The organism is Pantoea sp. CFCC18177 (genome assembly GCF_059412425.1).
This window is the reverse complement of record NZ_JBNBPL010000002.1, coordinates 1-57,671: the sequence shown is the minus strand read 5'-3', so window position 1 is coordinate 57,671 and position 57,671 is coordinate 1. Positions and strand designations below refer to the sequence as shown.

The 57,671-nt window shown below is 54.0% G+C and carries 52 protein-coding genes, 1 tRNA gene and 1 riboswitch; of the genes, 27 read left to right on the top strand and 26 right to left on the bottom strand.

Annotated elements, in window-relative coordinates; genetic code table 11:
• Positions 1–51 precede the first annotated feature (51 nt).
• From rsuA to ACPUC8_RS02335, 3 genes are all read left to right on the top strand, one after another.
• On the top strand, positions 52–774 hold the full coding sequence (gene rsuA / locus ACPUC8_RS02345) for a 16S rRNA pseudouridine(516) synthase RsuA (protein WP_494925525.1): 723 nt from the start codon (positions 52–54) through the stop codon (positions 772–774).
• A gap of 12 nt (positions 775–786) precedes the next feature.
• Complete coding sequence (locus tag ACPUC8_RS02340) at positions 787–1,977, top strand: Bcr/CflA family multidrug efflux MFS transporter (RefSeq protein WP_039333731.1); 1,191 nt, start codon at positions 787–789, stop codon at positions 1,975–1,977.
• A gap of 358 nt (positions 1,978–2,335) precedes the next feature.
• Positions 2,336–2,662: a YejG family protein gene (locus ACPUC8_RS02335; RefSeq protein ID WP_058969199.1), complete on the top strand. Its 327-nt coding sequence runs from the start codon at positions 2,336–2,338 to the stop codon at positions 2,660–2,662.
• On the opposite strand, the gene yejF is transcribed toward ACPUC8_RS02335, so the two are convergent.
• From yejF to yeiP, 9 genes are all read right to left on the bottom strand, one after another.
• Positions 2,659–4,245 (bottom strand): microcin C ABC transporter ATP-binding protein YejF, encoded by a 1,587-nt coding sequence (yejF, locus tag ACPUC8_RS02330; RefSeq protein ID WP_494925524.1) that lies wholly within the window; start codon positions 4,243–4,245, stop codon positions 2,659–2,661. The two genes, ACPUC8_RS02335 and yejF, sit on opposite strands and share 4 nt — an antisense overlap.
• Positions 4,246–5,268: an ABC transporter permease gene (locus ACPUC8_RS02325; protein ID WP_494925523.1), complete on the bottom strand. Its 1,023-nt coding sequence runs from the start codon at positions 5,266–5,268 to the stop codon at positions 4,246–4,248.
• Positions 5,268–6,359 (bottom strand): microcin C ABC transporter permease YejB, encoded by a 1,092-nt coding sequence (locus tag ACPUC8_RS02320; RefSeq protein WP_283226432.1) that lies wholly within the window; start codon positions 6,357–6,359, stop codon positions 5,268–5,270. The genes ACPUC8_RS02325 and ACPUC8_RS02320 overlap by 1 nt, the downstream gene beginning before the upstream one ends.
• A 10-nt stretch (positions 6,360–6,369) precedes the next feature.
• Positions 6,370–8,178, bottom strand: coding sequence for an extracellular solute-binding protein (locus ACPUC8_RS02315; protein WP_494925522.1), 1,809 nt, complete (start codon positions 8,176–8,178; stop codon positions 6,370–6,372).
• Between the two features lie 65 nt (positions 8,179–8,243).
• Positions 8,244–9,809 (bottom strand): cyclic di-GMP phosphodiesterase, encoded by a 1,566-nt coding sequence (locus ACPUC8_RS02310; protein WP_039333743.1) that lies wholly within the window; start codon positions 9,807–9,809, stop codon positions 8,244–8,246.
• Between the two features lie 298 nt (positions 9,810–10,107).
• Positions 10,108–10,683 carry a bifunctional murein DD-endopeptidase/murein LD-carboxypeptidase gene (gene mepS / locus ACPUC8_RS02305; protein ID WP_039333745.1) on the bottom strand — a complete coding sequence of 192 codons (576 nt, stop codon included), beginning with the start codon at positions 10,681–10,683 and terminating at the stop codon, positions 10,108–10,110.
• 516 nt (positions 10,684–11,199) lie between these two features.
• The gene (locus ACPUC8_RS02300; protein WP_039333747.1) at positions 11,200–11,907 is read right to left on the bottom strand and encodes a phosphatase PAP2 family protein; all 708 of its coding nucleotides are present in this window, start codon (positions 11,905–11,907) and stop codon (positions 11,200–11,202) included.
• 45 nt (positions 11,908–11,952) lie between these two features.
• Positions 11,953–12,927 carry a CobW family GTP-binding protein gene (locus tag ACPUC8_RS02295; RefSeq protein ID WP_039333749.1) on the bottom strand — a complete coding sequence of 325 codons (975 nt, stop codon included), beginning with the start codon at positions 12,925–12,927 and terminating at the stop codon, positions 11,953–11,955.
• A 95-nt stretch (positions 12,928–13,022) separates the two neighbouring features.
• The gene (gene yeiP, locus ACPUC8_RS02290; RefSeq protein WP_039333751.1) at positions 13,023–13,595 is read right to left on the bottom strand and encodes an elongation factor P-like protein YeiP; all 573 of its coding nucleotides are present in this window, start codon (positions 13,593–13,595) and stop codon (positions 13,023–13,025) included.
• A 152-nt stretch (positions 13,596–13,747) separates the two neighbouring features.
• On the opposite strand from yeiP, the gene ACPUC8_RS02285 reads away from it, so the two are divergent.
• The 4 genes from ACPUC8_RS02285 to fruA all read left to right on the top strand — a co-directional run bounded on the left by ACPUC8_RS02285 (position 13,748) and on the right by fruA (position 18,058).
• Positions 13,748–14,002, top strand: a complete 255-nt coding sequence (locus tag ACPUC8_RS02285; protein WP_071885732.1) for a YkgJ family cysteine cluster protein — start codon at positions 13,748–13,750, stop codon at positions 14,000–14,002.
• Between the two features lie 279 nt (positions 14,003–14,281).
• Entirely contained in the window at positions 14,282–15,412 is a 1,131-nt protein-coding gene (gene fruB / locus ACPUC8_RS02280) for a fused PTS fructose transporter subunit IIA/HPr protein (RefSeq protein ID WP_494925521.1), read from the top strand.
• Positions 15,409–16,347, top strand: a complete 939-nt coding sequence (fruK, locus tag ACPUC8_RS02275) for a 1-phosphofructokinase (protein WP_038645831.1) — start codon at positions 15,409–15,411, stop codon at positions 16,345–16,347. The genes fruB and fruK overlap by 4 nt, the downstream gene beginning before the upstream one ends.
• Before the next feature lie 16 nt (positions 16,348–16,363).
• A complete protein-coding gene (fruA, locus tag ACPUC8_RS02270; protein WP_494925520.1) occupies positions 16,364–18,058 on the top strand; it encodes a PTS fructose transporter subunit IIBC in 1,695 nt (564 codons plus the stop codon).
• A gap of 52 nt (positions 18,059–18,110) precedes the next feature.
• Here fruA and nfo read toward each other — a convergent pair whose 3' ends face one another.
• The gene (gene nfo, locus ACPUC8_RS02265) at positions 18,111–18,956 is read right to left on the bottom strand and encodes a deoxyribonuclease IV (RefSeq protein ID WP_039333758.1); all 846 of its coding nucleotides are present in this window, start codon (positions 18,954–18,956) and stop codon (positions 18,111–18,113) included.
• A gap of 137 nt (positions 18,957–19,093) precedes the next feature.
• On the opposite strand from nfo, the gene ACPUC8_RS02260 reads away from it, so the two are divergent.
• The 6 genes from ACPUC8_RS02260 (at position 19,094) to ACPUC8_RS02235 (ending at position 24,538) form a co-directional block, all read left to right on the top strand.
• Complete coding sequence (locus ACPUC8_RS02260) at positions 19,094–19,483, top strand: hypothetical protein (protein WP_494925519.1); 390 nt, start codon at positions 19,094–19,096, stop codon at positions 19,481–19,483.
• Positions 19,484–19,565: 82 nt separating this feature from the next.
• The gene (locus ACPUC8_RS02255) at positions 19,566–19,943 is read left to right on the top strand and encodes a YkvA family protein (RefSeq protein ID WP_494925518.1); all 378 of its coding nucleotides are present in this window, start codon (positions 19,566–19,568) and stop codon (positions 19,941–19,943) included.
• Positions 19,944–19,952: 9 nt separating this feature from the next.
• Complete coding sequence (gene yieE / locus ACPUC8_RS02250; protein WP_039333762.1) at positions 19,953–20,819, top strand: DNA-binding transcriptional regulator YeiE; 867 nt, start codon at positions 19,953–19,955, stop codon at positions 20,817–20,819.
• Positions 20,820–20,956: 137 nt separating this feature from the next.
• Positions 20,957–22,423 (top strand): amino acid permease, encoded by a 1,467-nt coding sequence (locus tag ACPUC8_RS02245; protein WP_058969217.1) that lies wholly within the window; start codon positions 20,957–20,959, stop codon positions 22,421–22,423.
• A 247-nt stretch (positions 22,424–22,670) separates the two neighbouring features.
• Positions 22,671–23,750, top strand: coding sequence for a FecCD family ABC transporter permease (locus ACPUC8_RS02240; RefSeq protein WP_039333766.1), 1,080 nt, complete (start codon positions 22,671–22,673; stop codon positions 23,748–23,750).
• On the top strand, positions 23,750–24,538 hold the full coding sequence (locus ACPUC8_RS02235; protein WP_039333768.1) for an ABC transporter ATP-binding protein: 789 nt from the start codon (positions 23,750–23,752) through the stop codon (positions 24,536–24,538). Before ACPUC8_RS02240 ends, ACPUC8_RS02235 begins: the two co-directional genes overlap by 1 nt.
• A gap of 93 nt (positions 24,539–24,631) precedes the next feature.
• On the opposite strand, the gene fghA is transcribed toward ACPUC8_RS02235, so the two are convergent.
• Genes fghA through ptrR form a run of 3 tightly spaced genes read right to left on the bottom strand, consistent with a single transcriptional unit; the run spans position 24,632 to position 27,568 of the window.
• Entirely contained in the window at positions 24,632–25,474 is an 843-nt protein-coding gene (fghA, locus tag ACPUC8_RS02230) for an S-formylglutathione hydrolase (RefSeq protein ID WP_494925517.1), read from the bottom strand.
• 12 nt (positions 25,475–25,486) lie between these two features.
• Positions 25,487–26,611, bottom strand: a complete 1,125-nt coding sequence (locus ACPUC8_RS02225) for an S-(hydroxymethyl)glutathione dehydrogenase/class III alcohol dehydrogenase (protein WP_039333772.1) — start codon at positions 26,609–26,611, stop codon at positions 25,487–25,489.
• Between the two features lie 45 nt (positions 26,612–26,656).
• Complete coding sequence (gene ptrR, locus ACPUC8_RS02220; protein ID WP_039333774.1) at positions 26,657–27,568, bottom strand: putrescine utilization regulator PtrR; 912 nt, start codon at positions 27,566–27,568, stop codon at positions 26,657–26,659.
• A gap of 104 nt (positions 27,569–27,672) precedes the next feature.
• Between ptrR and ACPUC8_RS02215 the strand changes: the two genes are divergently transcribed.
• From ACPUC8_RS02215 to mglC, 7 genes are all read left to right on the top strand, one after another.
• A complete protein-coding gene (locus ACPUC8_RS02215) occupies positions 27,673–28,803 on the top strand; it encodes a YbfB/YjiJ family MFS transporter (RefSeq protein ID WP_039333776.1) in 1,131 nt (376 codons plus the stop codon).
• Positions 28,804–28,928: 125 nt separating this feature from the next.
• On the top strand, positions 28,929–29,594 hold the full coding sequence (gene folE, locus ACPUC8_RS02210; protein WP_039333777.1) for a GTP cyclohydrolase I FolE: 666 nt from the start codon (positions 28,929–28,931) through the stop codon (positions 29,592–29,594).
• 52 nt (positions 29,595–29,646) lie between these two features.
• Entirely contained in the window at positions 29,647–30,807 is a 1,161-nt protein-coding gene (gene yeiB, locus ACPUC8_RS02205; protein ID WP_494925516.1) for a DUF418 domain-containing protein YeiB, read from the top strand.
• A gap of 142 nt (positions 30,808–30,949) precedes the next feature.
• Positions 30,950–31,990 (top strand): HTH-type transcriptional regulator GalS, encoded by a 1,041-nt coding sequence (gene galS / locus ACPUC8_RS02200; protein WP_058969228.1) that lies wholly within the window; start codon positions 30,950–30,952, stop codon positions 31,988–31,990.
• Positions 31,991–32,294: 304 nt separating this feature from the next.
• Complete coding sequence (mglB, locus tag ACPUC8_RS02195) at positions 32,295–33,290, top strand: galactose/glucose ABC transporter substrate-binding protein MglB (RefSeq protein WP_058969229.1); 996 nt, start codon at positions 32,295–32,297, stop codon at positions 33,288–33,290.
• A 71-nt stretch (positions 33,291–33,361) separates the two neighbouring features.
• Positions 33,362–34,882 (top strand): galactose/methyl galactoside ABC transporter ATP-binding protein MglA, encoded by a 1,521-nt coding sequence (gene mglA / locus ACPUC8_RS02190; RefSeq protein WP_058969231.1) that lies wholly within the window; start codon positions 33,362–33,364, stop codon positions 34,880–34,882.
• An 18-nt stretch (positions 34,883–34,900) separates the two neighbouring features.
• The gene (mglC, locus tag ACPUC8_RS02185; protein ID WP_039333782.1) at positions 34,901–35,911 is read left to right on the top strand and encodes a galactose/methyl galactoside ABC transporter permease MglC; all 1,011 of its coding nucleotides are present in this window, start codon (positions 34,901–34,903) and stop codon (positions 35,909–35,911) included.
• 76 nt (positions 35,912–35,987) lie between these two features.
• On the opposite strand, the gene sanA is transcribed toward mglC, so the two are convergent.
• From sanA to metG, 6 genes are all read right to left on the bottom strand, one after another.
• Entirely contained in the window at positions 35,988–36,707 is a 720-nt protein-coding gene (gene sanA, locus ACPUC8_RS02180; protein ID WP_039333783.1) for an outer membrane permeability protein SanA, read from the bottom strand.
• A 260-nt stretch (positions 36,708–36,967) separates the two neighbouring features.
• The gene (locus tag ACPUC8_RS02175; RefSeq protein ID WP_494925515.1) at positions 36,968–38,665 is read right to left on the bottom strand and encodes an NAD-dependent malic enzyme; all 1,698 of its coding nucleotides are present in this window, start codon (positions 38,663–38,665) and stop codon (positions 36,968–36,970) included.
• A gap of 158 nt (positions 38,666–38,823) precedes the next feature.
• Entirely contained in the window at positions 38,824–39,720 is an 897-nt protein-coding gene (cdd, locus tag ACPUC8_RS02170; protein ID WP_494925514.1) for a cytidine deaminase, read from the bottom strand.
• Positions 39,721–39,845: 125 nt separating this feature from the next.
• Positions 39,846–40,538 (bottom strand): CidB/LrgB family autolysis modulator, encoded by a 693-nt coding sequence (locus ACPUC8_RS02165; RefSeq protein WP_058969235.1) that lies wholly within the window; start codon positions 40,536–40,538, stop codon positions 39,846–39,848.
• Entirely contained in the window at positions 40,531–40,938 is a 408-nt protein-coding gene (locus ACPUC8_RS02160; RefSeq protein ID WP_058969237.1) for a CidA/LrgA family protein, read from the bottom strand. Before ACPUC8_RS02160 ends, ACPUC8_RS02165 begins: the two co-directional genes overlap by 8 nt.
• A gap of 171 nt (positions 40,939–41,109) precedes the next feature.
• The gene (gene metG / locus ACPUC8_RS02155; RefSeq protein WP_494925513.1) at positions 41,110–43,143 is read right to left on the bottom strand and encodes a methionine--tRNA ligase; all 2,034 of its coding nucleotides are present in this window, start codon (positions 43,141–43,143) and stop codon (positions 41,110–41,112) included.
• A 143-nt stretch (positions 43,144–43,286) separates the two neighbouring features.
• On the opposite strand from metG, the gene apbC reads away from it, so the two are divergent.
• Entirely contained in the window at positions 43,287–44,399 is a 1,113-nt protein-coding gene (gene apbC, locus ACPUC8_RS02150; RefSeq protein ID WP_494925512.1) for an iron-sulfur cluster carrier protein ApbC, read from the top strand.
• Here apbC and ACPUC8_RS02145 read toward each other — a convergent pair.
• Complete coding sequence (locus ACPUC8_RS02145; protein ID WP_494925511.1) at positions 44,396–44,848, bottom strand: GNAT family N-acetyltransferase; 453 nt, start codon at positions 44,846–44,848, stop codon at positions 44,396–44,398. The two genes, apbC and ACPUC8_RS02145, sit on opposite strands and share 4 nt — an antisense overlap.
• 317 nt (positions 44,849–45,165) lie before the next feature.
• Here ACPUC8_RS02145 and ahpC point away from each other — a divergent pair, with 317 nt between their 5' ends.
• Positions 45,166–45,729: an alkyl hydroperoxide reductase subunit C gene (gene ahpC, locus ACPUC8_RS02140; protein ID WP_039333805.1), complete on the top strand. Its 564-nt coding sequence runs from the start codon at positions 45,166–45,168 to the stop codon at positions 45,727–45,729.
• 70 nt (positions 45,730–45,799) lie between these two features.
• Positions 45,800–47,368: an alkyl hydroperoxide reductase subunit F gene (gene ahpF / locus ACPUC8_RS02135; RefSeq protein ID WP_494925510.1), complete on the top strand. Its 1,569-nt coding sequence runs from the start codon at positions 45,800–45,802 to the stop codon at positions 47,366–47,368.
• Between the two features lie 66 nt (positions 47,369–47,434).
• Here ahpF and ACPUC8_RS02130 read toward each other — a convergent pair whose 3' ends face one another.
• Positions 47,435–47,638, bottom strand: a complete 204-nt coding sequence (locus tag ACPUC8_RS02130; RefSeq protein ID WP_039333809.1) for a hypothetical protein — start codon at positions 47,636–47,638, stop codon at positions 47,435–47,437.
• A 325-nt stretch (positions 47,639–47,963) separates the two neighbouring features.
• Positions 47,964–48,058, top strand: a riboswitch (TPP riboswitch).
• A 33-nt stretch (positions 48,059–48,091) separates the two neighbouring features.
• Between ACPUC8_RS02130 and thiM the strand changes: the two genes are divergently transcribed.
• The 3 genes from thiM to fbaB all read left to right on the top strand — a co-directional run bounded on the left by thiM (position 48,092) and on the right by fbaB (position 50,878).
• Positions 48,092–48,880, top strand: a complete 789-nt coding sequence (thiM, locus tag ACPUC8_RS02125; protein ID WP_494925509.1) for a hydroxyethylthiazole kinase — start codon at positions 48,092–48,094, stop codon at positions 48,878–48,880.
• The gene (thiD, locus tag ACPUC8_RS02120; RefSeq protein ID WP_039333814.1) at positions 48,877–49,677 is read left to right on the top strand and encodes a bifunctional hydroxymethylpyrimidine kinase/phosphomethylpyrimidine kinase; all 801 of its coding nucleotides are present in this window, start codon (positions 48,877–48,879) and stop codon (positions 49,675–49,677) included. Before thiM ends, thiD begins: the two co-directional genes overlap by 4 nt.
• 148 nt (positions 49,678–49,825) lie before the next feature.
• Positions 49,826–50,878, top strand: coding sequence for a class I fructose-bisphosphate aldolase (fbaB, locus tag ACPUC8_RS02115; RefSeq protein WP_494925508.1), 1,053 nt, complete (start codon positions 49,826–49,828; stop codon positions 50,876–50,878).
• A 283-nt stretch (positions 50,879–51,161) separates the two neighbouring features.
• On the opposite strand, the gene ACPUC8_RS02110 is transcribed toward fbaB, so the two are convergent.
• The 5 genes from ACPUC8_RS02110 to ACPUC8_RS02090 form a co-directional block, all read right to left on the bottom strand.
• Positions 51,162–51,848, bottom strand: a complete 687-nt coding sequence (locus tag ACPUC8_RS02110) for a GntR family transcriptional regulator (protein ID WP_039333818.1) — start codon at positions 51,846–51,848, stop codon at positions 51,162–51,164.
• 98 nt (positions 51,849–51,946) lie between these two features.
• Complete coding sequence (locus tag ACPUC8_RS02105) at positions 51,947–53,407, bottom strand: mannitol dehydrogenase family protein (RefSeq protein WP_494925507.1); 1,461 nt, start codon at positions 53,405–53,407, stop codon at positions 51,947–51,949.
• A 52-nt stretch (positions 53,408–53,459) separates the two neighbouring features.
• Positions 53,460–54,743, bottom strand: coding sequence for an MFS transporter (locus ACPUC8_RS02100; RefSeq protein ID WP_058969247.1), 1,284 nt, complete (start codon positions 54,741–54,743; stop codon positions 53,460–53,462).
• Positions 54,744–54,823: 80 nt separating this feature from the next.
• Positions 54,824–55,834: a Zn-dependent oxidoreductase gene (locus ACPUC8_RS02095; protein ID WP_039333824.1), complete on the bottom strand. Its 1,011-nt coding sequence runs from the start codon at positions 55,832–55,834 to the stop codon at positions 54,824–54,826.
• Between the two features lie 223 nt (positions 55,835–56,057).
• A tRNA-Asn gene (locus tag ACPUC8_RS02090) sits at positions 56,058–56,133 on the bottom strand.
• A gap of 308 nt (positions 56,134–56,441) precedes the next feature.
• Between ACPUC8_RS02090 and ACPUC8_RS02085 the strand changes: the two genes are divergently transcribed.
• Positions 56,442–57,563 (top strand): Gfo/Idh/MocA family protein, encoded by a 1,122-nt coding sequence (locus ACPUC8_RS02085; protein WP_494925506.1) that lies wholly within the window; start codon positions 56,442–56,444, stop codon positions 57,561–57,563.
• Positions 57,564–57,671: the final 108 nt, after the last annotated feature.

Genomic DNA, 57,671 nt, shown 5'->3' with positions numbered 1-57,671 from the left:
GGACAAAACGCCGTTTCAGTTTCCCTCCGCAGTAACAGGCAAAACGAATTCATGCGACTCGAAAAATTCATATCTCAGCAACTGGAAGTCAGCCGTGCTATCGCTGGCCGCGAAATCCGCGCCAAAAAAGTCACCATCAACGGCGAAGTTGTACGTGATGCGGCTTACAAAGTGCAGCCAGACGACGAAATCGAATATGACGGCACTCCGCTGGTGGTGCAGCAAGGTCCCCGTTATTTCATGCTGAACAAGCCGCAGGGTTATGTCTGTTCCACTGACGATCCCGATCATCCTACCGTGCTGTTCTTTATTGAAGAACCGGCGGCGTTCAAGCTGCATGCAGCGGGTCGATTAGATATTGATACCACCGGTTTAGTACTGCTGACCGACGATGGCCAATGGTCGCACCGTATCACGTCTCCGCGCCATCATCTGGAAAAAACCTATCTGGTGGAAGTGGAAGAGCCGATCAATCCTTCGCTGATTGAGAAGTTCGCGGCGGGTATTCAACTGCACAATGAGCGTGAGCTGACTAAACCGGCTGTGCTCGAAATTCTCGATGAAAAAGCGGCACGCTTAACCATCAGCGAAGGGCGTTATCACCAGGTGAAACGCATGTTCGCAGCCATGGGCAATCACGTATCCGCGCTGCATCGCGAAAGTATTGGTGACATCGTGCTGGATGAGGAACTCGGTGAAGGCGAATACCGTGAACTCACCATCGAAGAGATCGACAGCATCGGACTGCCAGAAGAACTAAAAAAACGCAAATAGCGGGAGAAAGCGGTGCGTAAGGAAAAGAATTCACCGATAGGTTTAGTTGTGATTCTGGGATTGCTGGCGATGCTGATGCCACTGTCCATTGATATGTATCTGCCAGCGATGCCGCAAATTGCACGTGAGTTTGCCGTTTCTGCGGGCAGCGTGCAGATGACGCTCAACCTTTACATCCTTGGTTTCGCCATTGGTCAGTTAGTTTATGGCCCACTGGCGGACAGCTACGGACGTAAACCGGTGATTGTGCTGGGCACATTGATCTTTGCCTGCGCAGCCGCCGCCTGCGCGCTGTCACAATCTATCGATCAACTGATCTTTATGCGCTTCCTGCACGGTCTCTCGGCGGCAGCGGCCAGCGTGGTGATTAATGCCCTGATGCGAGATAGCTACTCGAAAGAGGACTTCTCACGCATGATGTCCTTCGTGATGCTAGTGACCACCATTGCACCGCTGCTGGCCCCGATTATTGGCGGCTGGCTGCTGCTGCTGTGGAACTGGCATGCCATTTTCTGGACATTATCGGTCGCTGCTTTGATCACCACGGTGCTGGTGGTCACGCAGATCCGTGAAACTCTGAAACCCGAGCAGCGGCAGCGTTTTCATTTACGTACTACCCTGAGCAACTTTGTGGCACTGTTCCGGCATAAGCGCGCGTTCAGTTACATGCTGGCAAGCGGCTTCTCCTTTGCCGGACTGTTTACCTTTCTCAATGCCGGACCCTTTGTTTACATCGAAGTGAATCACGTCTCGCCACAGAACTTCGGCTACTACTTTGGCCTTAATGTGGTGTTCTTGTTTGTGATGACCTTGATTAACAGCCGTGCCGTGCGTCGTTTTGGGCCGCTGGCGATGTTCCGTATTGGTCTGATCATTCAGTTCGCCATGGGTATCTGGCTGTTAATTTCCAGCGCGCTGGATCTGGGCTTCCTGTCACTGGTGCTGGGCGTCGCGATGTTTATCGGTTGTGTCTCGACCGTTTCGTCCAATGCCATGGCGGTAATACTGGATGAGTTCCCGCATATGGCGGGCACGGCCTCTTCGCTGGCCGGCACATTACGCTTCGGCGTAGGTGCTCTGGTGGGTGCACTGCTGTCACTGGTCAGTATTAACAGTGCCTGGCCGATGGTGGCAACCATTGCGCTGTGCGCTACGGTGTCCATCGTGCTGTTCAGTTACGCCTCACGTCCACGCCACGCATAATCTTGTAGCGGCGCAATAAATTGCTCCGCTACTGATTTATGACTGACATCTTCAAACACAACACTCCCCGCAAATTCGCGAATCCCCACATATTCGTTATGCTTAATGTTTCCATAATGTGAAAATTAAGAGATAAAAAAGTAACGACATTGCGTCTAAAATGATTGTTAACTGCCGCCGAACAGGGTACACATAGGCATAAATGCGAGAAGACTCGCAAATAATAACTTTGCTACATGCTTTGTGCTTAAAACGAGAAGGCAAACCTTGACGTCCGTATTCTGAGCTAACCAGGAAAGGATTCACGCGTTACCGCCGTCGTCGTGAATAAGAGTTAACGTCTCTGGGGACCGTACTTATGCTACAACTTTCGGTTATGCATCGCTTACCGCAACACTATCGCTGGTCATCAGATCATGCGGGTGAAATTGAGTGTCAGGAAGCGGCAAACGGTGTGCACGATGAAGATTTAGTGGTACTCCGCCTGCTCAGCCATGATGGCCATCCCGCGCTGGAGATTCTACACCAGTTGCAAGAAACACTGGCGCAGATTCAGGTGGAATGCAAAATTGCCAGGTGTGAAGGGCAGCCGTGTCTGCTGATTCAGCGCGGTGATGAAAGCGCCACCAACTGCTGCCTGAAAAATCAGGGCGTTGCGATAGCTGAAACTTTTGAAGGTCATTAACTCAAGGGCTGACCTTGCGCTGAAGCCAGCAACTGACGGGTATAATCGGTGGCTGGCGCGCTAAACAGTGCCTCGCATTCTCCCTGTTCCACCACCTCTCCCTGACGCAACACGATCAACTGGTGACAGAGTGCTCGCACCACCTGCAAATCATGGCTGATAAACAGATAGGCCAGCTGATGCTGTTGCTGCAAACGACGTAGCAGTGTGAGAATTTGCTTCTGCACTGAGCGATCGAGTGATGAAGTGGGTTCATCCAGTACGATCAACTGTGGCTCTAAAATTAGCGCGCGCGCAATCGCGATACGCTGGCGCTGGCCGCCGGAAAACTCTGCGGGATAGCGCGAACGGCTTTCGGCATCCAGTCCCACTTCCTCCATCACCGCAATCACTTTCGCTTCCTGTTCGGCAGCACTCAGCTCTGGTCGATGGACGGCCAACCCTTCGGCAATCACCTGCTGCACCGTCATGCGTGGATTCAGTGAAGAGTTCGGATCCTGAAACACCACCTGAATCTTCGGGCGCAGCGGCATCAGTTGCTTGCGCGTCAGCGTATGCAGAGGCTGATCGTCAAACCAAATCTCGCCGCGGGCGGCGATCAAACGCAGCAGTGCCAGGCCAGTGGTACTTTTGCCGGAGCCTGATTCACCGACCAGGCCGAGGCTTTCACCCCGGCGAAGCGTGAAGCTCAAATCCTGTAGCGCCGTCTTTTCCGCCACTGCCCGCTTGAACAATCCGCGGCGAATGGGAAAGCCCACATGCAGATTTTTAACCTGCAACAGCGGTTGCGGATTCCTGAGGGGAACCGGTTGACCATCGGGTTCGGCAGCCAAGAGTTCGCGGGTATAAGGATGAGTCGGCAGGCTGAAAAGCGCGTCGCAGCGGTTGTGTTCGACTTCTCGCCCATTGCGCATCACCGTCACACGATGCGCCAACTGGCGCACAATATTCAGATTATGGGTGATAAACAGCATGCCCATATTCAGCTCCCGCTGCAGTTCTCGCAGCAGTTGCAGAATCTGCGCCTGTACCGTGACGTCGAGCGCGGTGGTGGGTTCATCGGCAATCAGCAACTTGGGCTGCATCAGCAGCGCCATGGCGATCATCACGCGCTGACGTTCGCCACCAGAGAGTTGATGGGGGAAATCCTGCAGCCGAGACGCGGCCTGGCGAATCCCCACGCGATCCAGGCAACTGAGAATTTCACCGCGCGCGGCCTCTTTGCGCATTCCCCGATGCTGAGACAGCACCTCATACAGCTGTTTCTCAACGTTATGCAGCGGGTTAAGCGAGACCATCGGCTCCTGGAAAATCATCGCCATTTGGTTGCCACGCAAGCCGCGCATCTCGCGTTCACTGGCCTGCAGGATGTTCTGTCCATTGAACACAACTTCGCCCTGCGGATAGGTCACGGGTGGCTGAGGTAACAAGCGCATGATCGACAGGGCAGTCACGCTTTTGCCCGATCCTGATTCGCCGACCAATGCCAGGGTTTCACCTGCATCAATGTGCAGTGAGATATCTTCCACCACGCGGCGTTGATTAAACGCCACGGCCAGATGATTAACGGTCAGTAAGCTCATTTAACGTCCCCGACTTGGATCAAAGGCATCGCGTACCGCTTCACCTATAAAGATCAGCAGTGATAGCAGCAGGGCGAGTGCGAAGAAGCCAGAAAGCCCCAGCCAGGGTGCTTGCAGATTATTTTTGCCTTGCAGTAACAGCTCACCCAACGACGGTGATCCCACCGGAAGGCCAAAACCGAGGAAATCCAGGGATGTCAGCGTGGTGATCGAACCACACAAAATAAAGGGCAGGAAAGTCAGCGTGGCCACCATCGCATTGGGCAACATATGCCGCAGCATGATGCGTCCATCGCTGACCCCCAGCGCCTGCGCGGCACGAATGTAATCAAAGTTACGCGTGCGTAGAAATTCCGCGCGTACCACGCTGACCAGGCTCATCCAGCCAAAGATCACTGTCACCAGCAACAGCCACCAGAAACCGGGCTGGATGACGCTGGAGAGCAAAATGAGCAGGAATAGAGAGGGCATACCGGACCAGACTTCAATCAGACGCTGCCCCACTAAATCAACGCGGCCGCCGAAGTAACCCTGCACCGCACCGACCACAATGCCAATCACACTGGAAAACAGCGTCAGCAGAATACCGAATAGCAAGGATACGCGTGTACCGTAGAGCAGACGTGCCAGCACATCACCGCCGTTGGCATCGGTGCCGAGCCAGTTCTGTTTCGATGGCGGAGAAGGGAAGGGCACATCGGTGGCGAAATTGATGGTGCTGTCACTAAAGCGAATCGGCGCCCACAGTGCCCAACCCTGGCGGTCAATCCGCTGCTTGAGCCAGGGGTCTTGATAATCTGCGGGCGTCGCAAAGTCACCGCCAAAATCACTTTCACTGTAGTTAAACAGCAGTGGCATATACCAGCGCTGCTGATAGTGCACGATCAAAGGTTTGTCGTTGGCCAGTAACTCCGCACCCAGCGACAGCACGAAAATCACCAGAAAAATCCACAACGACCAGTAGCCACGGCGGTTGTGACGAAAGCGCTGCCAGCGCTGTTGGTTAATAAGCGATATGGCCATCACCGTCCCTCAAAATCGATGCGCGGATCGACCAGCGTGTAAGTCAGGTCGCTGAGAATATTCATCAGCAACCCAATCAGCGTAAAGATATACAACGTGCCAAACATCACCGGATAGTCGCGCTGAATGGTGGCGTCGTAGCCCAGCAGACCTAATCCATTCAGCGAGAACATCACCTCAATCAGCACGGAACTGGTGAAAAACATGCTGATAAAGGTGGCGGGAAAACCAGCAATGACCAACAGCATGGCGTTGCGGAAGACATGTCCATACAGGATGCGTTTCTCATCCACTCCTTTCGCTCGTGCTGTCACGACATACTGCTTGCGGATCTCATCGAGGAAGGAGTTTTTGGTCAACATGGTCAGCGTGGCAAAGCCACCAATCACCGTTGCCAATACTGGCAGCGTGATGTGCCACAGATAATCACCGACTTTACCGTACCAGGGCAGGGTATCGAATTGGGGTGACGTCAGGCCACGCAGCGGGAACCAGTCTAAATAGCTGCCACCGGCAAACAGCACAATCAGCATGATGCCAAACAGGAAGGCGGGAATGGAGTAGCCAATGATAATGAAGGTGCTGCTCCAGATGTCGAAAGCGCTGCCGTTGCGCACCGCTTTTTTGATGCCAAGCGGGATAGACACCAGATAGATGATCAGTGTGCTCCACAGACCGAGGCTGATGGAAACCGGCAAACTCTCTTTGATCAGTTGCAGCACCGAAGCACTGCGGAACAGGCTGTCGCCGAAATCAAAACGCAGGTAATTCCACAGCATCTCGCCGTAGCGCTGCAGCAGGGGTTTATCAAAGCCGTAGCGATGTTTGATTTCCGCGATCACTTCAGGATCGAGCCCGCGCGCGCCGCGATATTGGCTGTCGCCGGGGTTATCTCGCACTAATGCACCACGCCCGCCGCTGTCGGCACCGCCGGAGGCGGAAAACCCAGTGCTGTGACCAAACTGCGCGTTGGCCAGCGCCTGGTCAACTGGACCGCCTGGCGCAATCTGCACGATAAAAAAGTTCAGGGTGATGATCGCCCATAGCGTGGGGATTATCAGCAGCAACCTGCGTAGGAAATAGGAACCCAAACCGCTCTCCTCAGCGTCTGTCGGCCGGCAACTGTGCGGCTTTGTTCACGTCATACCACCAGTTTTCCAGCCCGGTAGCATAGGCAGGCTTGATTTCAGGACGCGAAAACTTGTCCCAGTATGCCAGCCTCTGCTCGGCGTTGTACCACATTGGGATCATATAAGCATTCCACAGCAAAATGCGATCCAGCGCCTGACCGAGGGGTAACAGGGCTTTTTCATCCCCCTGATGTGCCACAATCTGTTTAATAAAGTGGTCGATCAGCGGATCCTGCACCCGCGCGGTGTTCCATGAGGATTTGATAAAATCGGACTGCCATAAATATTGTAAATCTGTTGAGGGCCACGGCATCGCCTGATAAGCCGACGGGATCATATCGTAATCCCCTTCACGTAAACGGCGCAGATACTGTGAGCTGTCTACCTGACGCAGTGTCATTTGAATACCAAGGCGTGCGAGGCTGTGCTGGAAAGGCAGAGCCCAGTCATTATTGGGGCCGCTGCGCATCAGCAGTTCAAAGCGGAAGGGCTGACCGGTTTTATCATTCACCAGTTGTTGGTTTTTAATCTGCCATCCCGCTTGCTTCAATAGGTCCACGGCTTTCAGCAGGTTGCCGCGATCAAATCCACTGCCATCCGATTTCGGGGGGGCGTACTCACCGTCAAACACGTCAGGCGGCAACTGGGCTTTGTAAGGGGCGAGCAGGATCAGTTGCTCTGCTTTCGGATAGCCTACCGCCGCATACTCGGTGTTTTGGAAGTAACTGCTGGTGCGCTTATAAGCGCCATAAAACAGCGCCTTGTTCATCCATTCAAAATCAAATGCCAGCGTCAGCGCCTGGCGGACGCGGCGATCGGCAAACAACGGCTTCTCATTGTTAAACGCCAGCCAGCGGGTATCCGTGGCGGCTGTATTCGGTGTGGTTGATTTAACAATGGCATGGTTCTCGAAATTACGACCACGATACTGCGTGGCCCATTTTTTTGCCGAACCTTCCTCACGCAGATCGTAGGCACCCGCTTTGAAGGCTTCAAATGCCACATTGTCATCGAGGTAGTAGTCATAGCGTAAAGTATCAAAATTGAAGCGCCCGCGGTTAACCGGCAAATTGGCGGCCCAATAATTCTTCACTCGGCTGTATTCGATGAACTGGCCAGACTTATAGGCAGTGATGCGGTAAGGCCCACTCGCGAGCGGCGGATAGCCAATCGGCTCATTGAATTTTTTATTCTGCCAGAATTTCTCAGGTAACACGGGGAGCGTCAGCCAGTTTAAAATCAGGTCTTTGTCGGGCTTGGCCATATCAATACGCACCGTCAGACGGTTCAGTGCTTTCACCTCTACTCCGCGAAATGCAATGCGGAATTGCGGCACGCCTTCGGTCATAAACTTCTGGAAAGTAAAGGCGACGTCCTGTGCGGTAATCGGACTGCCATCCTGAAAGCGTGCATGCGGATTGATTGAGACTTCCATCCAGTGGTAATCACTGGGATAGCGCGCGGATTCGGCGATCAGGGGGTAGAAGCTGCCCGGTTCATCATCAGCAGTGGTGAACAGCCCATCATACAGCGTGTCGGTACCCGCTCCCGGATTCCCACGTGAGGCGTAGCGGTTGAAGTTATCGTAAGTGCCCACCACGGCCAGCGTCATCTTTCCGCCTTTCGGTGCAGCAGGATTGACGTAATCGTAATGACTGAAATTCACCGCATACTTCGGCTCGCCCAGCTTGGCAAAGGCATAACTCTCATTGATGGTTTCAGCATGCAGTGGCGCAATGGCTATACAAACCAGCAACGCTGTGACAAGACGCAGCAGCATAAGTGGGGCGCTCTCCTCTGGTGTTCCGCACTGTATGGTAGCAGTTTCGTGACGATGGCGTGACGTTAACCCAACGCAGCCTGTTGCTGATAGTAACTGATCAGGTTTTCCGGGCGTAGCGGGCGGCTAAACAGATACCCTTGCAAATGCGTCACCCCGCGATTGACCAGCCACGCGGCTTGATCGCCGGTTTCAACCCCTTCAGCCACGGTTTTCAGATTGAGTTTTTTCGCCAGCAGCAACACCGCATCCAGCACCGGTGATGTCACCGTTTCGGTGCCAATACTTTGCACAAAACCGCGATCGATCTTCAGGTAGTCAAACGGGTATCTTTCCAGATAGATCAATGCGCTGTGGCCGGTACCGAAGTCATCAATGGCTATCTTGATGTCATGCTCATGCAGCCAGGCAAAGATTTCTCCTGCGTTCTTTTCGCCCACCATCGTGCGTTCCGTGATTTCAAACACATACTTGAAGTGGTCAGCGGGCATCTCCGCAATCCACTCCTGTACGTGCTGGCGGAAACTGTCTGAGGCGAGATGCAAAGGGGAAAGGTTTAAACTCAAGCGCGTGCCACGCGGCAACTGTTGGCTTAAAAATCGGGCATCACGCGCGACCAGTTTAAACAGATGCTGGGTGAGGGGAATAATCAGGTTTTGTGCTTCGGCATTACTGATAAAGGCATCGGGTGGGATCATTCCTTCAGTGGGATGTGTCCAGCGCAGGAGCGCTTCGACCCCGTAAGGTTGGCCGTCGTGGGCGGTCACCAGGGGCTGATATTCCACATGAAACTGTCCGCGTTTAATCCCTTGCATAATCTCTTTACCGGGACGCTGATAGAGTGTCAGCAGCATCCAACTGGCACCGATCATAAACAGCGTGGCCAGTAGCCCGGTCAGCAGAATCAGATGATAGTCACGTTGCGCCAGGGTGCTGCCATAGACCACAAAGCGCATGTCATTATTTTTAAATCGCATTTCAGCCAGAGCAGGGGGGAGATCGCTGACGTTCACCACCTGGTTTTTACCGCTGAGCAGCGCTTTGTTGCCAATCACCAGCGCCATTCCGGTGATCTCTGGGTGGTAAGACGCCATAAGTTGATAAGGCGTCAGACTGATATTCATAGTGGCAAGAATGCCGGTTTCGGCTGAACCTGGACTTTTCATCCACAGCGCCAGTGCCGGTTTGGTCGGCAGCAATGGCGTGCCTGGCATCAGTTTTATGTCGCGGTCACGTTCCAGCTCAGAGTCTGGAGAAATATCATTAGCAGGCAGCAGAAAGGCACCAGTGGCAGAGGAGCAATAGGCATTGCTGTCGCGCACCAGCAATATGGCGCGAATGTTGCCGGCAAAAGCGGCACGGGAGGTGAGTTCACGGCTGACGCTACTGCAGGATAATTGGGTGTACTGTTGTAAGGGATACAGGGTATCGACCAGGGTTGACATCACCTGTTGTAAATCGTCGCGGCTATGAATCAGCAACTGTTCATGTTGTTGTACGCGTTTTTGCCAGGTTAGCGTCAGCAGAACCGTCACAAACAACAAAAAGAACACGCCGCCGATAATCGCACTACTCCAGGCGATACGGCGCGAATAGGTTGCATGACGTTTTAACGTCCCCGACAGTGGCATGGAGTGCATTCCCCTTTGTGGTGCCATTTTTATTATGTACATCGTGCACTACTGCTCGCTGGTGTCTGGCGTTGAGCGCTGCGTATTCACGGCGTTGTGCACCGGGCTGGAACGCAAACTGCTTCGGCCAGTAAGCAAACGAGAATATAACGAGGTCGCGCGAAAAGTCTCGTTATATTTTTGATTCTCAATTACTTTTTATCTATTGGATTTGAGTTAAGAAACTGCAGGCGAAAAAAAACGCTGCCGTGGCAGCGTTTTCTGATTCTCTGGCTGAGAGGATCTTCAAAAGGATACGTTAGCTCGGGTTTTTAGCTAAAACCCGACGTGCTTCGCGATAACGCGTTTTCCAGTAACTGTCGTTTAAACTGGAGATCATCACACCACTGCTGGTGGACGCGTGTACGAAGTTGTCATTGCCGAGATAGATGCCAACATGACGACCCGTCGAACCTGCGCGGAACATGACTAAGTCACCCGGACGCAGTTTGCTGCGTGAAATTTCTTTACCGGTATCCTGCTGCTCGGATGTTGAGCGTGGCAAATCTAAACCAAACTGCTCGCGAAAGGTGCGCTGAACAAAAGCAGAACAATCAATGCCGCGTTTGGTGTCGCCGCCTAAGCGATAACGTACACCTTTCCAGTCACTGTACTGTTCCATGATGCGGGACTTAACGTCCACGTTCTGCACCATTTGTTCAAATTCGTCCTGAGACGCTTGAAGTAAAAAACCATTCTGGTTGTTAACTTCATGATTCTCGTTATTCGCGTTCTGACCGTTATGCGTACTGCTACATGCCGATAAAAGTGTTGCTAATGCTACTGCGGGAAGGATCCGCCTGAGGTATCTCAGTATTGGTTGAGACTTGACCATTATACGTGTGTTCCTTTGATGTCCTTACGACACAATGTCGTCAGCCAGATGACAAAACGGGTTCGAGATTAATAAGTACGACCGCTTAAGACAATTCCTTAATTACTAAAATGTGTTAATGAACACATTTTTGTTTCATAAGGCACCGAATTTTATGCTGCACTCTCACTAATCGGATTTGAGGTTAACCGATTACAGACCGCGTGGCGAGTGCTTTTATATAAATTTTTATAGGTTTTATTGATGTGAAATCAATTCGTAACACAATGGCTACTTTATCATCAACTGGTAGCGAATTAGCGACCAATAAGCGGTGTTATAAGGGGGTAATTCTGGCGCTAAGGCCGATTTTGAGAGGGTTCTGACTGGACAGCTTAGGAAAAGGGCTATTGTTATCAATTTTTCATCATAATGTTTTCTTTTAATAGAAAAAGCTTAGCGTGCTAATAATGAATTTCAGAATTCGATAAGCGCGGATGATCGACTTTTATGATTATTGTCATCCGCGCTTAACAATTATGTGCGCGGCTTATATTTCCCTGGCAGGGCGCGATTAAGCCAATTCACCAGTTTGTCGCTGGCGGGCGTTAATAACCACCAAGGCAATCCCACCAGAACTACGGACAGTGATCCCACCGCAACATCGGTAAACCAGTGCGCGCCCGCCATGATGCGTGGCAGGCCAAATATCACCACAATCAGCAATGCCACCAGAAAGGCGCGGAAACCAAAATAGCGCCACATAAAGCAGGCGAAAATAATCAGCATCATGCCGTGGTCACCCGGGAAACTGGCGCTTGAGGCATCTTTGGCCGGAATACCGGTCAGTTCGCTCACGCGATGGACATTTTCAAAGAACAGCGTCGGGCTGACATGCTGTACCGGAATCAGGTGACCTAACTGATTCAACACCACCGCCGTCAGTAGCATGGTGATGCCGATGGCCAGCATACGACGCTGACCCTGTGGGGTTTCACGACGCCAGAACCACAGATACAGCAGGCCCATGGCCAGCAGCGAAACCGCGTCAAAACCGCGGAAGTTGGTGATCGCCACCAGCAGTGCAAAACCGTGGTGCACCACCATCTGATCGTTGAAGCCAAAGAAGATCGCTTTATCGACACCAAACCAAAATCCGTGGTCTGGCGGCAGATACCAGGAAAAGAACAACATCAAACCCAATGCATTGAGCAGCAGGATGGTGATTAGACGAGATGCGCGCATAAAAAATAGACTCAAAATGAAAAATAACGGGGCAACCTAACGCAGCTATTTTAAACGAATCTTCAACAAAGCGGTTTGCAAAAGGTTCCAGTCAACGGATTGATGATGGATTAACTCAATGCGGCTGTCCGGTGGCGTCGTCGTGCGGGTCTCCATAAAGAAGTCCTCACCCTGGCGATTGATGTTCACCAGACCATCGGCGGTACGCAACACGCCCTTAACCCGATCGACCGGTGCATGCCGCGCCCACTCTAGCGCGGGGATGGTATCGAATACGGTATCAGCATCAAAAATCCAGCCGCAGGCTGCGTATCCCTGGCCTTCATTAAGCGCGCGTCGCCAGCGTGCAGACCCTTCCAGCTTCAGTGCCGCAAGCCCCTGAGGACGAGAAGAGTGCTGGTGATGTACCGCTTCGGGAACCGCACGATCCGCCAATCCAGGCTGGCACAACAGCGCGGGGTCGATATGGCCCCAGGCAGATTCCACTAACTGACGATCACCCAGATTCTGCTGTTGCCATGTGGCTAAACGCTGGCGATCTTCATCGCTCCAGCGATCGCTTTTGTTGGCAATAACGATATCAGCAGCGGTCAGCTGATCGCGGAAATTTTCATTTTCGACCACGCGTTGATCGGCCAACTGGCGCGGGTCAAGCAGAGTGAGGGTTGCATCAACCTGAATCCAGGGTTGATAGACGGCTGCACGTAGCATATCGAGCAACTGTTTGGGATGGCCAAGACCGGTGGGTTCAATAATGAGGCGGTCGGGTTTGGTCTGCTTCAACAGCATATTAAGCCCAACCTGTAACGGCAGACCGTTGACGCAGCACATACATCCGCCGGGGATCTCTTTCAGCGTGGCGCCCCGATCGGCAAGCAGCGCGCCATCAATGCCGATCTCGCCAAACTCGTTAACCAGGATCGCCCAATTTTCGTTGGCTGGTTTGTTGGCAAGTAGATGGAGCAGCGTAGTGGTTTTACCGCTGCCGAGAAATCCGGTTATTACGTTAACGCGCGTCATGACAAACTCCCTATTCAGGCGCGCGGACAACACATCCGGCGCGCACCCCGTTGTTATACTATAACAACCTTCGGCGGCCGGATAAAATCGTGCGGTTAGTCCGCGCGACTCATATAGCGGCGTTCCGCAATATGGATACGAATGCGATCGCCATTGCTCAAATACTCAGGCACCTGAATGGACAATCCGGTGCTCATGCCTGCGGGTTTGGTACGGGCACTGGCAGATGCGCCCTTGATGCCCGGCGAGGTATCGACAATTTCCATATCCACGGTTTGCGGCAGTTCCAGCGCCAGCACCTGACCTTCCATGGTTAATACCTGAATGCCCGGAATGCCACCTTCTGGAATGAACAGCAGCTCTTCTTCAATCTGCTCTTTCTTGAAGATGTAAGGTGTGTAGTCTTCATCATCCATAAACACATATTCGTCACCGTCTATATAGGAGAAGGTAACGGCGCGACGGCTAAGTTGGATGGCATCGATAATATCGTCGCCTTTAAAACGCTCTTCCACTTTCAGGCCAGTGCGCACATCGGTAAAACGCATCTTATACAGGGTTGCCGCACCGCGTGCGCTGGGGCTCTGCACATCAATGTCTTTCACCAGCAACAGTTTGCCGTTCCAGGTGACAGCCATCCCTTTTTTGATTTCATTTGCCTTTGGCATGGTGTGTGACTCGCTTAATGAAGGTTAATGCGCGCCACGTTACTCGCGCCGTGAAAAACAGGCAAGTGAGGCGACGTAAAATTGTTGTCTGTGCATGGCATTCCTCGTGCTGGGCTGCTATTGTCGCGACGAAATCCTTGCAGGAGCGCATGATGTTTTGTCGTGACCAGTGCGGTGCCTGTTGCACAGCCCCTTCCATCTCTTCCCCCATTCCCGGAATGCCGCACGGCAAGCCGGCTAATACCCGTTGCGTTCAGCTTGACGACAATCAACGTTGCAAGATATTTGGCTCTCCTTTGCGCCCAGCAGTCTGTGCCGGATTGCAACCCAGCGCTGAAATGTGCGGCAGTAGCCGTGATGCGGCGATGACGTTCCTGCTAAAGCTGGAAGCCGATACCGCTCCCTGAGTCGTTGCTGACGCTTTGCTGAAGAACTGGCCTAAACTGACTATTGCGTTACAGCAAAAATGTCAGCTTTCAGGGTATGAAAAATCTGAAATCCAAACTGAAGTGTGCGGAACATCAAAAATCTGCTACGCCGATTGCGCATTTTCTTGCCTGCCTAACGTTGCTGTACCATATTCCCTGAAACGTTTCAGCGTTGTCGTCGCGGCTAAGTCCGCAGCGCGCAGCGTATTTTTTCGCCATTAAGCTGAACCGATTCAGTTTCAGCAAGCGAGGAGAAATATGTTCCAGCTCGAAGTTCAGGCCATTCATACCGGTGCGCAGGCACAAAATAAAGAAGAGGCAATCCGCCAGGTTGCAGCTGCGTTAACCGCGGCAGGCAATGTGTCGGAAGGCTACGTTAACGGCATGCTGGCGCGCGAACAGCAGACCACCACGTTTCTGGGCAATGGCATCGCGATCCCCCATGGCACCACTGATACGCGTGATCTGGTGCTGAAAACGGGCGTGCAGGTCTATCAATTCCCGCAAGGTGTGGATTGGGGCGACGGCCAGACGGCCTATGTTGCCATCGGTATCGCCGCAAAATCAGATGAACATCTTGCGCTGCTGCGCCAGCTCACCCACGTTTTAAGTGATGACAGCATTGCAGAGCAGTTGAAAACCGCCTCAGCTGAAGATTTGCGTGCATTGCTAATGGGCGAGAAGCAGGCGGCTGAATTCAAATTCGATACTTCACTGATTGCAGTAGATATCGCAGCCAGTGACCTCATTACCCTACAGGCGCTGAACGCAGGGCGTCTACAGGCCGCAGGCGCGGTAGAAGCATCGTTCGTGGCTGATGTGGTATCCCGTACACCGCTCAGTCTCGGCCAGGGTATCTGGTTAAGCGACAGTACTCACGGCAACCTCAACAGTGCCGTTGCGGTGAGCCGTACGGCCACGCCATTTGTTCATCAGGGTGAGAACGTCGCACTGTTAGTGACGGTTGCCGCCAGCGATGAACGCCCGCTGGAGGTGCTCGGCTACCTGAGCAACCTGCTGCTGAACAACAAAGCTGAACGCCTGCTGAAAGCAGATGCGGCAGGCATTCTGGCACTCCTGACCAGTGAGGTGGACGAGACAGCAGACCTGCTGACTGCTGAATTCACCATTCGTAACGAGCACGGACTGCATGCGCGTCCAGGCACGGCGTTGGTCACCGTTATCAAACAGTTCAACAGCGATATCACCGTCACCAACCTTGATGGCAGCGGCAAACCGGCTAACGGACGCAGCCTGATGAAAGTGGTGGCGCTGGGCGTGAAGAAAGGTCATCGCCTGCGCTTTACCGCCAGCGGTGAAGACGCACAGCAAGCCTTAAACGCCATTGAAGAAGCCATTAATTCAGGCTTGGGCGAGGGGGTTGCATGAGCCGTCGTGTTGCCACAATCACGCTTAACCCAGCCTACGATCTGGTGGGTTACACGCCAGAAATCGAGCGTGGTGAAGTTAACCTGGTGAAAACCACCGGCCTGCATGCTGCAGGTAAAGGCATTAACGTTGCCAAAGTGCTGAAAGATCTCGGTATCGACGTCACGGTTGGTGGATTCCTCGGTAAAGAGAATCAGGATGGTTTCCAGCAATTATTCAGCGAGCTGGGCATCGCCAACCGTTTCCAGGTGGTGCAGGGCCGTACCCGTATCAACGTGAAGCTGACAGAAAAAGACGGTGAAGTCACTGACCTGAATTTCTCTGGCTTTAATGTCACAGCGCAGGACTGGGATCGCTTCACCGCAGATTCACTCACCTGGCTGGGTCAGTTTGACATGGTGTGCGTCAGTGGCAGCTTACCTGCAGGCGTGGCACCAGAAGCGTTTACTAAATGGATGAGCGACCTGCGCACCCTGTGCCCGTGCATCATCTTTGACAGCAGCCGTGAAGCGTTGGTGGCCGGCCTGAAAGCCGCGCCGTGGTTGGTGAAACCGAACCGCCGTGAGCTGGAAATCTGGGCCGATCGCAAACTGCCAACCCTGCAGGACGTGATCGAAGCTGCGCACGAACTGCGTGAGCAGGGCATTGCTCATGTGGTGATTTCCCTTGGTGCGGAAGGCGCACTGTGGGTGAACGCCTCTGGCGAATGGATCGCCAAACCGCCAGCCTGTGAAGTGGTCAGCACCGTAGGCGCGGGTGATTCGATGGTTGGCGGCCTGATTTACGGCCTGCTGATGCGCGAATCCAGCGAGCATACGCTGCGCCTTGCCACCGCCGTGGCTGCGATGGCGGTTAGCCAGAGCAACGTTGGCGTTACCGACCGTACCCAGTTGGCCGCGATGATGGCGCGTGTCGACTTACAACCCGTTAACTAACAGCAGGAGAGCGATAATGAAAACGCTGCTGATAAAAGATTCTTCACTGGGACTGGCATCAGGACATTTGGCTTTAGAACGCCTGCGGGCTGCCGCTGCTCAGGCGGACCTGACCCTGACCGACAACGTGGCCGACGCTGAGCTGGTGCTGGTAGCTGGCCAAAATGTGCCAATTGATGCAGGGCTGGCGGGTAAAACTGTGGCCCTGGTGGATGTCCAGCAGGCGCTGCGTGATCCGCTGGCGGCAATCAATCAGGCCAAGGCGAGCGCGCAGGTATGGCAATCGGCGGCTGTGACAACTGCACCGACAACCGTGCAGAGCAGCGGGCAGAAACGCATCGTTGCTGTTACCGCTTGCCCAACCGGCGTGGCGCATACCTTTATGGCGGCAGAGGCGATTCAGGCCGAAGCCACCAAACGTGGCTGGTGGGTGAAAGTGGAAACCCGCGGTTCTGTCGGTGCAGGCAATGCCATTACACCGGAAGAAGTGGCCGCGGCCGATCTGGTGATCGTAGCAGCCGATATTGACGTTGATCTGGCGAAATTCGCCGGTAAGCCGATGTATCGCACCTCGACCAGCCTGGCATTGAAAAAGACCGCGCAAGAACTGGATAAAGCGCAGGCTGAAGCCAAAACCTATCAGCCGAGCGGCAATCAGGCGGCGAGTACGCAGAGTGACAGCAAAGAGAAAGCCGGTGCCTATCGTCACCTGTTGACGGGCGTGTCTTACATGCTGCCAATGGTCGTCGCGGGCGGCTTGAGCATTGCGCTCTCCTTTGCCTTTGGTATCACGGCGTTTAAAGAGCAGGGCACGTTAGCCGCAGCCTTGATGCAAATCGGTGGCGGCAGCGCGTTTGCGTTGATGGTGCCAGTGCTGGCGGGCTTTATTGCTTTCTCGATTGCGGACCGTCCTGGCCTGACGCCGGGTTTGATTGGCGGTATGATTGCCACCAGCATTAACGCGGGCTTCCTTGGCGGTATCATTGCCGGTTTCATTGCTGGTTATGCCGCGAAGATGCTAAGCAGTAAGGTCAAACTGCCACAGAGTATGGAAGCGCTGAAACCGATCTTGATCATCCCGCTGGTCGCGAGTTTGATCACCGGCTTACTGATGATCTACGTGGTGGGCAAACCGGTTGCGGGTATCATGAGCGGCCTGACCCACTGGCTGGCAAACATGGGCACCGCCAACGCGGTTCTGCTCGGCGCTATTCTCGGTGGCATGATGTGTACCGATATGGGCGGTCCGGTGAACAAAGTGGCTTACGCCTTTGGTGTTGGTCTGCTGAGTTCGCAAACCTATGCACCGATGGCCGCGATTATGGCGGCCGGTATGGTGCCGCCGCTGGCGATGGGCCTGGCGACGATTGTTGCACGTCGTAAGTTCAACAAAGGTCAGCAGGAAGGCGGAAAAGCGGCACTGGTACTCGGCTTGTGCTTCATCTCAGAAGGTGCGATTCCGTTTGCCGCCCGTGACCCAATGCGTGTACTGCCGTGCTGCATCGTGGGTGGCGCAGTGACCGGTGCGATTTCCATGGCGATTGGCGCGAAACTGATGGCACCACACGGTGGTCTGTTCGTGCTGCTGATTCCGGGGGCGATTACGCCAGTGCTGGGTTACCTGATGGCAATCATCATCGGCACCGCCGTGGCGGGTCTCGGTTACGCAGTGCTGAAACGTCCAGAAGAAGAGCTGGCGAAAGCAGCTTAATCTCAAAACCAGGCACATAACGTAGCGGCGCATTTATTGCGCCGCTATCATTTTAACCCTGCTGTTCCGACTTCAACCACGCAATCTCATCTTTCCAGATATCCGGATTAATGGTTTCCAGAATCATCGGAATGCCGTCGAAACGCTTATCCTTCATCAGCCAGCTAAAGACCGTCTTGCCAATGTTGCCTTCGCCCAAACTGTGGTGACGGTCGACCCGACTGCCGAGCGTGCTTTTAGCATCATTCAGGTGCATGCCACGCAGATACTGGAAGCCGACAATGCGCTCAAACTCGGCAAAGGTCGCCACACAATCCTCTTCGGTACGCAGGTCGTAACCCCCGGCGAAGGCATGGCAGGTGTCGATACAGACACCGACACGCGACTTATCTTCTACGTGCTCAATAATGGCGGCGAGATGTTCAAAGCGGAAGCCAAGGTTGCTTCCCTGACCGGCAGTATTCTCGATCACCGCCACCACATTGTTTGTCTTATCCAGCGCGATATTGATCGACTCGGCGATGCGCTTCAGGCAGGCATCTTCTTCAATCTGTTGCAAATGGCTGCCGGGATGGAAATTCAGCAGCGTCAGCCCAAGTTGCTCCGCGCGCTGCATCTCATCCAGGAACGCATCACGGGATTTCTCCAGCGCATCCATCACCGGATGGCCGAGGTTAATCAGATAGCTGTCATGCGGCAGAATCTGCGCTGAGGTAAAGTGATACTGCTCACAGGCCGTTTTGAAGGCATCGATGACTTCACCTGACAGCGGCGCGGCTTTCCATTGGCGCTGGTTCTTGGTGAACAGCGCAAAGGCTGTGGCTTCGAGTTCATGGGCACGGATAACTGCCTGGTCTACGCCGCCTGATGCACTGACGTGTGCGCCGATATATTTCATGCCGCTCTCCTGGTTGGGCGATTGCTGCTGCAAAGGGAACATCATAGCGGATGCAATAGCGCCGTGACATCTTGCATTGGCCCCTGACAGAAAAACGGCACAATGAAACACCTACCAAAATTGGCAGGTGCAAGATTTTGCAAGTTAACTATAGTTTCACAAATCAGTTTCTTTTAACTATAACTATGAAAACAGCCTATAGAAGTACCTTTGATACCGCTTTACAGCATGAAAACCTCAATGTTATCCATAAAATAACTTTAGGTAAGCGCAAGGATATTACCCTCTTTTATAATGGAAACGGCACCGTCGGATTCACCCTGGCCGTTCCCGAAACCGATAACTCACTGGTGCATTTTTACCGCTATGGTGTGAATCACAGTGAGCCGAAAAAGTTATATCGCTCGGAATGCCTCTACTCACGTCGAGAAAACTTCGGCTATCAAGACTGGCTGATCCGCACCATCACCGATGAGTTCACCGCCTGTGACACCGCTCTGGAAGAGTTGATTGGCATGAAATCCTAGTCGCCCTGCAATCTGGCTGGTTTAAACGTAAAATTGGTAATATATTTATCACCAACCAGAATAAGTAATAAGGGACGATGGGATGTTCATGCGCTTGCGCCGCTGGGCACGGCTGATCAAACGTGATGTATTAACACTGTGGTTTGCCTGCCGCGACCCGCGTACGCCATGGTGGTTTAAGCTGATGGCGTTTGGCATTGTGGCGTATGCCCTCAGCCCTATCGACCTCATCCCTGATTTCATTCCCATCATCGGTCTACTGGATGATGCCATTATTGTCCCGCTTGGCGTCATTATTCTGCTGCGCTTATTACCACGTGAAATCCGCATTAGCAGTGCGGAGCGAGCGGAGGTGCAGCGCGCGCGCGGCAAGAAAATCGTCAGTTGGGCCGGATTCGGCCTGACGGTGCTCATCTGGCTGGCGGTGGTGGTTTATCTTGTGCAGCGATACGCAATGTGAGGAGGGCGCATGCACATTACGCTGCGTCAGATTGAAGTCTTTACAGAAGTGCTCAAAAGCGGTTCGACCACCCAGGCGTCACAGGTATTGTCATTGTCGCAGTCAGCCGTCAGTGCGGCGCTGGCCGATCTTGAAAATCAGCTTGGCGTGCAGCTCTTTGATCGCGTCGGTAAACGATTAGTCCTGAACGAGCATGGCCGTCTGCTTTACCCGCGGGCGGTCGGGTTACTGGAGCAGGCCGGTGAGATCGAGCAACTGTTTAAAGAAGACAATGGCGCGATTCGTTTGTTTGCCAGCAGCACCATCGGCAATTATCTGCTGCCGGGGATGATCGCCGCCTATCGCCGCGATTTTCCCACCTTGCCGCTGGAACTCAGCGTAGGTAACAGCCAGGACGCGATCAATGCCGTGGCGGATTTTCGCGTGGATATCGGCCTGATCGAAGGACCATGCCATGAACCGGACATCGTCAGCGAAGCCTGGCTCGAAGATGAACTGGTGGTATTTGCGGCCCCGGATGCCGAGATTCTTCAGCAGCCGATCACCCTGGAAACCCTGGCCGCAGCGCCGTGGATTTTGCGTGAACGGGGGTCGGGCACCCGTGAAATCGTCGATTACTTGCTGCTGTCCCATCTGCCACAGTTTCAACTCGGTATGGAGTTGGGCAACTCTGAGGCGATTAAACATGCGGTGCGACACGGCATGGGTATCAGTTGTTTATCGCGTCGCGTGATCAGTGATTTGCTGGACGCGGGCACCTTAGTGGAAGTGGTTGTGCCCTTGCCACGCCTGACGCGCACGCTTTATCGCATCCATCATCGGCAGAAACATCTGTCGAAAGCATTGAGTCGTTTTCTCTCTTATTGCCGCGAGTGATCGCGGCCTGCTGGACGCGGCTGGCTAATAATTTCGCGACGATTATGAAGGTAACTAATAACCCGACGTGAATGCTATACAGCTTGGGGTTAGCTGCTACAATCGCGCCTTATTTTTATCCAGCATAGCGTTTACACATGCATAATGACTCAAAAACAACACAACAACCTGGATTGCGTCGTGAATTAAAAGCGCGTCATCTCACTATGATCGCCATTGGCGGTTCCATCGGCACCGGCCTGTTTGTCGCCTCGGGTGCCACCATCTCTCAGGCAGGTCCCGGCGGTGCGTTACTCTCCTACGCGCTCATCGGCCTGATGGTTTACTTCCTGATGACCAGCCTCGGTGAACTGGCGGCGTTTATGCCGGTTTCGGGCTCTTTCGCCACCTACGGCTCTAAATACGTTGAAGAAGGTTTTGGCTTCGCGCTGGGCTGGAACTACTGGTACAACTGGGCAGTGACCATTGCGGTGGATTTGGTGGCCTCACAGTTAGTGATGAACTACTGGTTCCCGGATACACCCGGCTGGATCTGGAGCGCACTGTTCCTCGGCCTGATGTTCCTGCTTAACTACATCTCAGTAAAAGGCTTCGGCGAAGCGGAATATTGGTTCTCGTTAATCAAAGTCGCGACCGTGATCATCTTTATCGTGGTTGGCGTACTGATGATCGTGGGCATTATGCGCGGTGCAGAAAATGCCGGCTGGCACAACTGGACCGTTGGCGATGCACCTTTTGCTGGCGGCTTTGCCGCGATGATTGGCGTGGCGATGATCGTCGGTTTCTCGTTCCAGGGAACCGAACTGATTGGTATTGCGGCGGGTGAGTCGCAGGACCCGGCGAAAAACATCCCTCGCGCGGTGCGTCAGGTGTTCTGGCGTATTCTGTTGTTCTATATCTTCGCGATTCTCATCATCAGCCTGATTCTGCCGTATACCGATCCGAAGCTGCTGCACAACGATGTGACTGACATCGCCATCAGCCCGTTCACATTGGTGTTCCAGAATGCCGGTTTGCTGTCAGCTGCGGCAGTGATGAACGCGGTTATTCTGACGGCCGTACTGTCAGCCGGTAACTCCGGGATGTATGCCTCAACGCGCATGTTGTTTAACCTGGCGCAGGAAGGTAAAGCACCCCGCATCTTTGCCAAACTGTCTAAAGGCGGTGTGCCGCGTAACGCGCTGATTGCGACCACTGTGGTGGCGGGGCTGTGTTTCCTCAGCTCGAAGTTCGGTAATCAGGAAGTCTATTTGTGGCTGCTGAATACCTCGGGTATGACCGGTTTTATCGCCTGGTTGGGCATTGCCATCAGCCACTATCGTTTCCGTCGTGGCTATGTGGCACAGGGGCATAACCTTGCCGATCTGCCGTATCGCTCAGGTTTCTTCCCGCTCGGCCCGATTTTTGCCTTCGTGCTGTGTTTGATCATCACGCTGGGGCAGAACTATCAGGCATTTTTGGCAGATCGTATCGACTGGTACGGCGTGGCAGCCACCTACATCGGCATTCCATTGTTCCTGCTGATTTGGTTGGGTTACAAGCTGGCACGCGGCTCACGTTTCGTGAAGTACAGCGAAATGGAATTCCCAACGTTTAAAGAGTGATGTTTTAAACGCGCGATGAATCGCGCCGCTACTTTCGTGTGCAACCAGCTGTAGCGGCGCGATTCATCGCGCAATGTCACCAGCGCAAATCCTTTTTCGTGTGTAACCAGCTGTAGCGGCGCGATTCATCGCGCATTCTCACCCGCACAAATCCTTTTGGGCTTTGTAACACAGTTATAATTGATAATTATTATCACCTGCACTATTGTGGCTGCCGTTATGATTTCGACAAGAAACAGGTAGAACAATGCAGACCACGGACTCCGCGCTGCTGGCCGATAATGGCCATCAAACCGATACCATGACGCGTTATCGTCAGGTATTGCGACAGCGCCTGATGCTGATTGGTGTACTGGTGCTGGCGATACTGGCTTCAGTCATCCTTGATTTCACCCTTGGCCCGGCCGGGCTCTCCCTTGATACCTTATGGCAAACGCTGACGCACCCCGATGCGGTAGATGCGGGTACGCGCGTTATCGTCTGGGACATTCGCTTGCCGTATGCCTTGATGGCCGTGGTGGTCGGCTTCTCATTGGGCCTGGCGGGTGCTGAGATGCAAACCATCCTGAACAACCCGCTGGCGAGCCCCTTTACCCTTGGCGTCTCTTCTGCAGCGGCCTTCGGCGCGGCGTTGGCAATTATTCTGGGTATCGGTATTCCCGGTGTGCCGGATCAGTGGTTTATCTCCGCCAATGCCTTTGTTTTCGCACTGTTTGCGGCGTTAATGCTGGATGGCGTGACGCGCTGGACCAAAGTGTCTACTTCGGGCGTGGTGCTGTTTGGTATCGCCCTGGTGTTCACCTTCAATGCGCTGGTTTCCATGATGCAGTTCATCGCCAGTGAAGATACCCTGCAAGGCCTGGTGTTCTGGACCATGGGCAGCCTGGCGCGTGCCTCTTGGGAAAAACTCGGTGTGTTGACCGCTGCGTTTGCCATTTTGATTCCGTTCTCGATGCTCAGCAGTTGGAAACTCACCGCGCTGCGCCTGGGCGAAGATCGCGCGGTCAGTTTTGGTATTGATGTGCGCCGTTTGCGCCTCGCCACCTTATTGCGCATCAGTATCCTTTCTGCTTTAGCCGTGGCTTTTGTCGGACCGATTGGTTTTATCGGTCTGGTGGCGCCGCATATTGCGCGCATGATGTTTGGTGAAGATCACCGCTATTATCTGCCAGCCAGTGCACTGGTCGGGGCATTAGTCTTGTCGCTGGCTTCGGTGGCGTCTAAGAACCTGATCCCAGGCGTGATCATTCCTGTCGGCATCGTGACCTCGCTGGTCGGTGTGCCGTTCTTCCTGAGTATTATTCTGCGTCATCGGGGGACGGTGTAATGGAACAAGGATTACGTCTCAGCCATTTCTACGCCGGTTATCCGAAGCGGAAAGTCATTGAAGACCTCAATGTACCCGAACTGCCGCGCGGCAAAATCACCGTGCTGCTTGGTCCTAATGGTTGTGGTAAGTCGACGCTGTTGCGCGCATTGGCGGGCTTAAGCAAAGGGCAGGGCGAACTGTGGCTAAATGGCGAAGAGTTGATGTCGCAGCCGTTTGCACGTCGTGCACAGCGCGTGGTGTATCTGCCGCAGAGTCTACCAGCCGGCGTGCACCTGCATGTGCTGGAATCGATTATCGTGGCGCAGCGTGCGTCCGGCGGGTTACACAGCGCCTCCAGCGAAGCGGAGATCATGCATCTGCTGGAACAGCTGGGGATCTCGCATCTGGCGATGCGCTATCTCGATCAGCTCTCCGGTGGGCAAAAGCAACTGGTTGGCCTGGCGCAATCGCTGATTCGTCGCCCGGAACTACTGCTGCTGGATGAACCCTTAAGCGCGCTCGATTTAAACTATCAGTTCCACGTCATGGACTTAGTGCGTCGCGAAACGCGCCTGCGCAATATCGTCACTGTAGTGGTGGTGCATGATATTAACATCGCGCTGCGTCATGCCGATCATGCTTTGATGTTGAAAGATGGCGGATTGCTGGCGGACGGTGAGCCGTCACAGGTGATCACGCCAGAAACACTGGCACAGGTATATGGTGTGCGCGGCCGTATAGAGCACTGCTCGCAAGGTATGCCGCAAGTGATGATTGATGGGCTGGTGGCGGAGTCGCTGGTCTAACCGTTGCAAGACATGAATAGCGTCTGATTCGGTACGGTGCGCCCTCTAGGCCACCCGAATTCAGGAGCGTGCGTGGGCACGCTCCTGAAGGCATTACACCAACAAATGCTTCGCGTGGAAGCGCAGGTGGTCTTCAACAAAGCTGGCAATGAAGAAGTAGCTGTGGTCGTAACCCGGCTGCACACGCAGTTCCAGCGGGAAACCTTGCTCACGTGCCACAGCTTCCAGGCGATCCGGGCGCAACTGGTCCGCGAGGAACTGATCGCTATCCCCTTGGTCGATTAAGATCGGCAAACGCTGTTCTACTTCACGCATCAACAGGCAGCTATCCCATTCGCGCCAGGTCTGGTGATCCTCACCCAAATAGGCGCTGAACGCTTTTTGTCCCCATGGCACTTCCGTCGGGTTAACTATGGGCGCAAACGCCGATGCCGAAGCAAAACGTCCACCGAGACGCAGCGCCAGTACCAGCGCGCCATGTCCTCCCATCGAGTGTCCCATCACCGATTGACGATCGCTGAGCTTGAAGTTATCGGCGACCAGCGCAGGTAACTCCGCACTGAGATAATCAAACATGCGGTAGTGAGCAGCCCAAGGCTGCTGCGTGGCATTCAGGTAGAAGCCCGCGCCCTGGCCGAGATCGTAACCGCTGTCGTTGGCGACCTCATCACCGCGTGGGCTGGTGTCCGGCATAATCAGCACCAAACCCAGCTCAGCGGCAACGCGCTGCGCACCGGCTTTGGTGGTGAAATTCTCGTCAGTGCAGGTCAGCCCCGCGAGAAACCACACCACTGGCGGTGGCGCATCATCCTGCGGCGGTGGCAAGAAGATGCTGAAGGTCATCGGGCAGTTCAAAACGGCTGACTGATGACGCCAGCGCTGCTGCCAGCCGCCAAAAATGCGGTGCTCTTCCAACAGTTCCAAAGTGGATGGCATAACGTCTCCTGATTACTTGTTGAAATGCACCACCGAACGAATCGATTTCCCTTCATGCATCAGGTCAAAGGCGTCGTTAATCTCTTCCAGCGGCATGGTGTGCGTGATGAAGTCATTCAGTGCAAACTTGCCATCAAGGTAATCCTGCACGATGCCAGGCAACTGGGTGCGGCCTTTCACGCCACCAAACGCCGAACCACGCCATACGCGACCGGTCACTAGCTGGAACGGACGGGTTGAAATCTCTTCACCTGCACCGGCTACGCCAATAATCACGGATTCGCCCCAACCTTTGTGACAGCACTCGAGTGCTGAACGCATCACGTTGACGTTACCGATACATTCAAAGGAGAAATCCACGCCGCCATCGGTCAGCTCAACAATCACATCCTGAATCGGCTTATCGTAGTCTTTCGGGTTAATCAGATCGGTGGCACCCAGTTTGCGCGCCAGATCGAATTTGCTGGTGTTCAGGTCGATACCGATGATGCGACCGGCTTTCGCCATTTTCGCGCCAATGATCGCGGACAAACCGATGCCGCCTAAGCCGAAGATCGCGACGGTATCGCCTTCTTTCACTTTGGCGGTGTTCATTACCGCCCCCATGCCGGTGGTGACACCGCAACCCAGCAGGCATACTTCTTCCAGTGGCGCTTCTTTGCTGATTTTTGCCAGAGAGATTTCAGGTACCACAGTGTACTCAGAGAAGGTTGACGTCCCCATGTAGTGGAAGATCGGCTGACCGTCTTTAAAGAAGCGGGTAGTGCCGTCAGGCATCAGACCCTTACCTTGCGTCGAGCGAATCGCCTGACACAGGTTGGTTTTGCCTGAGAGACAGAACTTACATTTGCCACACTCTGGCGTGTAAAGCGGGATCACGTGATCGCCGACCGCCACGCTGGTGACGCCTTCGCCCACGGCTTCCACCACACCGCCGCCTTCGTGACCGAGGATCGCCGGGAACACGCCTTCAGGATCCTTGCCTGACAGGGTGTAAGCATCGGTGTGGCATACGCCAGTCGCCACGATGCGCACCAGCACTTCGCCTTTTTGCGGTGGCATCAGATCCACTTCTTCAATTTTCAGCGGTTCGCCAGCTGCCCAGGCAACGGCGGCACGGGTTTTAATCATGTTCATGCGATCTTTCTTCCTATGAGTGTCGTGATTCAAAATTAATAAAACTCACTCAGCGGTCTGCAGCGGATGCAGCAATTCGTCGTTGAGCGGGCGGTCGTCAAACATTTCAATAATCAGATACTTCAGCGCTTCGACGTTCGGCGTGAAGGCATCGCGGCGCCACATCAGCCAGGTGGCGGTGTCGCGATACGCGGGTGGCAAGATATGTTCCTGCACGCGTGCGCGCGCTGGCATTTGCGCCAGTACCGACGCGGGGATCATCGCTACGCCGCCGCCAGCCGCTACGCAGGCCACCATGGCGTGATAGGACTGAATCTCCATCACGCTATTCGGTGAAGTCTGGCTCTCGCGATACCAGGACTCCAGTTTGGTGCGGTAGGAGCAGCTATTGCCAAAAGCAAACAGCGTGTCGTTCTGCGTGTCACGCGCGTTGTGAATCGGTCCGTGATCGAGACTGGTGATCAGCACCATTTCTTCGCGGAAGGCAATGCAGCCATTGAGGTCATCATGGGTAGCTGGACCATCCACTAATGCGGCTGCCAGCGTGCCAGCGCGCACTTTATCGATGATATCGCCCGAAGTACCGGTCACCAGCGATAGCGCCACCGTGGGAAATCGTTGATGATAGGCCGCCAGCAGGGCGGGCAAGCGCGTGGCTGCCGTACTTTCCATGGAACCGAAAGCAAAGTTGCCACCCGGTTCTCCGGCGCGCGCCATATTCAGCGCCTCATCACTCAGACTCAGAATACGCTGGGCGTAGTTAAGAAAATTGTGCCCCATTGGCGACAGGCGGATACGTTGTTTCTCACGGATAAACAGATCAACGCCAATCTCTTCTTCCAACTGGCGCAGACGTGTTGTGAGATTTGAGGGCACGCGATGCAGTAATTCTGCGGCGCGTGCCAGCGAACCGGTCTCGGCCACAGAACAGAACATGCGGAGTTGTACTAAATCCATATTCTCTTCTCGTAAACAACTTAGTTAATATTATTCACTTTTCGTGAGTGTAAACGTCATGCATGCTGCTGACAAGTGTAAAAAGATCATCAACTGAGGTCAGAATGGCGTTTCGTGTCGCGCTTAGCGCGTTTTTAAGTTTAGTGGTTGCGATGGGTATTGGGCGGTTTGCATTCACGCCGCAGGTGCCGTTAATGATCCAGGATCATCAACTGACCCTGACCAGCGCCAGTCTGGTGGCGGCGCTCAACTATCTGGGATATCTGTTTGGCTCTTTTGATGCCATGCGCGCGCGTCAACGCGTCGAGTGGCGTTTGCAGGCGGGTGTTTGGGGGGCGGTGATTCTGACGCTGCTCTCTGCCTGTGTCAGCGGCCCCTGGCTGCACGGCCTGATCCGCTTCCTGATAGGCTGTGCCAGCGGTTGGGCGATGGTGCTGGTTGCCGCATGGAGCAACGAACAACTGTTGCATCATGGGCGATCAGGCCTTTCGGCTGCAGTGTTTGCCGGGCCTGGCACCGGCATCTTTATCAGCGGTATGTTGGCCGTTGCGCTGCATGCCAGTGGCGCGAGTGCCACCTTTGCGTGGGCCGCTTACGGTCTGCTGGCGCTGCTGTTGATTGCCGCTATTGCCCGCTTCCTGCCGCGCACCGGTCAGTTACATCGCCCCGATCAGGCACCTGCACCCTTGGTACTGAATGGCAATCTGAAGCGTCTGGTATTGAGCTATAGCCTGGCGGGATTTGGCTACATTTTGCCCGCGACCTTCCTTTCGCAAATGACGGCAGCCCGCTTCCCGGATAGCGCATTAGCGCAATTTGTCTGGCCTGTGTTTGGTGGCGCGGCGGTCATCGGTATCGTGCTGGGCATTCTGACGCGGCGTTGGGGCAGTAGCCATGTACGCCTTGCACTCGTGCTGTGGGCGCAGGCGCTGGGCGTCATCGCCACCATCGTGATGCCCGGCCTGAACGGCTTATTAATCGGTGCTTTGTTGGTGGGCGGCGGCTTCCTGTGTGTGGTGCAGCTTGCACTGCAATATGGTCGGGAACTGGCACCGCATCATGCGCGCTATCTGGCAGGACTACTGACCACCGGTTACGCGGTGGGGCAGTTGGGCGGGCCGCTACTCTCATGGATTTCCAGCCTGTTGTGGCATCGGCTCGACCCGGCATTGTGGGTGGCCGGAGCAGGTCTGATCGTGGCTGGCCTGCTGGTGTTACGTCGTTCGACACCATGAAAAGCTTTCATCTCCAATCGGATTGATTGCTGGATTAAGCGCGCGTTGTGTTTCACAATACGCGCTCAGAAATTCCCCCGCAGGCTAAGACCTGCGGGCGCATCACCTGCCGGAGAAAGAGTACGATGAGCACCTTAAGTCAGGAAGCCGCCCTGGTTCACGAAGCGCTGTTGGCGCGTGGTCTGGAAACGCCTTTACGCGCCCCGGTGCGCGAGATGGATGACGAAGCCCGTAAGCGTGAAATCGCCGGTCATATGACCCAAATCATGCAGCTGTTGAATCTGGATCTGGAAGACGACAGTCTGATGGAGACCCCGCATCGCATCGCTAAGATGTATGTGGATGAAATTTTCTCAGGGCTGGATTACGCCAATTTCCCGAAAATTACCGTCATCGAAAATAAGATGAAGGTCGATGAAATGGTCACCGTGCGCGATATCACCCTGACCAGTACCTGTGAACACCATTTCGTGATCATCGATGGTAAAGCCACCGTTGCTTATATCCCGAAAGAGAAGGTGATTGGCCTGTCGAAAATCAACCGTATTGTGCAGTTCTTTGCTCAGCGTCCGCAGGTGCAAGAGCGCCTGACTCAGCAAGTGCTGGTGGCGCTGCAAACTCTGCTGGGTACCAACAATGTCGCGGTTTCTATTGATGCGGTGCACTACTGTGTGAAAGCGCGCGGCGTGAAAGATGCCACCAGCGCCACCACCACCACATCACTGGGGGGCTTGTTCAAGTCCAGCCAGAACACGCGTCAGGAGTTCCTGCGCGCGGTACGTCACAGCTAATCCTGTTGGGCGGCCAATTGCCGCCCGTTTTCACCTCTCTTCAGGGCACTCGATGCAACGCTATCTCGCGCTGGATTTCATTCGTGGTTGCGCCATTCTCGGCATTCTGCTGCTCAATATCGTCGGTTTTGGCTTGCCCTCGGCGGCTTATCTCAACCCGGCGTGGCGGGGGAGTCTCTCGCTGTCTGATGCCTGGACATGGGCGATCATGGATGGCCTGGCGCAGCTGAAATTTCTGACGCTGTTTGCTTTGCTGTTTGGTGCGGGCCTCTCGTTGCAAATACCGCGTGGCAGTCGCTGGATATCGGCGCGCCTGTCGTTGTTGGTTCTGCTGGGGTTCATTCATGCCATCTTCTTCTGGGAAGGCGACATCCTGCTCGACTATGGTCTGATCGGGCTGATTATATGGCGCATGCTGCGCGAAGTTCCCTCGGATAAGGCGCTGTTGCAAACGGGGACGCTACTCTATCTGATGGGATGCGGCGTGCTTTTGGTGTTTTGGGGTATCTCCGGCACTGAACCGGGCCGTTCGTGGTTACCGGGTGCCGCAGATATCGAGTACGAAAGCTACTGGAAGCTGATCGGTGGATGGGAAGCGGTGCAGAATCGCTTTGATCACCTCTCTTCCAGCCTGATGGCCCTCGCGGCACAGTATGGCTGGCAATTGGCGGGATTAATGTTGATTGGCGCCGCGTTAATGCGCAGCGGCTGGCTGAAAGGAGAATTTAGCGTACAGCACTATCGTCGTTCGGCCGCGTTGTTGCTGACCATTGGCTGGCTGATCGCCATTCCTGGCATTGTGGCGCAGTGGCTGCTGAATTGGGAATTTCGCTGGAGTGGTTTCTTACTGCAACTGCCGCGCGATCTGGCCAGCCCATTTGTCAGCCTCGGGTATGCCGCACTGTGCTTTGGTTTCTGGCCGCAAATCGGTCATACGCGAATCAGTCATGCTATTCAGTGTGTCGGCCGCATGGCGCTGAGCAATTACCTGTTACAGACCCTGATCTGCACCACCTTATTCTATCGCTTTAACCTGTTCCTGAAGTTCGATCGCTTGCACCTGCTGGCGCTGGTGCCTGCGGTATGGCTGGTCAATATCCTGTTCTCGGTGTTGTGGTTACGCTATTTCCCTCAGGGGCCAATGGAGTGGATATGGCGCAAGTTAACGCGACTCGCCGCAGGAAAACCCGAGAATTATCCCCGCATCAGATAATGACGTTCATCACAAAGGTTGCAGATTTGTATGTAACCGTTTTCATCCGTGTGACGTAATTCACGCAGCGGAACAAAATGCCCTGACAGAATAGCGCCGTTACGCGCCAGTCGCGCATTTTCTTCCTCTGTGGAACAGCTGCATGATAACGATCCGAGATGTCGCCCGTCAGGCCGGTGTGTCAGTAGCCACCGTGTCGCGTGTGCTCAATAACAGCAGTGCAGTCACCCCTGATACCCGTGAAGCTGTGCTTCAGGCCGTGGAATCACTGGGATATCGCCCCAACGCCAACGCGCAAGCCTTAGCCACTCAAGTCAGCGACACCATCGGTGTCGTGGTGATGGATGTCTCCGACCCTTTCTTTGGCGCGCTGGTGAAAGCGGTAGATACCGTGGCACAGCGTGTGCACAAACACGTGTTAATTAGCAACTCCTGGCATCAGGAAGAGAAAGAACGCCATGCCATTGAAGTGTTAATCCGCCAGCGCTGTAACGCCTTAGTGGTGCACGCGAAAACGCTTTCAGACGCAGAATTGACCGGTTTTATGGATCAGGTTCCGGGTATGGTATTGATAAACCGAACTATTCCCGGCTATGAGCACCGCTGTGTCTGCCTGGATAATGTCACCGGATCGCTGATGGCAACGCGCATGTTGTTACAACAGGGGCATCAACGCATCGGTTATCTCAGCTCCAGCCATCCCATCGAAGACGTGACACAGCGGCGCGAAGGCTGGCTGCAGGCCTTGTCAGAGCAGGGGATTCGTCCGCAGGAGTCATGGATTGCCCAGGGTGAACCCGACATGCAAGGCGGGGAAGCGGCTATGGTTGAGTTACTGGGCCGTAACCTGCATTTAACCGCCGTATTTTCTTACTGTGACGGCATGGCGGCGGGGGCACTGACTGCATTAAAAGACAATGGCATTCAGGTGCCGCAGCACTTTTCGGTGATTGGTTTTGATGATATTCCCATCTCGCGCTATACCGATCCGCAACTGACCACGGTTCGCTATCCTATTGTTTCTATGGCAAAACTTGCGACTGAGCTGGCGTTGAAAGGCGCCGCCGGAGAGCTGGATCCCGAATCTACCCACTGCTTTATGCCTACGGTGGTTCGTCGCCATTCGGTTGCCCAGCGGCAAATTGTGGAGTCGGTCACTAATTCAGGCGATAGCGCAGTGTAACCGTTTCCAATCTGTGATTACATTCACAGTTAATTAACATGGCGCTCACTATGATGGCAGCGTCTTACCGGACTGAAACATCATGTAACGCCGGGTTTTCCTTCTCCGGTCAGGTTTCAGTAGCCGATTGAAATAGTTCACAACACTCTTCAGGAAGCGTTTACGTACAGGGAAGTCAGGATTGCGATGGTGGCCCGGCTTTGCGTTACGCGTCCGCCCCATAAATGAGTTTGAACCGACTGCGTTGGTTGCCCGCAGGCAGCACAGCGCGATGATATGCCCTACATAAAAAACCGGAGATACCATGAATAAGAAGGTTTTCACGCTCACAGCACTGGTTGCCAGCATGATGTTTGGTGCAACTGCGCACGCCGCCGATACCCGCATTGGCGTGACCATTTATAAATACGACGACAACTTTATGTCTATGGTTCGCAAGGACATCGACAGCGAAGCCAAAAAACTGGGTGGCATTCAGTTGCTGATGAATGACTCGCAGAACAGCCAGTCTACCCAGAACGACCAGATTGACGTGTTGATGGCCAAAGGCGTGAAAGCGCTGGCTATTAACCTGGTTGACCCTGCAGCTGCGGCTGTAGTGATCGACAAAGCGAAAGCCAACGACGTGCCAGTGGTGTTCTTCAATAAAGAACCTAACGCTAAAGTGCTGGCCAGCTATCCTAAAGCCTACTACGTGGGCACCGATTCTAAAGAGTCTGGCATCATCCAGGCGAAGCTGATCGAGAAACACTGGAAAGCGACACCAGCCTGGGATCTGAACAAAGATGGCCAGATTCAATTTGCGTTGCTGAAAGGCGAACCCGGCCACCCAGATGCCGAAGCACGTACTAAATACGTGATCGAGACGCTGAACACCGATGGTCTGAAAACGCAGCAGCTGGCGATGGATACCGCGATGTGGGATACCGCACAGGCAAAAGACAAAGTTGATGCGTGGCTGTCTGGCCCGAACGGCAACAAAATTGAAGTAATCATCGCTAACAACGATGCGATGGCAATGGGTGCGGTTGAAGCGCTGAAAGCCCACAACAAAACCAACATTCCGGTGTTTGGTGTGGATGCCCTGCCAGAAGCACTGGCGTTGGTGAAATCTGGCGCGATGGCAGGTACCGTACTGAACGATGCGGAAAACCAGGCGAAAGCCACCATTGATATCGCGAAGAACCTGGCCGATGGCAAAGAGCCAACTGCGGGTACTAACTTCAAGATGGAAAACAAAATTGTACGTGTTCCTTACGTACCAGTAGATAAAGAAAACCTGTCTCAGTTTGTGAAGTAATCCGTCCTGGGCGCGGCAGGTTTGCCGCGCCTTATTGCATCTGACCCACGTTTTATTTAGCCAGGTAAATTATGGCCAGTGAGAATCCGACCACACAGCGTGAATATCTGCTGGAGATGACGAATGTCTCGAAATCATTTCCAGGGGTGAAAGCCTTAGATAATGTGAATTTAAAAGTGCGGCCGCACTCTGTCCATGCCTTAATGGGCGAAAACGGCGCCGGGAAATCCACATTATTAAAATGCCTGTTTGGGATTTATAAAAAGGATACGGGGAGCATCCTGTTTCAGGGTGAAGAAATTGATTACAAGAGTTCCAAAGAAGCGCTGGAAAACGGCGTCTCAATGGTGCATCAGGAATTAAACCTGGTATTACAACGCAACGTGATGGATAACATGTGGCTTGGCCGCTATCCGCGCAAAGGTGTGTTTGTCGATCAGGATAAAATGTATCGCGATACCAAAGCGATCTTTGACGAATTAGATATTGATATCGATCCGCGCGATAAAGTCGCCAATCTGTCTGTTTCACAAATGCAGATGATTGAAATTGCCAAGGCATTCTCCTATGACGCGAAAATCGTCATCATGGATGAGCCAACGTCGTCGCTGACCGAAAAAGAAGTTAACCACTTATTTACGATTATCCGTAAGCTGAAAGATCGCGGCTGCGGCATTGTGTATATCTCGCACAAAATGGAAGAAATTTTCCAACTGTGCGATGAGATTACCATCTTACGTGATGGGCAGTGGATCGCCACCCAGCCGCTGGAAGGGCTGGATATGGATAAGATCATCGCCATGATGGTGGGTCGCTCACTGAACCAGCGTTTTCCGGACAAAACCAACGTGCCGGGGGAAACCATTCTTGAGGTGCGTCATTTAACCTCGCTGCGCCAGCCATCGATTCGCGATATCTCCTTCGACCTGCGTAAAGGCGAGATTTTGGGGATTGCGGGGCTGGTCGGCGCGAAGCGTACCGATATCGTAGAAACCTTGTTTGGTATTCGCGAGAAGTCGGGCGGCACGATTAAGCTGCACGGCAAAGCGATTAATAATCACAGCGCCAATGAAGCCATTAACCATGGTTTTGCGCTGGTGACGGAAGAGCGCCGCTCAACCGGTATTTATGCATATCTTGATATTGGCTTTAACTCGCTTATTTCCAATATTAAAAAGTATAAATCCAGTATGGGGCTGCTTGATAACAAACGGATGAAAAGTGATACCCAATGGGTGATTGATTCGATGCGTGTTAAAACGCCGGGTCATCATACGCAAATTGGTTCGCTTTCCGGTGGTAACCAACAGAAGGTCATCATTGGTCGCTGGTTATTAACTCAGCCGGAAATTTTGATGCTTGATGAGCCGACGCGCGGTATTGACGTTGGGGCGAAATTCGAAATTTACCAGCTTATTTCAGAATTGGCGAAGAAAGAGAAAGGCATCATTATTATCTCTTCTGAAATGCCAGAGTTGTTGGGCATTACCGACCGTATTTTAGTGATGAGTAATGGCCTGGTAGCGGGCATTGTCGAGACCAAAACGACCTCGCAGAATGAAATCCTGCGTTTAGCGTCATTACACCTTTAATGAAGCAAGGGCTTTAACATGAAAGCGACTACTAAAAAGAATGCGCTAACCTGGTTAAAAGAGGGCGGCATTTACGTTGTCCTGTTGGTACTGCTGGCGATTATTATTTTCCAGGATCCGACATTTTTAAGTTTAATGAACCTGAGTAACATTCTGACCCAATCCTCAGTGCGTATTATTATTGCGCTGGGCGTGGCCGGATTGATTGTTACGCAGGGTACCGACCTGTCAGCGGGGCGTCAGGTTGGCCTGGCCGCGGTAGTAGCCGCCACGTTGCTGCAATCGATGGACAACGCCAACAAGGTATTCCCACATCTGGATACCGTTCCGATTCCACTGGTTATTCTGACCGTGTGCATCATCGGGGGTGTGATTGGCCTGGTGAACGGCGTGATCATTGCTTACCTGAAGGTGACGCCGTTTATCACCACACTGGGCACCATGATCATCGTTTACGGTATTAACTCGCTGTACTACGACTTTGTGGGCGCTTCACCGGTTGCCGGTTTTGATTCAGGTTTCTCCAATTTCGCTCAGGGCTTCTTGCGCTTTGGTGACTTTAAGCTGTCGTTCATCACCTTCTACGCGATCATCGCTATCATCTTCGTGTGGATTTTGTGGAACAAAACGCGCTTCGGTAAGAACATCTTTGCTATCGGCGGCAACCCGGAAGCAGCACGTGTTTCTGGCGTTAACGTCCCGTTAAACCTGATTCTGGTGTATGCCCTGTCCGGTGTGTTCTATGCCTTCGGCGGGATGTTGGAAGCGGGCCGTATCGGCAGCGCCACCAACAACCTCGGCTTTATGTATGAACTGGATGCGATCGCGGCCTGTGTGGTCGGCGGCGTGTCGTTTGCCGGTGGTGTGGGCACGGTGGCAGGCGTGGTGACCGGTGTGATCATCTTCACCGTAATCAACTACGGCTTGACCTATATCGGCGTTAACCCTTACTGGCAGTACATCATCAAGGGCGGCATCATTATCTTCGCGGTAGCACTGGATTCACTGAAGTACGCACGTAAAAAATAAGACCGACACACAGCAACATCACAGCAAAAGGCCGCGAACATCGCGGCCTTTTTTTACCTTCACTGAATCAGCACGTTCACTTCTGCAACTTCTCTTCCAGATCCAGAAGTTGCTCAGGCGTCACCGCTGGATAACTCTGCGCATCTTCTGGCACTTCATGCACGGCTGGAATCGGCACCAGCGGCCCGAGGAAGCGTGGCTCACGTTTCATCAGGTACAAATCTGCCAGCGCCCCTAAACGTGCCCCGACCTCGCGGAAACGCACTGACAGCATATTTTTAGGTGACGGGACGGCATAACACTGCGCCTGAATACCCAGGTGCTGGGCAATAAACAGCGCGCGCTCGCAGTGGAAGCGCTGAGTAATAATGATGAAGTCGTTGGTATCGAACACTTTGCGCGTGCGCACGATCGAATCCAGCGTACGGAAGCCGGCATAATCCAGCACGATATCCGAGGGATCGACACCCGCTTTTATCAGATCGCGGCGCATGGTCATCGGTTCGTTATAGCTTTGCTGCGCATTATCACCGCTCAACAGCAGATAGTTCACCTTGCCACTGTTATAGGCGTTAAGCGCACCCTGAATGCGATAGAGGTAATACTGATTAATCACACCGGTGCGGTAATACTTGGCGGTACCTAAGACCACACCGACCTGACGATGCGGCAAAGAGGTGACATCTTCGTAAATAAAGGGAGCGGTTTTCCAGCTGATCCAGCGATCCAGGCCGAGCGCGGTCGCCACCATCAATAAGATGATGAAAAACAGACCAAAGAAAACGCGTTTAATCATGCGCGTAAGCACTCGGTTGGTGAAAAATCGGATGGCTATACCCAAAATAATTCGAGTTGCAGGAAGGCGGCAAGTGCATGAATCCTCAGGAGCTTACTGAAGTAAGTGACTGAGGTGAATGCATGTAGCCAACGCGCCTGCAACTTGAAGTATGAAGGGTATAAAGGCTACTTGAGGCGGGGACAGTAAGCAAGTTAACGCCGATTGGCTGGTGTTTTTTTAAGCGCAGCCGGTACTGATTTCCCGGCTGCGCTGCCTTATCAGATCGAGGTACGGCGATAGTGACGATACTGCGGCAGCCAGAAGTTGTTATTCACGGCTTTTGACAGCACATCTTCTGACGTCACCACAGCCACACCGGCCAGTTGCGCCGCTTTGCCCACTTCCATGGCGATCAGTTTTGACACGCCCTGAATGTGTTTAAGCTCTGGCAGTACTGGACCTTCACCGTCATTCACCAGCGGTGAGCAGTCAGCCAGTGCACGACTGGCGGTCATCAGCATGGAGTCGGTGATGCGTGTTGCACCCGCCGCAATCACGCCCAAACCAATGCCAGGGAAAATATAGGAGTTGTTACACTGGGCAATCGGATAGGTTTTGCCTTTCCAGGTCACCGGCGCAAAGGGGCTGCCCGTGGCGACCAGCGCTTCGCCATCGGTCCAGGCGATGATATCTGCCGGGGTGGCTTCGACACGAGAGGTCGGGTTAGACAACGGCATCACAATTGGACGCTTGGTGTGCTTGTGCATCTCACGGATGATCTCCTCCGTGAACAGCCCCGGCTGGCCAGATACGCCGATTAAGATATCCGGCTTGGCGTTGCGCACGACATCCAGCAGCGAAATCGAATCGCTGGTCACATCCCAATCCTTCAGATTGTCGCTCTTCTGCACCAGTTTGCTCTGGAAATCGAGCAGGTTTGGTAGTTTGTCGGTCAGCAGGCCAAAGCGATCCACCATCATCACGCGTGAACGGGCTTCGTCGTCGCTGAGTCCTTCAGACTTCATCTGCGCAATGATCTGCTCGGCGATACCACAGCCGGCGGAACCTGCACCGAGGAACACCACTTTCTGCTCACACAGGCGGCTACCGGCTGCACGGCTGGCGGCGATCAAGGTGCCCACGGTAACGGCAGCGGTGCCTTGAATGTCATCATTAAAGCAGCAAACTTCATCGCGATAGCGTTCCAGCAGCGGCATGGCATTTTTCTGCGCGAAGTCTTCAAACTGCAACAGCACGTTCGGCCAGCGGCGTTTTACCGCCTGGATGAACTCATCAACAAAGGCTTCGTACTCTTCGCCGGTGATGCGCGGATGACGCCAGCCCATATACAACGGGTCGTTCAGCAACTGCTGGTTATTGGTACCGACATCCAGCACCACAGGCAGGGTGTAGGCCGGGCTGATCCCACCACAGGCGGTATACAGTGACAGCTTACCGATGGGAATGCCCATGCCGCCGATACCCAGGTCACCCAGACCCAGAATACGTTCGCCATCGGTGACCACAATCACTTTTACGTTCTGCTTGGTGGCGTTCTGCAGCATGTCTTCAATCCGGTCGCGGTTGTTATACGAGATGAAAACACCGCGTGCGCGACGATAGATTTCTGAGAAGTGTTCACAGGCCGCGCCGACTGTTGGGGTGTAGATAATCGGCATCATCTCTTCCAGATGATTGTCGAGCAGACGGTAGAACAGGGTTTCGTTGGTGTCCTGGATGTTACGCAGATAGACGTGCTTGTCGTTATTGTTTTTGAAATCCAGGAACTGACGCCAGGCGCGTTCGGCCTGCTCTTCGATGGTTTCAACGGCTTCAGGGAGTAGGCCGTTGAGGTTGAATTCGTTACGTTCTTCCAGGGTGAATGCGCTGCCTTTATTCAGCAGCGGAAATTCCAGCAGGATCGGACCCGCATAAGGAATATACAGCGGGCGTTTACTTTCGTAGTCGAGTTCCATGCAGTGTTTGCTCCGGTTGCAGTGTTTTCTGACGCTCACGGGAAAAGGTAACGCCAGTCCTGTTCAATGTGAAGTGGATCTGGCGCCCGATCCTATGAGTTTTCCTGCAGATGTACAGCTTTTGTTAACAGCAGGTCACAAAAGCGGTAAAAGGATCACTAAACTGATGTTTTCGAAACTAAAGTAAGTGAGAAATCTTCACAGCCCAAGGCTGCAAGCGTTGAACGTGTGGCATCAAGCTGACTCAATGTGCTGCCCTGACACTCGGACAGTACCGCCTGTTGCACAGTATTAAGTGCCTCATTGCTCATGTTCATCATAATCAGCGCGGCCTGCAATGGCGGCAAACTAGGGTTAAAAGCCGCATTCTCGGCATATTGGCCACGATAAATCTTGCCGCTTTGGCTGCGCAGTGCAACACCGCTAAAACTCTGGCTGTAGGGGGCGTGGCTGTGATTGGCCGCCTCAATCGCGGCTTGCTGTAGCAGATCACCGTCAACGTTAAAGCCGTGATCGATTGGCGTGAGCAGGCGCTCGGTAATATTCAAATCCGCCGGGCCAAAGGCATCAGGCAGATAATCACCCAGCGTGCTGATAGCGCGACCGGGTAAACTAATGCGGATAGCCGTACCGCTATTCAGTTCATTCATAAACTGACGGCAGTGGCCGCAAGGCGTGTAGTTAACGGTGATGGCATCCAGCTTTTCTTCACCGCGCAGCCAGGCGTGGGTGATGGCGCTTTGTTCCGCATGAACGGTTTGTTGCAGTGGAGCGTGCTCAAACTCCATATTGGCACCAAAGTACCAGTGACCGCTGACACCGCGCGAAATCGCCCCCACGTTAAAGTTAGACACGGTGGCGACTGCACAGCATGCAGCAATCGGCAGCAGCGCCAACGCCAGCGCATCCTCATCCAGACCGGTTTCCTGCTTCAGGTGCGCCACATCTTGCGGGCGGAGTACGCCCTGAAAATCAACCGAATCCAGCAGCGGTTGGATCGCCGCTTGTAACGAAGCGGGCAGGGCAGTAAAAGCAGCAGTAAATCGTGGATGCATGATGTGATGACCTCATAAACGCGTTAACGGCGATGCGCCGTCTGAGGGGTTATATGTGATCTATGTCGCTATGACAATGTAAGCTGATTCAGTTGTTTCAACTTTGCGAGATCTCTCGCAAAGTTTTAGCCAAACCAGTGCATCAGCAACGGAAAAAGAAACGGTGCCAGTAGCGAAGTAATGATGCCGCAAATCACTAACGCCAGAGAACTAAACGCCCCTTCCTGATAATCGATCTCCGCTGCACGTGCGGTGCCTAACGCGTGGGATGCATTGCCAATTGCTAATCCGCGTGAAGATTTGCTGCGCACGTTAAACAGATTGAGCAACATATGGCCGAACACCGCACCCAGTACCCCGGCAATCAGCACGCAGATAGCACTGATGGCGGGGATACCGTGCAGCGAGCCGGACACCGCCATGGCAATCGGCGTGGTGACCGATTTCGGCATGATGGTGGCGGCAATTTCTGGTGTTGCCCCCATCCACAGCGCGATAGCGGTGCCTGATACCATCGCGGTGATGCTACCGATAAAACACACGCTGATGATGGTTTTCCAGCGCGCGCGTATTTGATGCATCTGCTCATACAGCGGCAAGGCCAGCGCCACCACGGCCGGTTGCAACAGTTGGTTCAGGAATGCACTGCCGGCGAAATAGCGCGTGTAAGGAATATGTGTGAGCAGCAGAATGGGGATCACGATCGCCATCGCCACCAGTAATGGGTTAATGATGGAAATATTGATTTTTGCTGCCAGCTTGCGCGCTAACAGATAAGCCACCAGGGTAAGCGGTAGCGACCACCATGCGTCAGTCATGCGGCTGCTCCTGCGGACGTTGCAGACGCTCGGCGCTGATGCCGACAATCAACAGCACCAAAAACGTGCTGACAAAGCAGGAAACCACAATGGGCCCAAATTGGGCACTGAGAATATCAGTGTAACCCATTACGCCCACGCTGATGGGGACGAACAGCAGCGCCATATAGCGGATCAACAGATAGCAGCCAGGTTTGACCCACTCAACCGGCAGGATTTGCAGCGCCAGCAAGCTGAACAGCAAGAGCATGCCAATAATGCTCCCCGGAATGGTGATCGGGAGTAGGGCAGCAACACCATTTCCGGCATACAGCGCGGCATAAATAATCACAAAGGCACGCAAATAGTGCCAGCAAGCAGTTAACACGACAGGCTCCACACTAGAGGGGATACCCTTCATACTTCAAGTTGCATGTGCGTTGGCTACGTGCATTCACCTCAGTCACTTACTTCAGTAAGCTCCTGAGGTGAATGCACTTGCCGCCTTCCTGAACCAGGAGTAGGCCCCATGAGGGGACTCGAAATATTTTGGGTATAGATAAAAAAGCCGCCCCGAAGGCGGCTTGTTCAATTACTTAACCTGCATACCCGGTTTCGCACCGCTATCCACTGACAGCACGAACAGGTCTGAACCGCCTGAACCTGCTGACAGCACCATGCCTTCCGACACGCCGAAACGCATCTTACGTGGGGCAAGGTTAGCGACGATAATAGTCATCTTACCGACCAGCACCGACGGATCAGGATAAGCCGCACGAATGCCGGAGAAGATCTGGCGCTTCTCGCCGCCGAGATCCAGCTCCAGGCGCAGCAGCTTGTCAGAACCTTCAACCAACTCGGCTTTCTCGATCAGCGCGACGCGCATATCGACTTTGGCAAAATCGTCGATAGTGATGGTGTCGCCAATTGGCGCATCAGCCAGAGGACCGGTGACCGCAGGCTTATTTGCTGCTGCCGCGTCCTCTTTAGACGCCTCAATCAACCCTTCCACTTTCGCCATTTCGATACGACCGTACAGCGCTTTGAACGGGGCAACATCATGATTCAGCAGCGGCTGCGCAATCGCATCCCAGCTCAGTTCGCTCTGCAGGAAAGCTTCAGCACGTGCACTCAGCGATGGCAATACCGGCTTCAGCCAGGTCATCAACACGCGGAACAGGTTGATACCCATGGAGCAGATCGCTTGCAGGTCAGCATCGCGGCCTTCCTGTTTCGCCACCACCCACGGTGCCTGCTCATCAACATAGCGGTTAGCAATGTCGGCCAGCGCCATGATTTCGCGGATGGCTCGGTTGTATTCGCGGCTTGCCCAGGCTTCACCGATCTTCTCTGAAGCATCAACGAAGGTCTGATACAGCGCCGGATCGGCCAGTTCGCTCGACAGTTTGCCGCTGAAGCGTTTAGTAATGAAGCCCGCGTTGCGTGACGCCAGGTTTACCACTTTATTAACGATATCCGCGTTCACGCGCTGCACGAAATCTTCCAGATTGAGGTCGATATCATCGATACGTGAAGAGAGTTTCGCCGCGTAGTAGTAACGCAGGCTGTCAGCATCCAGGTGTTGCAGCCAGGTGCTGGCTTTGATGAAGGTGCCGCGTGATTTGGACATCTTCGCGCCGTTCACTGTCACATAACCGTGGACAAACAGGTTGGTCGGTTTGCGGAAGTTGCTGCCTTCCAGCATCGCTGGCCAGAACAGGCTGTGGAAGTAAACGATGTCTTTACCGATGAAGTGATACAGCTCGGTAGAGGAATCTTTCTTCCAGAACTCGTCGAAATTGATATCGCCGCGCTTGTCACACAGGTTCTTAAAGGAACCCATATAACCGATTGGCGCATCCAGCCACACGTAGAAATATTTGCCCGGCGCACCTGGAATTTCAAAGCCGAAGTAAGGGGCATCACGAGAAATATCCCACTGCTGCAAGCCAGAATCGAACCACTCCTGCATCTTGTTCGCAACCTGCTCCTGCAACGCACCTGAACGGGTCCAGGTCTGCAACATCGCACTGAATGACGGCAGGTCGAAGAAGAAGTGTTCTGAATCACGCAATACCGGTGTCGCACCAGATACCACTGATTTTGGATCGATCAGCTCGGTTGGGCTGTAGGTCGCGCTGCACACTTCGCAGTTATCGCCATACTGATCCGGTGACTTACATTTCGGGCAGGTGCCTTTCACAAAACGATCGGGCAGGAACATGCCTTTCTCGGGATCGTACAGCTGTGAAATAGTGCGGTTTTTAATGAAACCGTTTTCTTTCAGGCGGCCGTAGATCAGCTCAGACAGCTGGCGGTTTTCGTCACCGTGCGTCGAATGATAGTTGTCATAGCTGATGTCGAAACCGGCGAAGTCAGTTTCATGTTCCTGCTTCATCTCTGCGATCATCTGCTCAGGCGCAACGCCAAGCTGCTGAGCTTTCAGCATGATAGGCGTGCCGTGGGCGTCGTCGGCACAGATGAAGTAAACCTGATTGCCACGCATTCGCTGGTAACGGACCCAAATGTCAGCCTGAATGTGTTCAAGCATATGACCAAGATGGATAGAGCCGTTGGCGTACGGCAGTGCGCACGTTACCAGAATTTTTTTAGCGACATGAGTCATAGTTTGCGTAGCGTTCCGTAAGAAAAAAATCGGGCTTAGATGTTAACCGAAGCACCCTCTGGCGTAAACACAACTGCACGGCATCTGATATTATTGAAGACACACCACCGTGATTTGGCGTTATGAAAAGACAAGGAGTTGGGATGACTTCACAATCCCGGGAACATCACTCGCCCGAAGCGTTGCGTGCTGTGGTTATCGGCGTGCTGAGCGACTTTGAACATCCGACACTGCATCACAATCTGACAACCCTCAAAGCACTGCGTCATGTGGCGCTGCTGGATGGTAAACTGCATATCGAACTGGTGATGCCGTTTGCCTGGGCCAGTGCCTTTGAAGAACTAAAGGCGCAAACCAGCGCTGAATTGCTGCGTCTGACCCATGCCAGCGCGATTGACTGGCGCCTGCGCCATGACATCGCCACGCTGAAACGCGTGAAGAATCACCCTGGCGCCTCCGGGGTAAAAAACATCATCGCGGTAAGCTCCGGCAAAGGGGGCGTGGGTAAATCCAGCACTGCGGTGAATATGGCGCTGGCGCTGGTGGCGGAAGGCGCACGCGTCGGGATCCTCGATGCGGATATTTACGGGCCATCCATTCCCAATATGCTCGGCACCGAGAGCCAACGTCCGACCTCGCCGGATGGTACCCATATGGCACCGATCATGGCTCATGGCCTTGCGACCAATTCGATTGGATATCTGGTTACTGATGAAAATGCCATGGTGTGGCGCGGTCCGATGGCCAGCAAAGCCTTGATGCAACTGCTCAATGAGACGATGTGGCCGGACCTCGACTATCTGATTTTAGATATGCCGCCCGGCACCGGTGATATTCAGTTAACCCTGGCGCAAAACGTACCGGTGACCGGTGCGCTGGTAGTGACCACGCCGCAGGACATCGCGCTGATTGATGCCCGCAAAGGCATTGTGATGTTTGAAAAAGTCAGCGTGCCCGTGCTGGGTGTGGTGGAGAACATGAGCATTCACATCTGCAGCGAATGCGGCCACCACGAGCCGATTTTCGGCACCGGCGGTGCACAGAAACTGGCAGCGGATTACCATACGCGCTTGCTGGCGCAGTTGCCGCTGCATATTAATCTGCGTGAGGATCTGGATGATGGTGAGCCAACGGTGATCCGCCGTCCAGACAGCGAGTTCACCGCACTCTATCGCCAGTTAGCCGGGCGCGTCGCCGCACAGCTTTACTGGCAGGGCGAAGTCATTCCAGCGGATATCGCTTTCCGCGCGGTCTAACCTGCTGATTTTCTGCTGGCGCGTGCCGCCAGCGGAAAATGCATCAGCACATATTTTCCCTGATCGCTCTCGCCTACCGCTTCACGCTGCCAGCCGTGTTTCAGATAAAAAGTCTGGGCCGCTTGATTCTGCATCAGACATTTCAAAGCGCCGGTTGAGGTGAAACGCTGCTGCACGTGCTCCAGCAGTGCACTTCCCACACCACGCCCCTGAAAATCAGGGTCGACATACAGGCTGTGCAGGAAGTTGTCATTATCCAGTACACCGGCAAACCCTACGCGATGGCCATCGATCTCTGCAACCAGCACGGTTTCGCCGAGGATCACCGCATCAAAATCTTCAAGCTGCCACTCATCGCCAGCCAGCCATGTCCAGTTGCGACGGCGCGCCGCCAAAAAGAGCGTGCGCAGAAAAGGGCGGTCGGCTTCCTCAAAAAAACGAATCTTCACGCAATTCTCCCTCAAACTTTCTCACCTCTGTAGCGGCGCGATTCATCGCGCAACCGTCAGCAACACAGCGGATTTACCCCTGCGCGATAAATCGCGCCGCTACAAATGGTAATCGCTCTTTAAAAATAGTTGTCGCACCGGAAAAATATAAACCCTGTCAAATCATCGGGATTTCTGTGTAGAATGCCGCGGCAAGCCGCATGGAATCAGGCATCAGCGCTTTGATAGCTTTTGATTATCTAATTGATAACGACTGCATATTAGAAGTTGGCCCGGAAAAACTGTAACTTGCATCACATCTTTTAACGGAGGTCACCATGTCCATCATTAATACCAAAATCAAACCATTCAAAAACGCAGCGTTCAAAAACGGCGAATTCATCGATGTAACCGAGAAAGACGTTGAAGGTAAATGGAGTGTTTTCTTCTTCTACCCGGCTGACTTCACCTTCGTATGCCCTACCGAACTGGGTGACGTGGCAGACCATCACGAAGAACTGCAGAAAATGGGCGTAGACGTTTACTCCGTTTCTACTGACACGCACTTTACCCACAAAGCCTGGCACGGTTCTTCCGAAACCATCGCAAAAATCAAATACGCGATGATCGGTGACCCAACTGGCGCACTGACCCGTAACTTCGAAATCATGCGTGAAGACGAAGGTCTGGCTGACCGTGGTACCTTCATTGTTGACCCACAGGGCATCATCCAGGCTATCGAAATCACCGCTGAAGGCATTGGCCGTGACGCATCAGACCTGATCCGCAAACTGAAAGCGGCTCAGTACGTGGCTTCTCACCCAGGTGAAGTGTGCCCGGCTAAATGGAAAGAAGGCGAAGCAACACTGGCTCCATCTCTGGACCTGGTTGGCAAAATCTAAGCCACACCCAGCCATTCGATCTTTCTCAATCGGGTGCTACGGCACCCGATTTTCTTGACAGGAACTCACTATGCTCGATACCAATTTAAAAACACAGCTCAAGGCTTACCTTGAGAAATTAACGAAACCGGTTGAGTTGATTGCCACACTGGATGATGGCGCTAAATCTGCGGAGATCCGTTCTCTGCTGACCGATATCGCGAGCTTGTCAGAAAAAGTCAGCTTCCGTGAAGAGAATGATCGTCCGGTTCGTAAACCCTCTTTTCTGATCACTAACCCAGGCAGCCAGAGCGGCCCACGCTTTGCCGGTTCGCCAATGGGTCACGAATTTACTTCACTGGTCCTGGCACTGCTGCAGACCGGTGGACACCCGTCGAAAGAGTCACAGAGTCTGCTGGAGCAAGTGGTTGCTCTGGACACTGACCTGCATTTCGAAACCTATTACTCACTGTCGTGCCACAACTGTCCTGACGTGGTGCAGGCGCTGAATCTGATGGCGATCCTCAACCCGCGCATCAGCCACACCGCCATCGACGGCGGCATGTTCCAGAACGAAATCACCGAACGTAACGTGATGGGTGTGCCTGCCGTATTCCTTAACGGCACCGAGTTTGGTCAGGGCCGTTTAAGCCTGGCGGAAATCGTCGGCAAAGTGGATACCAATGCTGAGAAACGTGCAGCCGAAGAGCTGAACAAGCGTGATGCCTATGAAGTGCTGATCGTCGGCAGCGGCCCCGCGGGCGCAGCGGCAGCGATCTACTCTGCTCGTAAAGGCATCCGCACGGGCCTGATGGGCGAGCGTTTTGGCGGCCAGGTGCTCGACACGGTAGACATCGAAAACTACATCTCCGTCCAGAAAACCGAAGGCGCTAAGCTGGCTGGTTCATTGCGTGCGCACGTCGATGACTACGATGTAGACGTCATTGACACCCAGAGCGCGATTAAGCTGATTCCGGCGGCGAAAGAGGGCGGTCTGCACGCGATTGAAACCGCATCTGGCGCAGTACTGAAATCACGCAGCATCATCATCGCCACCGGCGCACGCTGGCGCAACATGGGTGTGCCGGGTGAAGAGCAGTATCGCACCAAAGGCGTCACCTACTGCCCACACTGTGACGGCCCGCTGTTTAAGGGCAAACGCACGGCGGTGATCGGCGGCGGCAACTCTGGAGTGGAAGCGGCTATCGATCTGGCTGGCCTGGTTGAGCACGTGACGCTGCTGGAATTTGCCAGCGAAATGCGTGCCGATAAAGTGTTGCAGGACAAACTGCGTAGCCTGAAAAACGTCGATGTGATTCTGAATGCCCAGACCACCGAAGTGAAAGGCGACGGCAGCAAAGTGACCGGCTTGAGCTACATCGATCGTAACAACCAGACCAGCCACGAGATCGCGCTGAGCGGTATCTTTGTGCAGATTGGTTTGTTGCCAAACACCACCTTCCTCGAAGGTGCGGTGGAGCGTAACAAAATGGGCGAGATCATCATCGATGCCAAGTGCGAAACCAGCCTGAAAGGCGTATTCGCCGCCGGTGACTGCACCACGGTGCCGTACAAGCAGATCATCATTGCCAGCGGTGAAGGCGCTAAAGCCTCACTCAGCGCCTTTGATTATCTGATCCGCACCCAACCGGCTGAATAAGTTTTATTGCGATAGCCACGCAGCAGCCCCGCACCTTGTGTTGCGGGGCTTTTTTTTGCCCGATGATTATCCCAGCCAGCGGCGCGCTTCAGCATCGCTAATATCACGATAATACACTTTGTGTATTTGTTCTCCGCACCCTTTACACTGCGCTTCAATGTGCGTCGAAAAATAGTGGCGACCACCAGGAGAAATTGCCCCTTTACGGGAAATACGAATCTGATGCCAACGATGTGCGTGCGGAATAAAGCTGAATAACTTTAGGTTCATTTTCGATCCCGGAATTGGGTGGGCAGAGTCTGTCTTCAAGTCCGGAGGGGGATTAGGCCGTTTTATGGGATGTCAGGCGTTGATGCTAATCAATTAGTGGTATTGATTATCTTAATTTCCGCGTTTTTGCCTATGTAGATTAAAAAAGGAATTAATACATTAAGCGGATATATTTTCAGTTATTGATCTGGTGGGTGATGTTTATTTTATTGATGGAGGATGAATATTTTATATTTTGATGTGGCGCAATTATTCTCTCTCACCGCACAAACCACAATTTACAACCTGCGCGACTGCGCTTATCCTGTCGTCGGCATGTTCTGCATGCCATGACTCGGGGTGCCCCTGTATACAGGGCTGAGATACACCCGCTGACCTGATCTGGATAATGCCAGCGTAGGGAAGTCAGATGCCTGACCGCATTCGCCTTCTTGATCGCCGGTTGGGAGCTTTATGACACACCAGCCTGAAATACTCTCCACTACGCAGCTCGCGCAATCCCTGCACTTACTGCGGCAGCAAACTCCGTTAGTGCACTGCATGACCAACGACGTAGTGCAAACCTTTACCGCTAATGTGCTGCTGGCGTTGCAGGCGTCTCCGGCGATGGTGATTGACCCAGAAGAGGCGGCCCAATTTGCTGGTTTCGCGGATGCGTTGCTGATCAATGTGGGTACCTTAACCCGCGACCGCCGCGATGCGATGTTAGCCGCCGTGCAGGCCGCGCAGAAAGCAGGAACACCCTGGACGCTCGATCCGGTGGCAGTGGGTGCGTTATCACTGCGCACCGAATTCTGCCAACAGCTGCTGGGCCTGCAACCCGCCGCGATTCGTGGCAATGCTTCTGAAATCCTTGCGCTAGCCAATCAGGCGGCTGGAGGGCGTGGCGTGGATAGCGTGCATCAAGCGGATGCCGCGCTGAGCTCAGCCCAGCAACTGGCGCAGAAATATCAAACCGTTGTCGCGGTAACCGGAGAAGTTGATTACGTCACTGACGGTAAAAGCACGCTGGCGATCCCTGGTGGCAGCCCCTTGATGACGCGTGTGGTCGGCACCGGTTGTGCACTGTCTGCGGTGGTTGCTGCTTTCGCCAGCTTGCCAGGCGAGCGCCTGCAGCACATTGCAGCAGCGTGCCGCGTGATGTCGTTGGCGGGTGAGCAGGCTGCACGTCAGGTGCAGGGGCCCGGCAGTTTTGTCGCCGCTTTCCTTGACGGACTCTGGACTCTGGAGGTGGCGGCATGAAACGCATCAATGCTTTAACCATCGCTGGCACCGATCCAAGCGGTGGCGCGGGTATTCAGGCCGATCTCAAAGCCTTCTCCGCGTTGGGCGCTTACGGCACCAGTGTGATCACCGCACTGGTGGCGCAGAATACCTGTGGTGTGCAGTCGGTGTATCGTATTGAACCTGATTTTGTTGGCGCGCAGCTGGATTCGGTGCTGGACGATGTGCGCATCGATGCCGCCAAAATCGGTATGCTGTCTGAAACTGCGATTGTTGAAGTGGTCGCGCAGCGGCTGAAACGCGCCAGCCTGCCATTTGTGGTGCTGGATACGGTGATGATTGCGAAAAGCGGTGATCCGCTGCTGTCACCCGATGCGGTGGCGAGCGTGCGTGAGTTACTGCTGCCGCACGTCTCATTGATCACGCCGAACCTGCCGGAAGCGGCAACGCTGCTGGGTCGCGATATGGCGCAGGATGAGAAGAGCATGCTGATGCAGGGCGATGCGCTGCTGGATCTCGGCTGCGAAGCGGTGCTGATGAAGGGCGGCCATCTGAGTGATGCCGAAAGCCCAGACTGGCTGATTACACGTGCAGGACGTCAGCGCTTCACTGCCCCGCGCGTCAATACGCGACATACCCATGGCACGGGCTGCACGCTCTCGGCGGCGCTGGCGGCGTTGCGCCCTCGTCATGATAACTGGTCAGATACGGTAGAAGAGGCCAAAGCCTGGCTGCAACAGGCGCTGCTGCATGCTGATTCACTGGAAGTCGGGAAGGGCATTGGGCCGGTGCACCATTTCCATCAATGGTGGTAGGGCGTAACGCCAGATTGCCGCTTTTTCACTGCGTATCCGTCTGAAAAATGGTGTCAGCAATTTGCCAGCCTGGCGCTTTTCGGTCCAGGCTGTTGGAGGCGAATCGGCAGGTGCCGGTTCCCATCCAGCCATTTATTCAGGAGTCAACATGACGGACATCGTACAGTTATTGGGCAAAGAAGCGGACACCCTTCTTCAACATCGCTGCATGACCATTCCAGCGGACAGCCTTTATTTACCCGGCGCGGATTATGTTGATCGTGTCATGATCGACAACAATCGTTCTCCTGTCGTATTACGCAACATGCAAACGCTATACAACACCGGACGTCTGGCAGGGACCGGCTATTTGTCGATTTTGCCGGTCGACCAGGGTGTTGAACACTCTGCGGGTGCCTCATTTGCTGCTAATCCGGCCTATTTCGATCCCAGGAATATTGTTGAGCTGGCGATTGAAGCCGGCTGTAACTGTGTTGCGTCAACCTATGGCGTATTGGCATCCGTGTCGCGCCGCTATGCGCACCGCATTCCGTTTATGGTCAAGCTCAACCATAACGAGACGCTGAGTTATCCGACCCAATATGACCAGACGCTGTATGCCAGCGTAGAGCAGGCATTCAACTTGGGTGCTGTCGCCGTTGGCGCAACCATCTACTTCGGCTCTGAGCAATCACGTCGTCAGATCGAAGAGATCTCAGCGGCCTTTGAGCGCGCGCACGAACTCGGCATGGTGACGGTGCTGTGGGCGTATCTGCGTAACAATGATTTCAAGAAAGATGGCGTGGATTACCATGCCAGCGCCGATTTAACAGGCCAGGCGAACCATTTGGCCGCCACCATTGGCGCGGATATCGTGAAGCAGAAAATGGCGGAGAATAATGGCGGTTACAAGGCAGTGAACTTCGGTCATACCGACGATCGGGTTTACAGCAAACTGACCACCGAGAACCCGATCGATCTGGTGCGCTACCAACTGGCGAATTGCTATATGGGACGTGCAGGGTTGATTAACTCCGGCGGTGCTTCGGCAGGGGCCACCGACGTGGCAGAGTCTGTGCGTACGGCGGTGATTAACAAACGTGCGGGCGGAATGGGGCTGATTCTGGGCCGTAAGGCGTTTAAGAAGTCGCTGAAGGAAGGTGTGGAGTTGATTAATGCGGTGCAGGATGTCTATTTGTCGAAAGATGTGACTATCGCGTAATTAAACCTGGCTTACTGGCCATTTCGCTGGCGGGCAGTGCGCGTCCTTGGTCACATACTGATGTATGCTCCCAAGGCCTGTGCGCTGGCCGCCAGCGAACTGCCTGCGCCGCCGACGGTTTAATCCGATGGGGGCTCCAAAAACAAAGGCGTTTGAAACTACTCGCTATTTCGTACAGCAATCAGCGTAATGGTCAAAATGCGATTTCGCAGGCGGGCAGTGCGCGCCCTTGGTCACATACTGATGTATGCTCCCAAGGCCTGTGCGCTGGCCGCCCCAAAACCTATGGCGCTTCAAACCACTCGCTATTGCGTTCAGCTATTGGCGTGATGGTCAAAATCATCTCTTGCAGATGGCGGCGCATGGCGCTTTCTGCGGCCTCAACGTCTTTGGCTTTCAACGCGCAATAGATATCTTCATGCTGCTGGATCAAACTTTCCGGCGGGGATACTTCACTCAGCGTCAGGAAGCGCACACGGTCCATGGTGGCTTTGATATTCTCCACCGTCTCCCATGCCAGCAGGCAGTTAATCCCTTCGGCTATCAGACGGTGAAATTCATCGTCCAGAGTTAAAAATGCCTGGCTGTCCTGGCGCTCTGCGGCTAAGCGTTGTAACTGAAGATTATGCTCCAGCGCCATCAGTCCCGTGGGGCCCATCTCCAGTGCCGCACGACGCACCACGGCGATTTCAACCGCTTCACGGATAAAGCGCCCATCCGCCACGCGCTGTGCAGAAATTTTGCGCACGAAAGTGCCACGCTGCGGCAGCACTTGAACCAGACCAGCTTCCGCCAGCTTGATAAAGGCCTCGCGCACCGGCTGGCGCGACACGTTAAAGCGCGCGGACACCTCTTTTTCCGACAGCAATGAGCCCGGATGAATGGCGCAGGTCACGATATCTTTGCGCAAATAGCGATAGATCTGCTGATTGACGGGTTCGCTGGTGGTTATGGTATAGGCAATCGACATGCAGCAATATCCGTATTACGGCTGGCGCAAGCCAGCCCGATGAGAAAGGTTCAGTCTAATCAGCACGCTGCATCTGCGCTACACATTTGTGAAGGCGCTTATGCCTGTGCCACCAAGGCATGTACAGTAGCGCGTGCGCCCTGCTTCGCAAGTTGCTGATAGAGTTCTGTGACGCGTGCAACAAAGGCGCTGTGGTGCAGCAGATCATCGCCGAATACGGCTTTCAGGCCGATAAGCGCTTTTACGCGTTCTGAGCCATCTTCACTGTGAGCCACAATGCTCGCCAACTGCTCTTTCAGCGGATCGCGAATCTCAATCGGCTGACCTTGCTCATCCACGCCGCTGACATAACGCATCCAGCCCGCGACACCCAGCAGCAGATAATCGCATGAGGTGCCATTACGCAGATGCCAGCGCACGCTGTCCAGCATGCGCTGCGGCAGCTTCTGAGTGCCATCGGTCGCGATTTGATAAGTGCGATGCTTAATGGCGCGATTTTCGTAACGCGCAATCAGTGAATCAGCGTAGGCCACTAAGTCTACGCCTTGCGTACGCAGCGTCGGAGCCTGATCTTGCAGCATCAACGCGCGCGCTGCCGTGCGGAAATGGGCATCGGCCATGCAATCGCTGATGTGTTCATACCCTGCCAGGAAACCGAGGTAAGCCAGGAATGAGTGGCTGCCATTCAGCATACGCAGCTTCATCTCTTCGAACGGCAGTACGTCACTGACCAGTTCCGCGCCAGCATTTTCCCAGGCAGGACGGCCACTCACGAAGTTATCTTCAATCACCCACTGGAAGAACGGCTCGGCTTCGACAGCAACAGGGTCGCTGCTGCCCAGGCGAGCTTCCAACGTGTCAAACGCGGCATCGGTCATCGCGGGCACAATGCGGTCGACCATGGTGGAAGGGAAGGTGATATGTGCGTGAATGTACTCGGCCAGTTCAGGGCTGTGGCGTTCTGCCAGTTGCGTGATGACATTGCGGGTCACGTGGCCGTTTTCCGGCATGTTGTCACAGGACATCACGCTGAAAGGGGGAAGATGGCGGGCGCGACGGCGAATAATGGCGGCCAGAATCAGCCCCGGCAGCGAGCGCGGCTGCTCCGGATTTTCGAGGTCATGCACGATATCGGGATGATCAGGGTTGAGCTTGCCGCTCGACGGCATATAGCAATAGCCTTTCTCGGTGGCGGTCATCGAGACGATGGCGACGTCAGGCTGACTCATGGCTTCAATCACCGCATCAATACCGTCGCCCTTGCCGTGCAACGCTTGTGTCACCACGCCAATCACGCGGGTATTAAGGCTGTCATCCGCCATCTCGGTCACGGTGTAGAGTAAGTCTTGCTGGCGCAGAGCCTGAATCAGTGCACCGCTGTTGAGATTGACTTCGCAGTAGCCCCAGTCACTCCCCTGCGCAGCCAGCTTATCGGTGGCGAGGGCCTGATGGGCGCGATGGAAGGCACCAAAGCCGATATGCACCATGCGGGTTTTTAACTGGCTACGGTCATAAGCGGGGCGTTGGACGTCGGCGGGAAGGCGATCAAGCTCTAACATAGGAATTCCTTTTAGCAAATGGGGCGCAGAGCGCCCCATTATGGTCAAACTGTTAAGCGGAGACGGGTTTATCTGCGGTCTTTGGGCTGCGAATCACAAACAGCACTAACATCGCGCCAATCCCGGCAACACAGCCCGCCAGAATGAACGCACTGTCGAATTTACCGGTGTGCTGCACGATATAGCCGGTGACAATCGGGCCGACAATTCCGGACAGGCTGCCGATTAAATGGATAAAGCCACTGATACTACCCACACGGCTTTTGTGCACCACGTCCTGAATAATCGCCCAGTAAATTGCGCCGGTAATGTAGAGGAAGAAGATGGAGATCGACATCATGATCACCGCCGAATTCACTTCTTTAATCGTACCCGCCAGCGCCACACAAATCGCCGCCGCCAGCAGTGACACGACCAACACAATCTTGCGCGATAGCAGCAATTTTCCGGTGATATTAAAGATTTTATCCGAAATCCAACCACCCAATGCCAGACCCACGAAGCCCACAATCCACGGGATCATGGTGGTGATACTCATGGATTTAATATCCAGGCCATGCGCCTGCACCAGATACGCCGGGAACCAGCTCAGGAAGAAGAACAGGATGTAGTTGTAGCAGAAGAAGGCAAATGCGGTCACCAGGATAATCGGCTGGCGCAGGTAATAGCCCATGCCGTGCGCTTTGCCTGAAGGATCGATCACATCGGCAGGCTCTTCCGCTTTCAGTTTTTCGACCAGAGCGCGCTCTTCAGGTGACACTTTTTTGCTGCGGGCCGGGTTATCTGCCGCGAAGAAGAACCACAGGCCCATCCACACCAGACCAATCACGCAGATCACCACGAACGCCGGACGCCAGCCAAATGACAGGGCCAGATAGCCGACAATCGGGCCCGCGACTGCACCACCCAGAGGGGAACCGGCACTGAGCAAGCCCATGGCGGTTGCGGCCTGTTTTTTCGGGAACCAGCCGTTGATGGCCTTGTTCGCCGAGGCGCAAATCGGACCTTCCGCCATGCCGAACAGCACGCGCAGAATCATCATCGACCAGAAGCCAGTGGCCAGCGCGGTCATGCCGCAGAACAGCGACCACATGCCGACTGCGGTGCCCAGCACGATGGTCGGGCCGAATTTATCGGTCGCCAGGCCACCAATAAAGTTAAACAGCGCATAGCCAAAGAAGAAACTCCCGAAAATCATGCCGAACTGCTCGGCGTTGATCATCAGATCTTTTTCCACCAGCGGTACAGTCAGGGACAGGGCAATACGATCGAGGTAGTTGATCATATAAACCAGGAACAACAGCAGTACGAGGGTCCAGCGTAGGTTCTTAAGCATACAAACTCCGACCTAATAGTTTTTCTAGTTTTGCCGGCGGGTACGCACCGGCATTAAGGACACCTGGTGTGAAGATTAACTCAACCCATTTGGAGAATCACTTTGCAGCAGGTACGGGGATCTTTTTCAAACAACGTCATGGCACGTTCAATCTCTGCGAGTGGGAAATAGTGCGTGACCAGTTTTTCAGGCTGGATCAGGCCTTTTTCCATCCACTCAATGACCTGCGGGAAACGATTACTGTTGAGGCGCGAGGTAAACAGCGATAACTCTTTGCTGGTCAACGCTTGCTGCGTGATGCTGCAAGGCTCGCCAGAGAAGCCAAGTAGCCCGATACGTGCCGCCGGGGAGGCAAGGGCAGCAGATTCGGCCAAAATAGAAGGATGGCAGGCAGCATCGATAATCAGCGTGGGCTGAATGCCTTCCAGCTGGGCTGCCAGTGGGATCTCGCTGTTATTGAATACGCGGTCAGCGCCATTTTCCTGTGCCAGTGCCAGACGCTCTGGCAGACGGTCGACCACCAGCACCTGTGCCACGCCATAAACGCCTTTCAGCACCTGAATCGCGGTCAACCCCATCGGTCCTGCGCCATAAATCAGTGCCACATCGTTTGGCTGAGGTTTCAGGAAAGCGGTGATGTTCGCGGCGATGGTAAAGGGTTCAACCATGCTGGCGAGTTTGTCTGGAATAGCGGTGGGCAGACGGAAAGCATTTTTAGCCGGGGCAACGGCAAACTCACTGAAGCCGCCATCACGATGCACACCAATCACCTGCAATTCTTTGCAGACGTTAGGGCGCCCGATGGAGCAGGGATAGCAGTGACCGCAGCTGACCACGGGATCAACGGCCACGCGCTCCCCGATGCGAGCGGCATCAACACCGTCGCCTACCGCATCAATCAGGCCAAAGAACTCATGACCAATGACGCGCGGATATTTGGCAAACGGATTATGACCATGCCAGATATGCACATCAGAACCGCAGATGCTGGCAAACTGCACTTTGACACGCACTTCACCCGCGGCCGGTGCTGGCAGGGGACGGTCTGCTAAAACGAGTTCACCCGGTTGTTCAATTACGACACTTTTCATCATTTACTCCTGGCCGGCGCGGACGTTAAACGGTGCTGCTGGCATTAACGGGAAAGCAATGATGAAAAAATACGCTTACCAATACTACCATACAAGTCGGCGTTAAAGAGTTGTGAAGGCAGTCACAGAGCGAAGAGGTAACCAGAGGATCGGTGAGGTAAGTAAACAGGGTAAATCGCAGGCATAAAAAAAGCAGCCTTATAGGCTGCTCTTTTCAAGAATTTGGCTCCTCTGACTGGACTCGAACCAGTGACATACGGATTAACAGTCCGCCGTTCTACCGACTGAACTACAGAGGAATTGTTTGGAACGGGGCGCATAGTAACGAGCAGGCTCGGGCTTGTCAAAGCCCTTTTTCATAATTTATTCCGACTGCTGAATAAAGCGTCAATTCCTGCGCCTGAGTGGCTGCCAGAGTGCGAACTCGCACACAATCTGAGCCTCATTGTGATCCATGTCACCAATCGTATGCAAAATTACATTCTGATTTGTCGGTTTTGTCAGATACCTCGCATGTATGATCACAGATATTTCATTTCGCCGTTGTGGGCTGAAAAAGCGAAACATATATTCCAGATCAATTTCCATCCATAACGCCAGGTGCAGCATGAACAAAGTCAGAATCGGTATGATCGGTAGTGGTTACATTGGTCGTTGTCACGCAATTGCTTACGCTCAGGCACCGACGGTGTTTGCGCTGAAAGGGGAAATCGTGCGGGAAATGCTGGCGGAGGTAAACCCGGAGCTGGCAGCAAAGCAAGCCGCAACCTTTGGCTTTGCACGTTCAACGGGTGACTGGCATGAGCTGGTGCGCGACCCCAACATTGATGTAGTCGATATTTGTGCGCCTAACTTCCTGCATAAAGAGATGGCGCTGGAAGCGATTCGCCACGGTAAGCATGTCTATTCAGAGAAGCCGCTGTCACTGTCGGTGGCGGATGCCGAAGAGATGGTGCAGGCTGCCGAGAAAGCGGGCGTGAAAACCCTGGTCGGCTTTAACTATATGAAAAACCCGACCAGCCAACTGGCGCGTGAAATCATTGCGCGTGGTGAAATTGGTGACGTGGTGCACTTCTACGGTACGCACAACGAAGATTATCTGGCGCGTCCAGAAACCCCGCTGGACTGGCACTGTCAGAAAGCACTGGCCGGATTAGGGGCGTTGGGCGATCTGGCGGCGCATATTGTGAATATGGCGCACTACCTGGTGGGCGATATCGAAGAAGTCAGCGGCGATATGATGACGGTGATTAAGCAGCGTCCCGATCCCAAAGACCCTTCGCGCCAGCTGCCGGTGGAAAACGAGGACCAGGCCAGTGCGCTGTTGCGCTTTAAAAATGGCGCACACGGCGTGTTTGAAACCTCACGTATCGCCTGTGGCAGCAAAATGGGCCTGACCTATGTCGTGACCGGTACCAAAGGCACGCTGCGTTACACCCAGGAGCGCATGGCAGAGCTGGAACTGTATATCCATGATGAACCGGCAGGACGTCAGGGCTTCAAAACCATTCTTACCGGACCTGCGCACCCTGATTACGCTAACTTCTGTGTCTCAGCCGGTCACGGCATTGGCTTTAACGATCAGAAAACCGTGGAGATCCGCGATTTGATCAATGGCATTGCGGCAGGCGACCGCATGTGGCCCGATTTCGCGGAAGGCTTGCAGGTGCAGAAGGTGCTGGAAGCGGTAGCGGTGTCAGCGGCAGAACGCCGTTGGATGACGGTGTAAAAAAATGGGTCGCCATGAATGGCGACCCTTATATCTCGATCATTCTCCTCCGGGTGCTATGATCCCCGACTGATCATCGGGAAGTTGCTGGTGAGATGGGGGCGACCC

What these genes read in the sequence shown, in the direction of transcription:
- rsuA (WP_494925525.1), top strand. Translation starts at nt 52, where the DNA reads ATGCGACTCGAAAAATTCATATCTCAGCAACTGGAAGTCAGCCGTGCT.
- ACPUC8_RS02335 (WP_058969199.1), top strand. Translation starts at nt 2,336, where the DNA reads ATGCTACAACTTTCGGTTATGCATCGCTTACCGCAACACTATCGCTGG.
- yejF (WP_494925524.1), bottom strand. Translation starts at nt 4,245, where the DNA reads ATGAGCTTACTGACCGTTAATCATCTGGCCGTGGCGTTTAATCAACGC.
- ACPUC8_RS02325 (WP_494925523.1), bottom strand. Translation starts at nt 5,268, where the DNA reads ATGGCCATATCGCTTATTAACCAACAGCGCTGGCAGCGCTTTCGTCAC.
- ACPUC8_RS02315 (WP_494925522.1), bottom strand. Translation starts at nt 8,178, where the DNA reads ATGCTGCTGCGTCTTGTCACAGCGTTGCTGGTTTGTATAGCCATTGCG.
- ACPUC8_RS02310 (WP_039333743.1), bottom strand. Translation starts at nt 9,809, where the DNA reads ATGCCACTGTCGGGGACGTTAAAACGTCATGCAACCTATTCGCGCCGT.
- mepS (WP_039333745.1), bottom strand. Translation starts at nt 10,683, where the DNA reads ATGGTCAAGTCTCAACCAATACTGAGATACCTCAGGCGGATCCTTCCC.
- ACPUC8_RS02300 (WP_039333747.1), bottom strand. Translation starts at nt 11,907, where the DNA reads ATGCGCGCATCTCGTCTAATCACCATCCTGCTGCTCAATGCATTGGGT.
- ACPUC8_RS02295 (WP_039333749.1), bottom strand. Translation starts at nt 12,927, where the DNA reads ATGACGCGCGTTAACGTAATAACCGGATTTCTCGGCAGCGGTAAAACC.
- yeiP (WP_039333751.1), bottom strand. Translation starts at nt 13,595, where the DNA reads ATGCCAAAGGCAAATGAAATCAAAAAAGGGATGGCTGTCACCTGGAAC.
- ACPUC8_RS02285 (WP_071885732.1), top strand. Translation starts at nt 13,748, where the DNA reads ATGTTTTGTCGTGACCAGTGCGGTGCCTGTTGCACAGCCCCTTCCATC.
- fruB (WP_494925521.1), top strand. Translation starts at nt 14,282, where the DNA reads ATGTTCCAGCTCGAAGTTCAGGCCATTCATACCGGTGCGCAGGCACAA.
- fruK (WP_038645831.1), top strand. Translation starts at nt 15,409, where the DNA reads ATGAGCCGTCGTGTTGCCACAATCACGCTTAACCCAGCCTACGATCTG.
- fruA (WP_494925520.1), top strand. Translation starts at nt 16,364, where the DNA reads ATGAAAACGCTGCTGATAAAAGATTCTTCACTGGGACTGGCATCAGGA.
- nfo (WP_039333758.1), bottom strand. Translation starts at nt 18,956, where the DNA reads ATGAAATATATCGGCGCACACGTCAGTGCATCAGGCGGCGTAGACCAG.
- ACPUC8_RS02255 (WP_494925518.1), top strand. Translation starts at nt 19,566, where the DNA reads ATGTTCATGCGCTTGCGCCGCTGGGCACGGCTGATCAAACGTGATGTA.
- yieE (WP_039333762.1), top strand. Translation starts at nt 19,953, where the DNA reads ATGCACATTACGCTGCGTCAGATTGAAGTCTTTACAGAAGTGCTCAAA.
- ACPUC8_RS02245 (WP_058969217.1), top strand. Translation starts at nt 20,957, where the DNA reads ATGCATAATGACTCAAAAACAACACAACAACCTGGATTGCGTCGTGAA.
- ACPUC8_RS02240 (WP_039333766.1), top strand. Translation starts at nt 22,671, where the DNA reads ATGCAGACCACGGACTCCGCGCTGCTGGCCGATAATGGCCATCAAACC.
- ACPUC8_RS02235 (WP_039333768.1), top strand. Translation starts at nt 23,750, where the DNA reads ATGGAACAAGGATTACGTCTCAGCCATTTCTACGCCGGTTATCCGAAG.
- fghA (WP_494925517.1), bottom strand. Translation starts at nt 25,474, where the DNA reads ATGCCATCCACTTTGGAACTGTTGGAAGAGCACCGCATTTTTGGCGGC.
- ACPUC8_RS02225 (WP_039333772.1), bottom strand. Translation starts at nt 26,611, where the DNA reads ATGAACATGATTAAAACCCGTGCCGCCGTTGCCTGGGCAGCTGGCGAA.
- ptrR (WP_039333774.1), bottom strand. Translation starts at nt 27,568, where the DNA reads ATGGATTTAGTACAACTCCGCATGTTCTGTTCTGTGGCCGAGACCGGT.
- ACPUC8_RS02215 (WP_039333776.1), top strand. Translation starts at nt 27,673, where the DNA reads ATGGCGTTTCGTGTCGCGCTTAGCGCGTTTTTAAGTTTAGTGGTTGCG.
- folE (WP_039333777.1), top strand. Translation starts at nt 28,929, where the DNA reads ATGAGCACCTTAAGTCAGGAAGCCGCCCTGGTTCACGAAGCGCTGTTG.
- yeiB (WP_494925516.1), top strand. Translation starts at nt 29,647, where the DNA reads ATGCAACGCTATCTCGCGCTGGATTTCATTCGTGGTTGCGCCATTCTC.
- galS (WP_058969228.1), top strand. Translation starts at nt 30,950, where the DNA reads ATGATAACGATCCGAGATGTCGCCCGTCAGGCCGGTGTGTCAGTAGCC.
- mglB (WP_058969229.1), top strand. Translation starts at nt 32,295, where the DNA reads ATGAATAAGAAGGTTTTCACGCTCACAGCACTGGTTGCCAGCATGATG.
- mglA (WP_058969231.1), top strand. Translation starts at nt 33,362, where the DNA reads ATGGCCAGTGAGAATCCGACCACACAGCGTGAATATCTGCTGGAGATG.
- mglC (WP_039333782.1), top strand. Translation starts at nt 34,901, where the DNA reads ATGAAAGCGACTACTAAAAAGAATGCGCTAACCTGGTTAAAAGAGGGC.
- sanA (WP_039333783.1), bottom strand. Translation starts at nt 36,707, where the DNA reads ATGATTAAACGCGTTTTCTTTGGTCTGTTTTTCATCATCTTATTGATG.
- ACPUC8_RS02175 (WP_494925515.1), bottom strand. Translation starts at nt 38,665, where the DNA reads ATGGAACTCGACTACGAAAGTAAACGCCCGCTGTATATTCCTTATGCG.
- cdd (WP_494925514.1), bottom strand. Translation starts at nt 39,720, where the DNA reads ATGCATCCACGATTTACTGCTGCTTTTACTGCCCTGCCCGCTTCGTTA.
- ACPUC8_RS02165 (WP_058969235.1), bottom strand. Translation starts at nt 40,538, where the DNA reads ATGACTGACGCATGGTGGTCGCTACCGCTTACCCTGGTGGCTTATCTG.
- ACPUC8_RS02160 (WP_058969237.1), bottom strand. Translation starts at nt 40,938, where the DNA reads ATGAAGGGTATCCCCTCTAGTGTGGAGCCTGTCGTGTTAACTGCTTGC.
- metG (WP_494925513.1), bottom strand. Translation starts at nt 43,143, where the DNA reads ATGACTCATGTCGCTAAAAAAATTCTGGTAACGTGCGCACTGCCGTAC.
- apbC (WP_494925512.1), top strand. Translation starts at nt 43,287, where the DNA reads ATGACTTCACAATCCCGGGAACATCACTCGCCCGAAGCGTTGCGTGCT.
- ahpC (WP_039333805.1), top strand. Translation starts at nt 45,166, where the DNA reads ATGTCCATCATTAATACCAAAATCAAACCATTCAAAAACGCAGCGTTC.
- ahpF (WP_494925510.1), top strand. Translation starts at nt 45,800, where the DNA reads ATGCTCGATACCAATTTAAAAACACAGCTCAAGGCTTACCTTGAGAAA.
- ACPUC8_RS02130 (WP_039333809.1), bottom strand. Translation starts at nt 47,638, where the DNA reads ATGAACCTAAAGTTATTCAGCTTTATTCCGCACGCACATCGTTGGCAT.
- thiM (WP_494925509.1), top strand. Translation starts at nt 48,092, where the DNA reads ATGACACACCAGCCTGAAATACTCTCCACTACGCAGCTCGCGCAATCC.
- thiD (WP_039333814.1), top strand. Translation starts at nt 48,877, where the DNA reads ATGAAACGCATCAATGCTTTAACCATCGCTGGCACCGATCCAAGCGGT.
- fbaB (WP_494925508.1), top strand. Translation starts at nt 49,826, where the DNA reads ATGACGGACATCGTACAGTTATTGGGCAAAGAAGCGGACACCCTTCTT.
- ACPUC8_RS02110 (WP_039333818.1), bottom strand. Translation starts at nt 51,848, where the DNA reads ATGTCGATTGCCTATACCATAACCACCAGCGAACCCGTCAATCAGCAG.
- ACPUC8_RS02105 (WP_494925507.1), bottom strand. Translation starts at nt 53,407, where the DNA reads ATGTTAGAGCTTGATCGCCTTCCCGCCGACGTCCAACGCCCCGCTTAT.
- ACPUC8_RS02100 (WP_058969247.1), bottom strand. Translation starts at nt 54,743, where the DNA reads ATGCTTAAGAACCTACGCTGGACCCTCGTACTGCTGTTGTTCCTGGTT.
- ACPUC8_RS02095 (WP_039333824.1), bottom strand. Translation starts at nt 55,834, where the DNA reads ATGAAAAGTGTCGTAATTGAACAACCGGGTGAACTCGTTTTAGCAGAC.
- ACPUC8_RS02085 (WP_494925506.1), top strand. Translation starts at nt 56,442, where the DNA reads ATGAACAAAGTCAGAATCGGTATGATCGGTAGTGGTTACATTGGTCGT.